Source organism: Vibrio jasicida CAIM 1864 = LMG 25398, assembly GCF_000400365.1.
Lineage (GTDB): Bacteria > Pseudomonadota > Gammaproteobacteria > Enterobacterales > Vibrionaceae > Vibrio > Vibrio jasicida.
On the sequence record NZ_BAOG01000014.1, the window covers coordinates 1 to 57,671 of the forward strand.

39 protein-coding genes and 1 other RNA gene (1 of these 40 running past the window's edge) are annotated in these 57,671 nt (G+C 43.8%); 29 read left to right on the forward strand and 11 right to left on the reverse strand.

What is annotated here, in order from left to right; translation table 11 throughout:
* Positions 1-131: 131 nt before the first annotated feature.
* Entirely contained in the window at positions 132-707 is a 576-nt protein-coding gene (locus tag VJL_RS03665; RefSeq protein WP_038875854.1) for a porin family protein, read from the reverse strand.
* 202 nt (positions 708-909) lie between these two features.
* Here VJL_RS03665 and VJL_RS03670 point away from each other — a divergent pair, with 202 nt between their 5' ends.
* Entirely contained in the window at positions 910-1,227 is a 318-nt protein-coding gene (locus VJL_RS03670; RefSeq protein ID WP_005431642.1) for a DUF1244 domain-containing protein, read from the forward strand.
* A 71-nt stretch (positions 1,228-1,298) separates the two neighbouring features.
* On the opposite strand, the gene VJL_RS03675 is transcribed toward VJL_RS03670, so the two are convergent.
* Complete coding sequence (locus VJL_RS03675) at positions 1,299-2,393, reverse strand: PLP-dependent cysteine synthase family protein (protein WP_038875856.1); 1,095 nt, start codon at positions 2,391-2,393, stop codon at positions 1,299-1,301.
* 145 nt (positions 2,394-2,538) lie between these two features.
* On the opposite strand from VJL_RS03675, the gene VJL_RS03680 reads away from it, so the two are divergent.
* Complete coding sequence (locus tag VJL_RS03680; protein ID WP_038875858.1) at positions 2,539-3,006, forward strand: Lrp/AsnC family transcriptional regulator; 468 nt, start codon at positions 2,539-2,541, stop codon at positions 3,004-3,006.
* A 333-nt stretch (positions 3,007-3,339) separates the two neighbouring features.
* On the forward strand, positions 3,340-6,387 hold the full coding sequence (locus tag VJL_RS03685) for a hypothetical protein (protein ID WP_038875859.1): 3,048 nt from the start codon (positions 3,340-3,342) through the stop codon (positions 6,385-6,387).
* 52 nt (positions 6,388-6,439) lie between these two features.
* Here the strand turns inward: VJL_RS03685 and tesB are convergent, their stop codons facing one another.
* Positions 6,440-7,300, reverse strand: a complete 861-nt coding sequence (tesB, locus tag VJL_RS03690) for an acyl-CoA thioesterase II (protein ID WP_038866625.1) — start codon at positions 7,298-7,300, stop codon at positions 6,440-6,442.
* 167 nt (positions 7,301-7,467) lie between these two features.
* Between tesB and VJL_RS03695 the strand changes: the two genes are divergently transcribed.
* Positions 7,468-7,902, forward strand: a complete 435-nt coding sequence (locus VJL_RS03695; RefSeq protein ID WP_038875861.1) for a YbaY family lipoprotein — start codon at positions 7,468-7,470, stop codon at positions 7,900-7,902.
* 37 nt (positions 7,903-7,939) lie between these two features.
* Here the strand turns inward: VJL_RS03695 and VJL_RS03700 are convergent, their stop codons facing one another.
* Positions 7,940-8,242 (reverse strand): DNA base-flipping protein, encoded by a 303-nt coding sequence (locus VJL_RS03700; RefSeq protein ID WP_038876030.1) that lies wholly within the window; start codon positions 8,240-8,242, stop codon positions 7,940-7,942.
* A 272-nt stretch (positions 8,243-8,514) separates the two neighbouring features.
* Between VJL_RS03700 and VJL_RS03705 the strand changes: the two genes are divergently transcribed.
* From VJL_RS03705 to VJL_RS03725, 6 genes are all read left to right on the forward strand, one after another.
* A complete protein-coding gene (locus VJL_RS03705; RefSeq protein ID WP_038875864.1) occupies positions 8,515-9,258 on the forward strand; it encodes a VP0952 family biofilm-associated protein in 744 nt (247 codons plus the stop codon).
* A 172-nt stretch (positions 9,259-9,430) separates the two neighbouring features.
* Positions 9,431-11,434 (forward strand): GGDEF domain-containing protein, encoded by a 2,004-nt coding sequence (locus VJL_RS03710; RefSeq protein WP_038875866.1) that lies wholly within the window; start codon positions 9,431-9,433, stop codon positions 11,432-11,434.
* Between the two features lie 136 nt (positions 11,435-11,570).
* Positions 11,571-11,667, forward strand: an RNA gene (gene ffs / locus VJL_RS27695) — signal recognition particle sRNA small type.
* Positions 11,668-11,789: 122 nt separating this feature from the next.
* Positions 11,790-12,416 (forward strand): TnsA endonuclease N-terminal domain-containing protein, encoded by a 627-nt coding sequence (locus VJL_RS03715; protein ID WP_012127339.1) that lies wholly within the window; start codon positions 11,790-11,792, stop codon positions 12,414-12,416.
* A 1-nt stretch (position 12,417) separates the two neighbouring features.
* On the forward strand, positions 12,418-14,334 hold the full coding sequence (locus VJL_RS03720) for an integrase catalytic domain-containing protein (protein ID WP_038875868.1): 1,917 nt from the start codon (positions 12,418-12,420) through the stop codon (positions 14,332-14,334).
* A gap of 2 nt (positions 14,335-14,336) precedes the next feature.
* Entirely contained in the window at positions 14,337-15,320 is a 984-nt protein-coding gene (locus VJL_RS03725; protein WP_038875871.1) for a TniB family NTP-binding protein, read from the forward strand.
* Between the two features lie 19 nt (positions 15,321-15,339).
* Here VJL_RS03725 and VJL_RS03730 read toward each other — a convergent pair whose 3' ends face one another.
* Complete coding sequence (locus VJL_RS03730; RefSeq protein WP_038875873.1) at positions 15,340-15,648, reverse strand: helix-turn-helix domain-containing protein; 309 nt, start codon at positions 15,646-15,648, stop codon at positions 15,340-15,342.
* 101 nt (positions 15,649-15,749) lie between these two features.
* Here VJL_RS03730 and VJL_RS03735 point away from each other — a divergent pair, with 101 nt between their 5' ends.
* Both VJL_RS03735 and VJL_RS03740 read left to right on the forward strand, forming a co-directional pair.
* Positions 15,750-16,295: a VspR family transcription factor gene (locus VJL_RS03735; protein WP_005535641.1), complete on the forward strand. Its 546-nt coding sequence runs from the start codon at positions 15,750-15,752 to the stop codon at positions 16,293-16,295.
* Positions 16,289-17,671, forward strand: a complete 1,383-nt coding sequence (locus VJL_RS03740) for a DEAD/DEAH box helicase (protein WP_038875875.1) — start codon at positions 16,289-16,291, stop codon at positions 17,669-17,671. Before VJL_RS03735 ends, VJL_RS03740 begins: the two co-directional genes overlap by 7 nt.
* Here VJL_RS03740 and VJL_RS03745 read toward each other — a convergent pair.
* A complete protein-coding gene (locus tag VJL_RS03745; protein WP_227741117.1) occupies positions 17,668-18,540 on the reverse strand; it encodes a GIY-YIG nuclease family protein in 873 nt (290 codons plus the stop codon). The two genes, VJL_RS03740 and VJL_RS03745, sit on opposite strands and share 4 nt — an antisense overlap.
* 196 nt (positions 18,541-18,736) lie before the next feature.
* On the opposite strand from VJL_RS03745, the gene VJL_RS03750 reads away from it, so the two are divergent.
* The 9 genes from VJL_RS03750 to cas6f all read left to right on the forward strand — a co-directional run bounded on the left by VJL_RS03750 (position 18,737) and on the right by cas6f (position 34,382).
* Positions 18,737-20,347, forward strand: a complete 1,611-nt coding sequence (locus VJL_RS03750) for a type I restriction-modification system subunit M (RefSeq protein WP_038875877.1) — start codon at positions 18,737-18,739, stop codon at positions 20,345-20,347.
* Positions 20,344-21,498, forward strand: a complete 1,155-nt coding sequence (locus VJL_RS03755; protein ID WP_050568807.1) for a restriction endonuclease subunit S — start codon at positions 20,344-20,346, stop codon at positions 21,496-21,498. The genes VJL_RS03750 and VJL_RS03755 overlap by 4 nt, the downstream gene beginning before the upstream one ends.
* A 34-nt stretch (positions 21,499-21,532) precedes the next feature.
* Entirely contained in the window at positions 21,533-25,165 is a 3,633-nt protein-coding gene (locus VJL_RS03760; RefSeq protein ID WP_038875879.1) for a DEAD/DEAH box helicase family protein, read from the forward strand.
* Between the two features lie 11 nt (positions 25,166-25,176).
* On the forward strand, positions 25,177-28,872 hold the full coding sequence (locus tag VJL_RS03765; RefSeq protein ID WP_038875881.1) for a reverse transcriptase domain-containing protein: 3,696 nt from the start codon (positions 25,177-25,179) through the stop codon (positions 28,870-28,872).
* 8 nt (positions 28,873-28,880) lie between these two features.
* On the forward strand, positions 28,881-29,321 hold the full coding sequence (locus tag VJL_RS03770; protein ID WP_038875882.1) for a hypothetical protein: 441 nt from the start codon (positions 28,881-28,883) through the stop codon (positions 29,319-29,321).
* 107 nt (positions 29,322-29,428) lie between these two features.
* Positions 29,429-30,640 carry a TniQ family protein gene (locus VJL_RS03775; RefSeq protein WP_038875884.1) on the forward strand — a complete coding sequence of 404 codons (1,212 nt, stop codon included), beginning with the start codon at positions 29,429-29,431 and terminating at the stop codon, positions 30,638-30,640.
* Between the two features lie 2 nt (positions 30,641-30,642).
* Positions 30,643-32,730: a type I-F CRISPR-associated protein Csy2 gene (locus VJL_RS03780; protein ID WP_038875885.1), complete on the forward strand. Its 2,088-nt coding sequence runs from the start codon at positions 30,643-30,645 to the stop codon at positions 32,728-32,730.
* Positions 32,731-32,736: 6 nt separating this feature from the next.
* The gene (gene csy3, locus VJL_RS03785) at positions 32,737-33,768 is read left to right on the forward strand and encodes a type I-F CRISPR-associated protein Csy3 (RefSeq protein ID WP_038875886.1); all 1,032 of its coding nucleotides are present in this window, start codon (positions 32,737-32,739) and stop codon (positions 33,766-33,768) included.
* A gap of 8 nt (positions 33,769-33,776) precedes the next feature.
* A complete protein-coding gene (gene cas6f / locus VJL_RS03790) occupies positions 33,777-34,382 on the forward strand; it encodes a type I-F CRISPR-associated endoribonuclease Cas6/Csy4 (protein ID WP_038875887.1) in 606 nt (201 codons plus the stop codon).
* Between the two features lie 570 nt (positions 34,383-34,952).
* On the opposite strand, the gene VJL_RS03795 is transcribed toward cas6f, so the two are convergent.
* From VJL_RS03795 to VJL_RS03805, 3 genes are read right to left on the reverse strand one after another with little or no spacing between them, the layout of a single operon-like run.
* Entirely contained in the window at positions 34,953-39,710 is a 4,758-nt protein-coding gene (locus tag VJL_RS03795) for an OmpA family protein (RefSeq protein WP_038875888.1), read from the reverse strand.
* A complete protein-coding gene (locus VJL_RS03800) occupies positions 39,710-40,783 on the reverse strand; it encodes a TolB-like translocation protein (RefSeq protein ID WP_038875889.1) in 1,074 nt (357 codons plus the stop codon). The genes VJL_RS03795 and VJL_RS03800 overlap by 1 nt, the downstream gene beginning before the upstream one ends.
* A gap of 2 nt (positions 40,784-40,785) precedes the next feature.
* Positions 40,786-42,381: a hypothetical protein gene (locus VJL_RS03805; protein ID WP_050568808.1), complete on the reverse strand. Its 1,596-nt coding sequence runs from the start codon at positions 42,379-42,381 to the stop codon at positions 40,786-40,788.
* Positions 42,382-43,041: 660 nt separating this feature from the next.
* On the opposite strand from VJL_RS03805, the gene VJL_RS03810 reads away from it, so the two are divergent.
* The 3 genes from VJL_RS03810 to VJL_RS03820 all read left to right on the forward strand — a co-directional run bounded on the left by VJL_RS03810 (position 43,042) and on the right by VJL_RS03820 (position 48,447).
* Positions 43,042-43,869 carry a formylglycine-generating enzyme family protein gene (locus tag VJL_RS03810; protein WP_038875892.1) on the forward strand — a complete coding sequence of 276 codons (828 nt, stop codon included), beginning with the start codon at positions 43,042-43,044 and terminating at the stop codon, positions 43,867-43,869.
* 907 nt (positions 43,870-44,776) lie between these two features.
* A complete protein-coding gene (locus VJL_RS03815; protein WP_038875894.1) occupies positions 44,777-47,530 on the forward strand; it encodes a cation-translocating P-type ATPase in 2,754 nt (917 codons plus the stop codon).
* 182 nt (positions 47,531-47,712) lie between these two features.
* Positions 47,713-48,447 (forward strand): RNA methyltransferase, encoded by a 735-nt coding sequence (locus VJL_RS03820; RefSeq protein ID WP_038875896.1) that lies wholly within the window; start codon positions 47,713-47,715, stop codon positions 48,445-48,447.
* A gap of 90 nt (positions 48,448-48,537) precedes the next feature.
* On the opposite strand, the gene fdxA is transcribed toward VJL_RS03820, so the two are convergent.
* Complete coding sequence (gene fdxA, locus VJL_RS03825) at positions 48,538-48,861, reverse strand: ferredoxin FdxA (RefSeq protein ID WP_038875897.1); 324 nt, start codon at positions 48,859-48,861, stop codon at positions 48,538-48,540.
* Positions 48,862-49,093: 232 nt separating this feature from the next.
* On the opposite strand from fdxA, the gene VJL_RS03830 reads away from it, so the two are divergent.
* The 5 genes from VJL_RS03830 (at position 49,094) to udp (ending at position 56,469) form a co-directional block, all read left to right on the forward strand.
* A complete protein-coding gene (locus tag VJL_RS03830) occupies positions 49,094-50,713 on the forward strand; it encodes an NAD(P)/FAD-dependent oxidoreductase (protein ID WP_038866640.1) in 1,620 nt (539 codons plus the stop codon).
* Positions 50,714-51,057: 344 nt separating this feature from the next.
* The gene (locus VJL_RS03835) at positions 51,058-51,477 is read left to right on the forward strand and encodes a CBS domain-containing protein (protein WP_038866642.1); all 420 of its coding nucleotides are present in this window, start codon (positions 51,058-51,060) and stop codon (positions 51,475-51,477) included.
* A gap of 63 nt (positions 51,478-51,540) precedes the next feature.
* Positions 51,541-52,992, forward strand: a complete 1,452-nt coding sequence (locus VJL_RS03840; protein ID WP_038875899.1) for an MATE family efflux transporter — start codon at positions 51,541-51,543, stop codon at positions 52,990-52,992.
* 100 nt (positions 52,993-53,092) lie between these two features.
* Positions 53,093-55,402 carry a zinc/cadmium/mercury/lead-transporting ATPase gene (locus VJL_RS03845; RefSeq protein WP_038875901.1) on the forward strand — a complete coding sequence of 770 codons (2,310 nt, stop codon included), beginning with the start codon at positions 53,093-53,095 and terminating at the stop codon, positions 55,400-55,402.
* 308 nt (positions 55,403-55,710) lie between these two features.
* Positions 55,711-56,469, forward strand: a complete 759-nt coding sequence (udp, locus tag VJL_RS03850; RefSeq protein ID WP_038866646.1) for a uridine phosphorylase — start codon at positions 55,711-55,713, stop codon at positions 56,467-56,469.
* A gap of 143 nt (positions 56,470-56,612) precedes the next feature.
* Here the strand turns inward: udp and VJL_RS03855 are convergent, their stop codons facing one another.
* Positions 56,613-57,671 carry the 3' portion of a DUF1887 family protein gene (locus tag VJL_RS03855; RefSeq protein WP_038866647.1) on the reverse strand. Its footprint extends 102 nt past the window's final position, so 1,059 of the gene's 1,161 nt are visible here — the last part of the coding sequence; its start codon lies off the right edge, out of view; the stop codon is at positions 56,613-56,615.

Consider the following 57,671-nt stretch of genomic DNA (forward strand, 5'->3'; position numbering starts at 1 on the left):
TCCGATAGAGTATCGAACTCAGGCCTTGAAAGCCGCTTAACAGAAATGTCCAACTTTACGGGGTCACTTCATCACGTCCGGCTTTTCTTTGTCTCCAATTTTGGGTTTTATAACCAGCTTGGAGTGTTCGATTAGAAGCGTTTACCCAAGCTCACTTGCACGCCTTCATAGCTGTCGTAGAAGTCATCAAAGCCCATGTCTGCAACGTTGTAGATGTATTCTGCACGTAGCCAAATATCTTTACTCATATCCCAATGGACACCTGCACCAATGTTGAATAGTGCACCAGAATCGTCTGTGACTTTTTGTTCGTTTGGAACATACATTTCAGCTTGAGTGCCAAGCGCGGTTACGCGGCCAAATAGTGACAGTGGCGTATCGCCTAAGTTATCACTCGTTACAACAGCAGACATACCTGCTTGGTAATAGTGAAGGTCTAAGTCAGTTTTTAGAGCATCATTCTTAAGTTCATTTTGTGAATAACGCAGTACCCCTTCAAATGCGAGGTATTGGTTTACATGGTAACCCCAGCCAACCGTAATGTGAGGTGTCGACCAGCCATTGTCGCGATCAGAACCAAAATTCGGAGTGTCAAAACCAACATTACCTGTGCCTAGGTATAAGTAGGATTGGTGAGTTTGCTCTTGAGCTGCGAAAGTTGGCAGACTCAGGGTCAGTGCCGATAATATTAGAATGGCGTTTTTCATAACTTGGCGATAACCTTTGTGAAGAACTGTTTTTAGAATTAGTATTAATTTAATCAATAAGGTAAGTGGCAGTTATCATATCAGTCTTTTGGGTGAGTATGCGATGTTGAGCGAAAATTTGTTGTGATGGCGCAAGTTTTAAGCAGATCAAACTCGCTCATTTCTCTGCTATGAGCTGTGAGATAAATAAAAGGAAAGTAAAGTGGCTGAATTCAAATACAAAAATCTAACTCAAGAAGAACAAGACAAGCTGGACGCGGCAACATTTCGTCGTCTTCTTGCACATTTAGATGCAAACAAAGACGTGCAAAACATCGACCTTATGATCCTTGCTGGTTTCTGTCGTAACTGTTTCAGCAAATGGTACAAGGCAGAAGCGGAAGATCTTGGTGTGGATATCGACATCGATGATGCTCGTGAGCGCGTTTATGGTATGACTTACGATGAATGGAAACAAAACCACCAGCCAAAAGCGACACCAGAACAGTTGGCGGCATTTGAAGCGCGTCAGAAAAAGTAATAGACACCATTTAAGCAGATACAAAACAGCCCGCTCATTTCAGCGGGCTGTTGCTTTATTCTCAGCGAAAATCACTCAGTGATTGGGCCGCAACATGCGGGTTCCACACAGCCTTCTGCTTGAATAATCTCAAGTTGAGCAAGATACGGTTGGATATCACCGATGTTCTCTTTTACCCAATCAGTGTTGTAGTAAGTATCTAGGTAGCGTTCTCCAGAGTCACAAAGCAAAGTAACGATAGAGCCGTTCTCACCACGCTTTTTCATCTCACATGCAAGCTGTAACACGCCGTACAGGTTGGTACCTGTCGATGCGCCAACTTTACGACCAATCAGACCTGATAGCCAATGTGCTGTCGCCACGCTTGCTGCATCAGGGATTCTACGCATTTCGTCTACGACACCAGCAATGAAGCTCGGCTCAACACGTGGGCGACCGATACCTTCGATTTTGCTGCCATTTTTACCTTTGATATTGGCATTACCAGACTGGAAGTAGTCAAAGAATACTGAGTTCTCAGGGTCAACAACACACAGTTTTGTGTCGTATTTTTGGTAACGGATAAAGCGACCAATCGTTGCAGATGTACCGCCAGTACCTGGGCTCATCACAACCCAACTTGGGATTGGGTGATCTTCTAGCTCCATTTGGCTAAAGATAGAGTTCGCAATGTTGTTGTTACCACGCCAGTCGGTTGCGCGCTCTGCGTAAGTAAATTGGTCCATGTAGTGACCGTTTAGCTCTTTCGCTAGGCGACGAGACTCGTCATAAATTTGGTCTGAACGGTCAACAAGGTGCGCTTTACCGCCGTAGAATTCGATTTGTTCAATTTTCTTGCGTGCTGTGGTTTTTGGCATTACTGCGATAAACGGTAAGCCAAGTAGACGCGCGAAGTACGCTTCAGAAACCGCTGTACTGCCTGATGATGCTTCGATCACCGTGGTTTCTGGACCAACCCAGCCGTTACAAATTGCATAAAGGAATAGCGAACGCGCTAAACGGTGCTTTAATGAACCTGTAGGGTGTGTGCTTTCATCTTTTAGGTAGATGTCGATGCCTTCAAGAGAAGGAAGATCAAGTTTGAAAAGATGAGTGTCTGCTGAGCGTTGGAAATCAGCTTCAATCTTACGCACTGCGTTGTTGATCCAGTTGTGGTCAGTACACATAACGTGTCTCCTCGGAATTTTGTAGGGTAGTTGTTTTTGTCTATAGGAATAATCTACCTATAAATGTAGAGAAAAACTTTGCTATTATTGTTTTGATATTCACTAATGATAGAAAAAAATTCTACTTTGTAAGGTTTTTATAGGAATGAGCTTAGATAAAATCGACAAGACGTTACTTTCTTTACTTCAAACCGATGGCACCTTGTCTTTGAACGACTTAGCTGAACGGGTGAATTTAACCACAACACCTTGTTGGAAGCGGATGAAGAAGCTAGAAGATGAAGGTTACATAGAAAAGCGAGTCGCGTTGCTGAATGCAGAAAAACTTGATTTGTCATTCATCGCTTTTGTCCAATTAAAGACCAGTGACCACTCTGAAGATTGGTATCACCACTTTGTTACCACAGTGAGTGATTTCCCTGAAGTGATGGAGTTTTATCGTATGGCGGGTGAATACGACTATATGATGAAAGTATTGGTTAAAGACATGAAGTGTTTTGACGAGTTTTACAAGCGGCTCGTCAACAGCGTAAAAGGTTTGTCGAACGTGACATCAACTTTTGCAATGGAACCGATAAAGTACACGACGGAGTTGCCTATTTACGGCGTCTAAATTCCTACCTAAATAAGATATGAGGTCACTCTGTTGACTTCATATTTCCTCAATATCGACACCACACGCCAGCTAAAGTGTGATCGACTGTTTATATTTTAATCTATTGAAAACCCTAATTTAATCATCGCTAATTTAATGCGAAGTCGGATCGTAAACGGTTGTTCGCGACATTACTGTGCTTGTTTTAGAAAATTGACGGCATTTTATTTATTTAGCGAATGGTAATGTAGTTTATCGATAATCTTATTAATCAAAAAAGGGGCTGGCGGTGAATAAAACATCGTATTATTATCGCCGCCACTTATAAGATGTAAGAAATTATTACAAAAAATGAAAAGATATTATTTTCTCCTTTTGCTTGCTGCAGTAATCGCTGGCTGTGGTGGTGGGGGCGGCGATTCCAAGCCGCGTAATTCGGGATCTTCAACTCAAACTACAAAACAAAGTCGACCTCAACTTAAAGTTGAAGACGCAATACTCACATTTGATGGCATTGGAAATGTCACAAATACGACAATGAGTAACGTACAAGGCACGATCACATACCAAGTTTTATCTTCAACCCCTTCTGATGTGGTTCAAATCGACGATGGTCAGTTACAAATCCTTCGTCCAGGTACGGCGTCAATTAAAGTAACGGACAGCAGCCCGACTTACGAAACGTCAGAGGCCACGTTTACGATGACCGTAGACAAAGGCACCAATGCCGATCTGGCTGCAAACGATGTCAGCCTTAACGCGTCAGAAACTGAAGGGCAATCTTTGGTTGTACGAGGGCAAAAAGGCTCTCTGAGCTATGCCGTAGAAAGTGGATCTGAACATTTGATTCAGGTTAATACCGATGGTCGAGTGTTTGCCATTGGGAAATCTGGAACGGCAAAAGTACGTGTTCGTGACTCGGGCGACGATTATTACCAAGCTCGCGATTTACTCGTCAATATTCACCTTTATCAAGTTGGTGCTGAGCAACTGCAATTTGCTCCTCTAACGGGTGAGTTCCGCGAAGGTCTGACGTTGGCACCAGTGAGACTGGATAGTACAGAGACCAAAAGCATTCGCTACGAGATCATCAATAGCCCCCCTGATGACAAAGTCGCTGAGGTATTGAATCCAGATACCGGTTTACTTTTGATTCAAAACACTGGGCAAGTAACGGTTGAAGCAACGGCAACGTACAGTGAAGGGTTTATTGAGCAGCAGCAAACGGCTCGATTTAACGTTGCAATTGACAAGGGAGCGCGACAAAACATCAGTGCTTCAAACATCTCGGCAAGTTATCAAGCGCTTGCTCCGTTGTACCCACAAGTTGAGGGTGCACTGGGAGATTACCATTTTGATGTGGTTTCAGGCCAAGACGTGGTGCGTGTTTCTGACGACGGCAACGCTTTGTTGATTCAAGGTGTTGGTCGTGCTGAGGTTGATGTGATTGAGGGCGATTTGCGTAATTTCCCTTCTACGAAAGCGCGTTTTCATATCGATATTACTGCAGCAGTACACCCTGTTATCAAAGACATTGATATGTCCTTTACCTATCAGAAAGGTCTATCGATTCCGTTCGTGTTTGCGGGGCAAAAGGGCGATATCAGACTGATTGGGGATTTACCAGAGGGGCTGAGCATGTCCTCAGATACGCTATATCTCGAAACGGCGGGTAACTACACGTTAACGTTCGAAGATGATGGCGGAGAGTTCTATCAGTCAACTCAGTTCAAAGTGAACCTTGATATCGCTAAAGCGCAAGGACAGCCGCTTGCGACTCGTGATTATGAGGAGGTCTACAGTAAGGATCACCAATTCAATCTGCTAAAAGATTTTGACGAGCTTAGCTCCGGTGATGTGATTGAGATGACCGACAATACACACCCAGACGTAGCAAACATGATTGCTAATGGGATTGTACATGTCTTCAAAGCGGGTGAAACCACACTGACTTTACGTCGTAAGGAAAGCGACAATTATAGTGCGGGTCCTGAGCATAAAGTGACTTTCAATATTTTAGGTGCCCCGAGCCGCATTCAAATTTCATCAGATGTTGAAGATAATTGGAATGCACTCAAACCTTTGGCAAGCAAACCGACTATTAGCGGAACGGTTGGGCAGGTGACTTACCAATTTGCAGATGGCTCACCGACCGATGTGGTGTCTCTAGGTAACGACACAGGGGAAATGCGCGTTCTTAATGCTGGCAGCACACGCATTGTGGTTTCTGACTCTGGTGATGATAAGTTCACGCCGGGTCAAGCAAGCTTCAATGTGACCATCAAGCCAATTGAAAGTCGAGCGACGGTCCAATACCCAAGTGCAACCTTTGGTTCAGATAAAACGCTAAAGCCAGTAGTCTCAGACAGCGATACCACCACCTCTTACCGTTTGATTAACCAAGCATTACCAACGGTAAAAATGGCATCGTCTGATACGGGAATACTAGATGTGCTTCATGCTGGCGATTACTCCTTGGAAGTCACGTTAACAAGCCGCAATTATCTGACAAAGACGATCACCGTTAATGGCTCGATTGCAAAGGCTGAACATCCGGGATTAATCGCGACTCGTCAAACTGTGGCATTTGAACCGTTTAAGCGTGTGGAGTTAGATATTGGTACGGCGATTGGTACGCGTAGCTATGAGTTTGCTACCTCTGTTAGTGAAGAAATTGCGACTCTGGATCGTGCGAATGGAAGCATCACCCTCACAGGTTATGAGTTTGGGCACTCGGTTCAACTGAACGTTTCTGAGGCGGAAACGCAAGACTATAAAGCGCTGGACAGTACATTGGTGACGGTTTTTCTTGATCTTGCCGAATCTGGTGACGCCGATAAATACACTCAACTAGATAGTGAACAAACGGTAGTGATTAGTACGTTAAGTGGCCCTGAGTTTGCCAATCTTCAAGAGAGTGAGTTTGGTGTCATGGGCGCTAGAAGTGTACGAGAGCCGACAGACACAGAGCTCGCGCTTTATGGCAAAGGCAAAGTCGTATTTTTAAACATGAAGCCAGTTGGTAATGATGATCCGGCTAAAACTCGTGGTCTGTGGATGCATGTTGCCCGTTTCGATGGTTGTCGTTCGCAACTCAGTGAGAATGACACGAAACCTTTCCTTGCTGTCGATTATTCAGATGCAGGATATTGCGAAAACGGTAGCAGCATTCGAATGACGCGTTTTCTGGTGATTAATGACCGACCGTTAGATGCAAATACGGCCTACGAATCGATGAGCCCTTTGATTCATTACCGCAAAGGTGCGCGAGAGTTCTTGGCAAGTGATGCGGGCGGCTTCTATGCTGAACCGGATACTATTTACGGTGAAGGGAAGTACGGTTACCCGAAATCACTTTATGAGTGGGCTGTCGTCAGCCTAAACTACCAAAAGAACTAAATACAAAAAGGAGTGCATCAGCACTCCTTTTTTGATTGAACATCGCGATGGTTTATTTAGTAAAGCGCATCACGCCTTCTTGAACTGCGGTAGCAACAAGATGGCCTTGTTGGTTGTAGATCTCACCACGAACCAAACCACGCGTATTGCTTGCTGTTGGGCTTTCGATGGCATACAGCAACCATTCATCCATCTTAAATGGACGGTGGAACCAGATAGAGTGGTCGATGGTTGCCACTTGGAAGTTTGGCGTCATCAGCGATACTTCATGCGGATGCAGTGCTGTGGTTAAAAAGCCCCAATCAGAAGCATAAGCCAATAGATATTGATGAATGAGCTGGTTGTCTGGCATCTCACCGTTGGCACGAATCCATAGATATTGCTTCGGTTCTGTCTTTTTAGGCTTGAGAGGATTGACGATGTTCACTGGGCGAGTCTCTATCGACTTCTCTCCACAGAATGTTTTGCGCAGCCTTTCTGGCAAAAACTCAGCAATGTGACTTGCGAGTTCCGATTCGGATGGAAAGTTCTCTGGCCCCGGAATGTCGGGCATTGCGTTTTGATGGTCAAACCCAGGCGTATCCCCATGGTATGAGGCAGTAAGGTAGAAAATAGGGCGACCGTTCTGAATCGCCTTCACGCGTCGAGTACTGAAGCTGCGGCCATCACGCAGGTTTTCAACATCGTAAATGATCGGCTTTTCAGGATCGCCAGGGTATAGGAAGTAACTGTGGAATGAATGCACGGTGCGTGCGTCTTCTACCGTGTAACGTGCTGCGGATAACGCTTGTCCAATAACCTGACCACCATAAACTTGAGGTAAACCTAGGTTCTCGCTTTGACCACGGAACAAGCCTTCTTCTAGTTTTTCGAGTTGTAGTAGGCTGAGCAATTCTCTTAATGGTTTACTCATGATGTCTCCTCACCTTGTTTTTATTACTGCTTCAATTATGAAACAAAATCAACTGTTTGGTAATTTCTAACTTAGTCAAACTATTGTCAAATGAATCCATTTAACGCAGACAGTTTAATATTCTCCCTCTATACTTAGCGCGAATCGATACACCCGTTGAGGAAACTATGAAAAAAACACTACTACTTGTTACTTCTTTACTATTCGGTGCTGCACTAGTGGGTTGCCAAACTTCTCAAACAACAGAAATGGAATCGGCTGAGGCGTCAATGAAGACAATTACAGGTACAGTGGCTTACCGCGAGCGTATTGCACTGCCTCCACACGCAGTAGTAACGGTAGCACTTGAAGATGTTTCTTTAGCGGATGCTCCTGCGAAAGTTTTAGCGAAACAAACGTTCGAAACAGAAGGTAAACAAGTGCCTTTAGCGTTTGAACTGAGCTACAACAGCAACGATATTAAACCTAACCATCGTTATAGCCTACGTGCTCGTATCGAAGTTGATGGTAAGCTGCGCTTTATTAATGATACTAGCATTCCAGTTATCACGGATGCAGAACAAACGCACGAAGCGAACATTCGCCTTGTTGGTACGCGTTAATCGCTACCTTCAAACAAAACGAATAAAAAATGGCAGCTTAAGGCTGCCATTTATATTTTCTAAGGGATACTTTTCCGACTTCAGACACTTCGATGCCTTCTGCTTCTAGCTTGCTCTTTTGTCGTTCAAGATCTCGGCCTTTTAACGAAATCTTTCCTTGGCTATTAATGACTCGGAACCAAGGTAATTTGCTGCCTTCTGGTAGGTTACCCAGCGCTTTACCGACGTGCCTTGCATAGCCCGGATAGCCTGCCATTTTGGCAATTTCACCGTAGGTCGACACTCGCCCTGTGGGAATTTGGTGAATTACAGCAAAGATTTGCATTAAAAATTGGTCCATACTGACAGTGTCCATTGTTGTTTACCAAGGAATGGTAATACACAAGACTTGTATTTCGCTATCAGTTCTTGCTCCTTAACATCACTTACTGCTCACAAAATAACACCGTTTACGTTCCCTTTTTTCTGAGCTGTACATTGATCTCAAAGAGTAGGTTAGCAATGCAAAAATAAGCTCAAGCTTAGCTTGAATCTAGACCCGTTCAATGACGTTATAACCGAAAGAGGTTGGCCGTTGAATTACCAAGTTGGTTGGGGAAGCCAGGAGGCGCTATGATTTTTTCGACACTTCAATTTCTTATTACGACTCTACTTGCTGTGGTGTGCGCGCGTGCCATTAGTTTAAGTGAGGGTGACATTCCTGTTATTGCTTTGATGATTCCTGCACTATGGATCTTGCCGCAAGGGGGCTTCGCTGGCCTAGTGTTACTGGGCGCGATGACTGTCTATGGTGTTACGTTGTCTATGCAGCCGATCGCTTTATCCATTGGTACCTTAGTGCTGTTTCCGTTGCTCATGGTGGTTTTTTCTCGACGCAGCTCACTGGGCGTGTTGCTCACCGCAGGTTTGATCGTATTGACACTTCAAGTTGGCATTATGGTAACGCAGCAAGCAGGTAAGTTAGATGGTTCACCATGGCTTACTGTTTTGCAGACTCTGTCCGTTGTGGTGATGTGGTGGGCCGCGAGAAGTTGGAGACCTTCCGAAAAACACAGCTGGTGGTCGTTGTTATTGTTGCTGCCATTGTGGATAGCTGGCCTACCTTATGCGGTACTTTTGGCATTAGGTATCACAGGTATTTTAGCGTCCATGGAAGCGCTGACTAAGATTAAAAATTCAATACGCTGGGGTAAATTACTGTGTTGGACGTTACCGACAGTAGGTTTTGCCGCTTTGGTAGTCAGTCCGAATATTGACGTGCCAAACCCTGTTTTCGTGGTTTGGATATGCTTACTTGGTACAGCATGGATGACAGACTACATCTTACGTAGTAGTGATGAGCAGGCCGAGTTATAAAATAGTTGTAAGCGCGCTGACTAAATAGTGACCCGTGCGGCAGACTCCTGATCTGATTATGAAATAATAGGCCGGATGTTATATGTTCGGCCTTTCATATTTATTGTGTATTTAAAAATAAAAATTCAATCTTAATCTCTATGGATATAGAGGCATTTTAGAAACGTTAGTCATGGTTAAAGTTGTTCAAAGGCTGTTGGTTTTTGCTTGTTTTTTACTGAGCCTGAGTCTCAAAGCAGAGCCCGTAACACCCTCTTATTATAAAGTTGCGACAGAAGCGGATGATGTCGTTACTCGAGTCCTGTTTGATGCAGTAGCAGAAAACTTTGATGTCTCGATCCAATACGTAAACTACTCCAGTTTCGATGCCATTCTTGATTCGGTAGCGACTGGTGAAAGTGATTTCGCCGCCAACATTACCTACACCGATGAGAGAGCAGCGCGGTTTAGCTATTCGCGTCCGACCAATATTGAATACACTTACCTCTATGGGGTGAGTGATACTAGTTTAAAAGACACCGCTGTTGTTGGTGTTCCCCAAGACACTATTTATCAAGACCTGATCAAACAAAACTATCCCGAAGTCATTCAGGTTCCCTATCAAGGGTATGAAGAAGCGTTGACGCTGCTACGAGCAAATCGAGTTGATGGCGTTGTTGATGCCATCAACCAACTCAAGCCTATGCTGCTTGAAGGCTTTGATGCCAAATTGCTCAACGATCTCATATCAATAAAGCCGGTATCAATCGTAAGTGCGAAAGGCACCCATCTGGACGAGCTTGATCGCTTTGCTGATTTCATTCATAGCGAATCGGTGCAAAAGCTATTACGAGAGCAAGTAGCACTGTACCAATTTGAATTGCGTCAGACCGCGTTACGAGAGTCGTTAAAACAGCTTCCTATCGATTTAAATGAGCCGTTTAGGATCAAACTGGAGTCTATTTTTCCCTACGTTGTCTATAACGAGGATGGCTCGGTAGAGGGTATGACGGCAGATGTTGTGCTTAAGAGCTGCGATATTCTGGATCTAAATTGCGTGATTGTTGGTCAACCAAGTGAAAGTTGGGAATCCATGTATCATCAATTTATTCGGGGGGAGTTTGATATGCTTGCTCCATTGACGATCAGTCGAGAAAGACGAGCATTCAGTTATTTTCCTCAGCCTCATTACTCTCCGACGTCCGTGATGGTTAAGCGTCTTGGCTACAAACCCAACGTTTATTCTCATGTCTCTCAGTTGATCTCCGAACGTATTGGCGTAGTGAAAGACGATTTCTTCGATCAAATTTTGACGCAAATGCTGCCGTTAAAAGAGCTTAATCGTTTTGATTCACAGCAAGCGATGCTCGAAGCACTGCTAGCAAGAGAGATTGATTACATCGCAATGGATACCGCGATGCTCAACCACTTCTTACGCTTGAGCGAACTTATCCCCATTGAGCAAGATGATGCGATTGGTGAATTCTACCAATCAGAGCTGTCGGTTGGGCTGGCGGCGAACGAGCGCGGAGCAATTCTTGCGCCGTATTTCAGTCGCGCGATTTCTATGCTCGATCTTGAGAAAATTGTCGCGCAATACGATTTAAGGCCAGATTGGCGAACTGCATTGGAATATGAAGTACGTTTGGCCACGCAAACTCAAGCAGTGTTTATCTTTGTGTTGGTGTTTGTACTTGGGGTGACATTGTATTTATATCGTCAGTCTAATACCGATAACTTAACCGGATTGAGAAATCGTCGCGCTCTGCATGTGAAGTACCGCCAAGGAGTACCAAAAGACTTAGCGATTCTTTATTTGGACATTAATCAGTTTAAGCAAATCAACGATACCTACGGACACCGAGCTGGTGATCGCGTACTGCAATTGCTGTCTCTCAAAGTACATCGAGTATGGGCGGGTAGGAGCTACCGAATCGGAGGGGATGAATTTATTTTGCTCGGATACCCAACCGAAGTTCAATTGCAAAGAGCAATGGAGGAGCTCAGTCAGTTGGATGTCAAAGATGAAGCTTTAAATGGACTGAGTGAAGTGACTATCTCTGTCGGGGTTTCAGCTAAACGTGAGCGTAGCGTGAGTTTGGAGCAAGCCATGCATTTGGCTGATGAGAACATGTACTCCAGTAAGCAGGCGTCGCGTGATTGTTGTGACGGAAATTCCTGTCCGGCGGGGACCTAATAGGCTGAATTGACCGAGTTTTGTGCAAACAGAAGTGAAATGGTTAAATTCGTCGCTTTAGCCCTTGCAATCTGAGAGGCGATACTGAATAATCCTCACATCATTTGAGACACGCTCTCAAAACAGAATTATGGGGCCCTGGTCCTCTCGCAACAATAGCTCGTGAACTCGGTCAGGTCCGGAAGGAAGCAGCCGCAGCGGGTGACTTGTGTGCCGGGATGTGGCTGGGGTCCCACCCTTTAAAAGTGTCGTTAAAACGATAACCTGTCCCAATAAAACCATAATCTGTCCTTTTAAAATCCATAAAGTGTCCTAAGCTTACTTTGGTTGTTTTTTTACAACAAAAGGGACGCATATGTATATCCGTAATCTTCGCAAACCGTCACCTAATAAGAACATCTTTAAGTTCTCGAGTCTAAAAAACCGAGACGCTGTTATGTGTGAGGGTAGTTTGGAGAAAGACTGTTGCTATCATTTCGAATATGATCCAGATGTAGTTCGGTACGAATCTCAGCCAGAGGGTTTCTACTATGATTTCAATGGAAAGAAGCGCCCTTACACTCCCGACTTTCTAGTTACCTACCATGACGGTACCTTCGAATATGTGGAAGTTAAGCCACACACGAAAACATTATCAAAAACATTTAAACAAGAATTTTCTGCTCGTAAAGAGGCCGCCAACCGAAGAGGGGTTGGTCTTGTTTTAGTGACTGACAAGCAAATTAGAGATGGGTACTTTCTCAAGAATACTGAGCTTGTGCACCGCTATAGTGGGTGTATCGCAGGCGATGAGCTTGCAATAAAAGTATATTCCTATCTGATCGCACAGAACACAATGAAAATTAGTGATCTAGCAGACTCAATCGGAGAGTCTGTTGGTCGGGTGTTCGCTTCTGTTTTAAGACTTATTGCAGTAGGAAAAGCTGGTGTTGATTTAGACATCGCTCAGTTGAGTGAAAGTACAACTGTTTCGGTGAGATGAAATGGTAGGCCGATTCCATGACGAGTTTGAGCCTGAGTACGACGAAGATTCTGATCTAAAGCATGAGTTTTTGCCCGCAGCTCAGACAGAAAGTCTAAAGTACTCGAGATTACAGTCAACACAAATCATTGAGCGAGACCTCTCTTCCTATCCAGAGGAACAGAAGAACAAAGCTCTAGAAAGGTACAAATTGTTGTGCTTAGTTGCGAATGAACTGAATGGAGGTTGGACCTCTAAAAACCTTACTCCCCTAATTGAAAAACACTTCGACAAAACATGCCTTCCCAAAAAACCAAGCTATAAATCACTGCAACGTTGGCATAATTCGTTTGTCGACTCGGATGGAAGTTTTACTAGCTTAGTCGATAAAAACCACCTCAAAGGTAACAGAGATGCCAGAGTTGTTGGTGATGAAAAATATTATGATGAAGCCCTGAAGATGTTTTTAGACGCAAGGCGACAGTCGATTCGCGCAGCACACGCCTTCTATTGCGATAGGATAACCGTAGCTAATGAGGCCATTGTCGCTGGAAGAATTCCGAAAGTCTCATATGAAGCATTTAAGAAGCGTATTCGTAAAGAAGAACCATACAGCGTCGTGCTAGCTCGCCATGGTAAATACTACGCAGATAAGCTCTTTAACTATTACCAATCTGTAGAAATGCCGACTCGAATTTTGGAGCGAGTCGAAATGGATCACACCCCCTTGGATTTAATTTTATTGCATGATGAGTTAATGGTTCCATTAGGTAGAGCGCATTTGACACTACTCGTGGATGTTTTTAGTGGGTGCATAATAGGCTTTCATCTTGGCTTTAAGGCTCCTAGTTATGTGTCGGCATCGAGAGCCGTTATTCATGCGACAAAAAGTAAGAGCTACATTTCTGAAATGCCTATTTCATTCAACAATGAGTGGCTTTGCGAAGGGAAAATCGAGAACTTGGTGGTCGATAACGGCGCGGAGTTTTGGTCAAAAAGCTGGGAGGATGCATGTTTGGAGGTCGGGATAAATGTCGTTTATAACAAGGTTCGGAAACCATGGTTAAAGCCATTTATTGAACGTAAGTTTGGTGAAATTGTTCAAGGGATTGTCGGTTGGGTGCCGGGTAAAACATTCTCCAACGTGCTGGAAAAAGAAGACTATAAGCCAGAAAAAGATGCAGTCATGCGCTTTAGTACCTTTGTAGAGGAGTTTCACCGTTGGATAGTAGACGTGCACAATGCTAATGCTGATAGTCGTTATAAAAGAATACCAAACCTTTATTGGAAACAAAGCTATGACGTTTTACCACCACTAAAACTCTTACCCGAGCAAGAGCAAGCATTTAGCGTAGTTATGGGGATTCTTCAGTATAGAAAACTGACCGATAAAGGTATCAAGTTCATGCACTTAGAATATGACAGTGTGGCGCTGTCTGATTATCGAAAAACGTACCCCCAAACAAACGAGTCTTCAAAAAAGAAAATAAAAGTAGACCCAGATGATTTATCCGCTATTTATGTTTACCTCGATGAACTTCAAGGGTACGTGAAGGTTCCGAGTAAGGACCCAATGGGTTACACCGTCAGATTGAGCGTTTGCGAACATGAAAAGATTTTGGTGGCTCATAGAACCTATATAAAGGGGGAAATGGATGTGCTGTCATTAGCAAAAGCTCGACTTGCACTGCATGACCGAATCGAATCAGAACAAGCAGACTTAATGCAGTTAACTCACACTGAGCGAAAACGAAAGGCGAAATCTACCAAGAAAGTTGCAGAAATATCGAGTGTTAATAGCGACACCCCTCATTCCAAACTAAGTGACAGAACACCTAAACCAAACAAAAAGGTCGCAGAGTCAGAAAAAAGCTCGGATACAACACCGCTAGAGAGCTTCAGAGCTAAATGGGACGAGCGCAGAAATCTAAGGAAATAGTTGTGACAGCAGCGAGAAGGAATTTAAATAGAGACGAAGTTTTAGCAAACTATCATGACTCATTTTCAATTTACCCAGAGGTTGAAAAAGTTCTCTCTGGACTCGAATGGATAATTAAACGCAGGAAGTTTGGCACTTTTGCGCCATCGATGCTTCTGACAGCAGGCACCGGTGCAGGTAAAACCGCCACTATTAATCACTTTATCGAGAAAAACTTATCAAGGAATGAAGTCCTTATTACTCGTGTAAGGCCCTCGTTACTTGAGACTTTACTATGGATGGCCAAAGAGCTTGGCGCTTACAGAAATAGCAGAGCTAAGCCTTCAGAGATTGGATTAACGGATTGTGTGATTGAGACATCGAAAAGAGTTGGGCTTAAGTTATTAGTGATTGAGGAGTGTCAAGAGTTGTTTGAACGAACCAGTCATAACCAGAGGCAGGATATTAGAGATCGCCTCAAAATGATTAGTGATGAGTGTCATTTGCCGATAGTGTTTGTAGGACTTCATAGTGCCGGGCTAATTTTAGAGGACTCTCAGTGGAACAGGCGAATTATGGTTCGACGCACACTCCCTTACATTAAGATCACAGATGAGTCCGCAATTGATAACTATTTAGATGTTTTACAAGCTCTGGAAAAGACGGTGCCTTTACCATTCAAGGTGCCGTTGACCGACGTCGATTTCGCAATGAGACTGTTATCAGCAAGCAAAGGTATACTTGGTGAAATTAAAGAGTTAATTGCAGCCGCACTAGACGTCGCTTTGGCGAAAAATAAGGACTATATTGGTGAGGAAGACTTTGCTGCTGTTTACGAGAAAATTAACGATCCGAATGATATAAATCCTTTCACTGTGCAGATAGATGCTCTAACCATAGAGCAAATAGCTTCTTATGAAAATTATGTAACTGATGCCGAGACTGGTGAACTTCGTTTTGTAAAGCAGGTTTTTAGCAAACTATCGATACAGCAACTTATTGGTTAGTGAAGCACCTTACTCAGAGTTAACTAGATGGTGTCAGTTTTTCTAGTAACACCGCCTTCTCTTCATCACTCATCTTATCAATGGCACACGCCAGTTCAGCACTCAATTCGTTCCTACAGAAAAAGTAGTTTAGCGGCACACCTAACTCTTCAGCCATACGTTCAAGCGTACCAATATCGGGTACGTGTCTACCTTTCTCATAATGGTTCATTCGCCCACTAGCCGAACTTGGTTCCATGCCAATTTTCACCCCTAAATCTTTTTGGGTGATTTTGGCTTTTTTACGCGCAGCTTTGAGCCTCGCTGGGATGGGGTTGTCTTTCTGCACTTACACATTTCTTTTCAACCTTTAGATAACTTAGATTGTCTAAGTTTTACTGATTTTTGTATACTTAGCAATCCTAAGTTTTTATTGCATGCAAGAGTCACATGAAGAAAGTAACCAGAATTAACCCTGATATGTTTAACCTATTGATTGAAAAAGGGATGGATGATTTCTCTGTTATAGAAGCTAGGGATGCTTTGTTAAATAGTACTTCAACCTTTACGAGCAGTGACGAAGCTCGAAAGTATGTTTATAAGCAACTTCTATCACTTGAGGAGAAAGGCTGGCTTTCTGTCATTGGGACTCGCAGAGGCAAGCGTTACCATCAAACTAATGAATTCAAAGCGCTTATAATTGAGCCTCGAGCAGCTAGAAATAAGAAAGCTAAAGTTGATTCAATAACTGTTCAAACTCCGGAGTTCTCTCTAAATGCACTAGAACAAGAGAAAAAACAACATGAAGGTGAGTTAGCGATTACTCTGGGCGAGATTGAGGAATACCAATCTTTGTTAACGCGTTTTCCAAACAACAAGCATGATATGGAACCGTTATTCAATGCAGCGAGAGAGCGATCAGCTAAGCTATTGGGCAAAATCAATGCACTAACCAACTGGATGCAAGTAGCCCAAAGCAAGGCTTCCCAATGTTAAGAACATGGCAAGCTGAGTGCGTAGAGCTGGCTATCAATAAGTTTTCATCAAATCGACGCCCACATTTTTTCTGTCAAGCCACTCCTGGTGCTGGTAAAACCGTTATGGCAGCAGAGGTTGCTAAGCGTCTTTTTCAAGAAGGTATGATTGACTTAGTTCTCTGTTTCTCACCATCACTTTCGGTCGCTGAAGGGATGAAAAAGACCTTTTCATGGAAACTGGAATGTTCCTTTAATGGAGGCTTGGGCTCTTTAGGTGGGTCTTATACCTATCAATCCATCCGTTTTTTAGATGAAAACTTCTGGAACACCGTCAGTAAATATCGGGTACTAGTCGTGTTTGATGAGATCCACCATTGCTCGTTTGATGATGAGGGTAGGTCAAATTCATGGGGGTTAGAAATTGTCAGTAAGATCCAAGGTTTTGCCCGTTACACATTAGCGCTGTCGGGTACTCCTTGGCGCTCTGATCGGTTACCGATAGTTATGGCCGAGTATTCCGACCCTGATGGTATGCTCATTTGTGATTATCAATATGGCTTGCAACAGGCAGTTGTTGATAAGGTATGCCGCCAACCTAAAATTACCCTGATAGACAATGAGCATTTGAGTATCCAGAAAGGCAGTGGTAATCAGCACTTTTTCTCCATTCTGGACTGCCTTAAACAATCTGATGTCTCTTATCACAGTGTCATTCACAATGAAGATGCTATGAACTACATATTGAATAGTGGTTGCCAAAAGCTAGCCCAAATAAGGCAAGAGTCCCCAAATGCAGGTGGTTTAGTCGTCGCTGCTTCTATCAAGCACGCTAAACATATTCAAAAGCGACTGATTGAGCACTTTAAGCAATCAGCATGCATCGTGACTTATCATCATGATAATCCGTTGAATGAAATTGAGTCTTTTCGTCACTCGAATGTTCAATGGATAGTTAGTGTTGGAATGATAAGTGAAGGAACGGATATCCCTCGGCTGCAGGTTTGTTGCCATATGAGTTCGGTCAAAACGGAACTCTATTTTAGACAAGTCCTTGGGAGAATATTGAGAGTTAATGACTCACCTAACCAAGAAGCATGGTTATATACCTTTGCTGAAGAAAGTTTGATTGGGTTTGCTGAAAGAATTGAGCAGGATATTCCTGATAGCTGCTTGTACATTAAACAAGAGAATAATGTGCCGAGCGCTATTGATGAAAAGCGCCTACCACCGAGTACCTTATCGGAAAGCGTTCAATCTAATCGACCCCAACCAAGCTTACTTAGTTGGGGAGAAGCTTCAGATGTTATTGACTCAAATAATGTAGGACTCACTTTAGCCATGGATGAGCTGAGGTTAGGCCAATTTAAACAGCGAGTCATCGCTGCGTTTACTTAAACTGATTCAGCTTCAATCTCTTTCAGTGTTTTACCCGAAGAGTCTCTCCAGTAATCAGGACCGCTGCAAGGATAGCCAAGTAGAACGGCTGCGGCTTGCGAGGCACTCGTAAACAGAATATCTTCAGCTGCGACCAGACGATCTCCAGATGGTGTTAGCACTCCTTTGTCTTCGAGGCTACTACGCAACTTTGTATAGCCTTTAGATAAACTAGGCTGTGCAGTTGTTAGCGCTTGAGAGCCCTTCAATACGACAATGCCTTCATCAGTAAGCATGGCTTTAGCATCAACTTTTTTGACTTTCAGTTGTAATACAGTGTTTTCTTGCTCGTTTGTTTGGGGCGAAGCGGGTTGAGATACTCTCGGTTCCAATAATTTGTGCCCTAGAGAACCAATAACAGTACGAATATTGTCGATGAAAGTTTCCATGGCATCCCTTTCTCCTCTGGGGAGCGAAGAGGTAGGCGGTTGTTTGTCATTGTCGAGGTCGTATCGTTTTGACTCTAAGATTATTTCGATCAAACGGGCTTCGAGGTACTTAACGTGTGCTTTTGTTAAGTTTTCATCTTTGTTGGTAAAGCAAATAGCTTCATTCCAAAACTCTTTGCCAGCCAAGTGTTGCGACAATCTTTTCTGAATATGCTCAGCCTCTCCAACGTAAACAAGGCTATTGCCACTATCCGCATCGTACCCGAATAAAAAATAGACGCCCGGGCGCTGAGTTTCTTCCCATTCAGATAGCTCTTTGATGTGTACTCTAGGAACCGCAATCGCTTGACCTGTCCAGTTGACAATTTCAGCATGTCGAATACCTGTTACAGAGCCATTTGCTAGGTATATTTTGAGTTGTGTTCCTCTGGTCATCATCATTTGCTTTCTAAGAAAAATAGATGAGCTAGATACTAGCTAACTGAATAAAAAATAGCACTTTTATTTCTGAGTAATTCAATGTGATGCACATTAACGTAAAACTGAGTTTGTATGGTAAAATCGCGCGATAAATTGATGCATCATTAAGTTGTTTTCTTGTTGTTAAGAGAGTAACAATTTACCAAAGAGAATCACCATGCTAACAGGCAAAATTCGTAATCAGATCGACCAAGTTTGGGAAATGTTTTGGACAGGCGGTGTCGCTAACCCAATTTCAGTTATCGAGCAGATCTCCTACCTACTATTTATTCGTCGTTTAGATGAACTACAAAAGACCGCTGAGCGTCGCAGCCAAGCGACAGGTCTACCGATGAGCAACCCAACCTTTTCGCCTGAAGAGCAAGCCCTTCGTTGGAGTAGTTTCAAAGACAAAGATCCAGACGTAATGATGGAAATCGTTCGTGATCGTGTGTTCCCTAAAATCAAAGCGCTACAAAATGAAGGTAGCTTTGCTGAACACATGAAAGATGCGATTTTCATGATCCCATCGGCTAAGTTATTAGATCAGGTCGTGCAGCTACTAAGTGCTATCGACATGAACGACAAAGACACCAAAGGCGATCTGTATGAGTATTTGTTAAGCAAGTTACAACAATCAGGCGTAAATGGTCAGTTCCGTACTCCGCGTAACATCATCCAAATGATGGTCGAGTTGATGCAGCCTAAAGTGGGCGACACCATATGTGACCCATCATCAGGTACATGTGGTTTCTTAATGGCGGCGGTTGAGTATGTTGAAGAGCATCACGCTAAAGAAGTGAACAAGCCTGATAACCGTAAGCACTTTAACAATGAAATGTTTACTGGCTTCGATTTTGATAAACACATGCTACGCATTGGTGCGATGAACATGCTGCTGCATGGGATTGAAAACCCAAGTGTGCACTACCGCGATAGCTTGCAAGACCAAGGTGACGAGAATATCTCTGAAGCTTACAACCTTATCCTTGCCAACCCACCGTTTAAAGGCTCAGTTGATTTCGATATCGTTGCTCCAGACTTACTGCGTGCATTAGGTAAGAATCCAGTTGTTAAGAAAACGGCACCTAAATTCAAAACCGAAATTGACGAAGATGGCAACGAAATTCAGGTTGAGGTGAAAAAGAAAAAGCCGACTGAAAAATCAGAGCTGCTGTTCTTAGCCTTAATCCTTCGTATGCTTAAAGTTGGTGGACGTGCGGCAGTTATCATTCCAGATGGTGTGTTATTTGGTTCAACCAAGGCGCATAAAACCATTCGTCAAAAAATCGTGCAGGATCAAAAATTGGAAGCGGTCATTTCACTGCCTTCTGGTGTCTTCAAACCTTACGCAGGGGTAAGTACCGCTATTCTTATCTTCACTAAAACGAACAGTGGTGGTACCGATAACGTTTGGTTCTATGACATGCAGGCAGACGGCTATTCACTGGATGATAAGCGTACTCAGCTATTTAAGGACGGTGAAACGGCTACGCACGAGCAAAGCAACATTGCCGATATCATTACACGCTTTAAAACCCTGACTAACGAAGACAGTACACCAAACAGCGACAGCCCAGAGTATAAGCGCAATAAAACGGAACAGAGCTTTATGGTTCCGGTAGAGGACATCACCAATAACGACTTTGACCTAAGCATTAACCGATACAAAGAAGTGGTGTACGAAGAGGTGCAATATGATGCACCAAAGGACATTTTGAAGCGCATTAAAACGCTACAAAATAGTATGGCGAAGGGATTAGCTGATTTAGAAGGGTTGTTAAAATGAGCTGGCCTCTAGTTAATTTATCAACTGTCTGCCAAATCGATATGGGTTCTGCGCCTAAAGGTTCGACATATGTAGAGCTGGATAGAGGTGTGCCACTCATTGCTGGCGCAGCAGACTATGGCGATGTATTTCCTCGACCAAAGAAAGCAACAATTGAACCAACAAAACTATGTAAAAAAGGCGACATCATAATTTGTGTTCGAGCTACGATTGGTGATTTGAACTGGGCAGATAAAGAATATTGCCTCGGACGCGGTGTTGCGGGGCTTAGAGCCAATGATGAAAAATTAGACTCAAAATACTTATGGTATTTTATCGCATCAATTGAAGATGAGTTATATCGGAATTCAACGGGTTCGACTTTCCCTCAAATAAACAAGAAAGTAATCGAATCTCTGAAAATCCCACTCCCCCCACTAGAAACCCAAAAGCAAATCGCAGCGGTGCTAGAAAAAGCCGATCAATTGCGTAAAGACTGCCAGCAAATGGAACAAGAGCTAAACAGCCTCGCTCAGTCAGTGTTTATTGAGATGTTTGGTGATCAATTAACTTCGCCACATGACGTCCTTGGTAATGTATCCAATGTTGTTTCTGGGGTCACCAAGGGCCAGAAACATAACAATAAAGTTATTGTTAAAGCACCGTATATGCGAGTTGCGAATGTTCAAGCTGGTTATTTAAATCTTAATGAAATTAAAGAAATAGAAGTTAAGGAATCTGATGTTGAGAAGTACAAATTAGAGGTTGGTGATGTTCTTCTAACTGAAGGCGGTGATCATGACAAGCTTGGTCGTGGCGCTATATGGAATGGTGAAGTAGATAACTGTATCCACCAAAACCATGTATTCCGTGTTCGTTTAGATACAGAACTATATACATCTCAGTGGTTTAATGGGTTCTTAAAGACAGATTTTGCTAAGCGGTATTTCCTCAAGTGTGCCAAAAAGACTACAAACCTTGCGTCTATCAATATAACGCAACTTAAGGGGTTGCCAATGCCCGATATTGATATTAAAGAACAGGTTAGGTTTGAGAAGATTATTACAAGTATTAACTCTCAAATGCTCTCTAATACTGAGCTGGCTCATCAGTATGATGAGAATTTCAACGCTCTCATGCAAAAAGCCTTTAAAGGCGAGCTAAACCTATAACGAATAATAACAATATGATGTAAAAGGAAATTCAATGTCAGATACGGCTAACTCTTCGCCTAGCGCTGAAGGCAACTCTTCTCAACAGAGCAACTTTGCGTTTATGGACGTTGCCCTTAACGGTGGCAGCGATGTATACACCACGCGTTGTGCCGAGATTAAAACTCGTGCACAAAATGCGGAACGCAACATCAAAACCGATCCACGTATCGCAGGCTTCTATGCCCGTAATGCATTGGAGTTAATGGTTGAAACCGTATTTGACATTGATAACTGGTTAACCCGCCCACGTCATGATGCGACCTTAATGTCGCTCATTCATGACAAGGGCTTTAAGCAAAACCTCACCACCAATCTGTTCCCTAAGCTCAAACTGGTGATCAAGGTTGGCAACGAGGCGGTACACAGTAAAACTACACTGCCACAGCGTGATGCTTTGCAAGCCGTTAAAGAACTGCACCATGTGTTGTATTGGTTTATTCGCACCTATACACCAGACTTGAATCGTAGTCAGTTTTTAGTTCAGTCATTTGATGAAACCTTAATCCATCAGCAAGTGGTTATTGATGCAACAGTGGCGACCAAAGCGCTAAGTAGCATCAAACGGGTTCAAGAGTTAGAGAAGCAGCTAGAGCTAGAAGACAAAGTTGAGCGTGAAGCTTACCTCAAGCAGCTAAAAGAAAACGAGGCGCTCAAAGCAGCAAACCAAGCCTTACTTGAGCAGATCGAGCAAGCCAAGCAAAGTGCGGAAAAAGTCACCGATACACACGACTACAACGAGGAAGAAACTCGCACTTATCTTATTGATGTACTTCTGCACGAGGCTGGTTGGAAACTAGAACATAAGCGAGACCGTGAATACCCAGTATCAGGCATGCCAATTTCTCAGGCTAACCCTAAAGGTAATGGCTTTGTTGACTACGTTCTATGGGGAGACGACGGGACCGCGTTAGCGGTTGTTGAGGCAAAACGCACTCATCGCCGAGCCGAAGACGGGCAACAACAAGCGAAGCTTTACGCTGATTGCTTAGAAAAGCAGTGTGGGGTGCGCCCAGTTATTTTCTACACCAACGGCTATGAGACACATCTGTGGGATGATCATTTTTACCCGCCACGTCAAGTTCAAGGCTTTTACACCAAAGCCGAACTAGAGCTTATGGTGAAGCGTCGTACCGACCGTAAACCTTTCTTTGAAAATGGGCAGCCGAACAACAATCTTGTTATTAACAACGAGATCACCAACCGTCACTATCAAAAGTCAGCCATTACTAAACTGCTGCAAGACTTTGAGCTAGAACATGAGCGCAAAGGACTATTCGTTATGGCGACGGGTACAGGTAAAACTCGTACAGTGATCAGCCTTGTTGATTTGTTAGTGAAAAACGATTGGGTTAAGAACATCCTGTTCCTTGCTGACCGTAATGCGCTACTCACTCAAGCCAAGAAGAACTTCGTTAAGCTACTGCCTCGCGTAAGTTGTTCGATTTTAGATTCTGGTCAGCGTAAAAACAGTATCGACAGTCGCTTGTACTTCTCTACATACCCGACCATGAAGAATCTACTGGATCGAGGCGCAGATGAGCGTCCATTTGGTGTCGGTCATTTCGATTTGATTGTTGTCGATGAAGCGCACCGTTCGGTCTACTCGAAGTACCGCCAAATCTTCGAGTATTTTGATGGCTTCTTAGTAGGGTTAACAGCGACACCAAAGGATGAAGTTGAAAAAGATACTTATGGCATTTTTGACCTGCAAAAAGGGATGCCAACCTACGCTTATGAAGACGACAAAGCGTATGACCAAGGCTACCTTGTGCCACCAACTAAGATTTCTGTCGCAACCAAGTTTTTACGTGAAGGCATTAAGTACAAAGACCTATCACCTGAAGAGCAAGAAGAGTGGGAAAACAAAGCTGAACTCGAAGATCGAGATGAAGTATTACCATCTGAAGTGAATAACTTCTTGTTTAATACCGATACTGCCGAGAAGATGTTTGCTCAGTTAATGAGTAAAGATGAGCGCGGTGGTATTCACGTTGAAGGTGGCGATGTCATTGGTAAAACCATCATCTTTGCTGCCAATAACCCTCACGCACAGTTTCTGCAAGAAGTATTCAACAAGAATTACCCTAAATGGGCTGGTAAATTAGCTCGTGTGATCACATGGAAAGAAACCTATGCACAAAGCCTAATTGATGAGTTTGGTGGCGACGAAAACAAGATTGACGAATTCGACCCTAAGAACCCTACTTGTCGCATTGCAATCTCCGTAGATATGCTCGATACCGGTATTGATGTACCTGAAGTAGTGAACCTTGTTTTCTTCAAAGTCGTTCGATCAAAAGTGAAATTCACCCAGATGATTGGGCGTGGAACACGTTTGTGTAAAGACCTGTTTGGTCCGAATGATAATAAGAAGACATTTAAGGTTTTCGATTATTGCCAAAACTTTGAGTATTTCGATGCGAACCCTGAAGGTATTGCGGTCGGTGTGGCGAAACCCGTGACTCAACAGGTATTCGAGAAGCGCGTACTACTCAGTACATTACTTAACAGCAGTTTGAATAATGAAGAGTTCCGAGAGCAACACCCAGAAGACTGCGAGCGCTATTCTGAGTTAAATCGTTACCAACTGGATATGTTGCACCACATTGTTAGTGGTATGAATCTCGATAATTTCATTGTAAGACCGAAGCGTCGAGCGATTGAGCCATTTTTAGAGCGTGAGCATTGGGATAACATTGATGACGCTAAGTTTACTGAGCTAGAGAGTCAGATCTCAGAACTACCGACGGAAGCAGACGCTTTTAACTCTGATGAGCAGCTTAACCATCTATCACACCGATTTGATAGCCTTGTACTGACCATGCAGCTAGACCTATTAGAGAAAGGTATGATCTCGGAAACAAGCCGTGGGCGAGTTATAGAGTTTGCAGAACAGTTAGAAGCTAAATCAACCATCCCAGCGGTACAAGCACAACTACAATTGATTCAGGACATCCAGACCCAAGAGTTTTGGCAAGATATCCACCTAGTGACGCTGGAAGGGTTACGACGTAAGTTGCGAAATCTGATGTTTGCGTTGGACAAAGATAAAAAAGAGATGGTGTACACCAACTTTGAAGACGAGATTCAAGGTGTCCATGATGTGACAAACGTATACAAGAACCCAAGCGTCGATTTAGCTCAGTATCGAAAGAAGATTGAACTCTATATTCAAGATCACCAAGACCAATTAACCATCCAAAAGCTAAAGCGTAATAAAGCCATTACCCAAGCGGACTTAGATGTTTTAGAAGGCTTGTTACTGGAAGCTAGCGGTATGAGTGATGTGGAAACGTATCGCGAAAAAATCCTACAAGAGAAGCCTTTAGGTACTTTTATTCGCGAGCTTGTCGGCTTAGACATGAATGCAGCAAAAGAAGCATTCAGTAGTTTCCTTGATGAAGAGGCGTATAACGCCGAGCAAATTCAGTTCGTCGATCAAGTGATTGACTACCTCGTTAGCAACGGCATCTTAGATATGTCGCAGCTCTTCGAGCCACCATTTACTGATAACCACGGCGAAAGCGCTTACGGCTTCTTCGATGAAGGCACCGTAGTGGAGTTGTTCGGAGTGATTCGCAAAGTAAATGCGAATGCAGTGGTTGCTGAAAGTCAGAGTGCTTAGGTTTATAAATAATGAAATTATTAGATAAGAAATACTACAACCTTGAACCTAAGTTCGAGTACCTTAAAGATGAATTTATTCTTGGCTTAGCTTGGAAAAAAACTGATGCTTTTATACGAACACATAATTGGTATGCAAATCTTCTAGAGCTAGATAAATACGCACTGGATATAAGTGATGAAGTAAAAGACTGGTCAACAGAAATTGATGATTGGGACTTAACTACAAGTGATATTGAATTGATACCAGCCCCTAAAGGAGCCAATTGGTCAATTGAAGGGGGGCAATGGATTCAAAAAAAGGATGCTCCAAGACTACGCCCTTTAGCGGATATTAATATTAAAGATCAGTCTATTGCTACGGCAGTGGCCATGTGCCTTGCTGACGCTATAGAAACAAGACAAAAAGATTGTTCTTTAACAGGTTTGGACTATTCAACTCATATAAAAAACAAAGTATTCAGCTATGGGAATAGGTTACTTTGTGACTGGGAAAATGAAAAAGCGAGGTTCCGTTGGGGAGGTAGTGAGTACTACCGAAAGTTCTCTTCTGATTACCGAAGTTTTTTGCAAAGGCCTATTTCCATTGGTCGGGAAGTTGTGCATAAAGTTAGCGAAATTGACGATGTTTTCATTGTCAATTTAGATTTATCTAACTTTTATGGATCAATTAAGCTAGAGGTTTTATTAGATAAGCTAAAAGAGCTCGCTAGCGAGCATTACGGCAATCAAGTCCTTGAGGAAGATAGTTTTTGGGACTGTGCGAGTCAGGTTTTAAGTTGGTCTTGGTCTGCAAGCTCTATTGATTTACTGAATCACCTAGAGCTACCAGAAAACGTAGGCTTACCTCAGGGATTAGCATCTGCTGGAGCTCTCGCGAATGCTTACTTAATAGGCTTTGATGAGGCTTTGAGTTCTAAACTGAGAACTAGGATCGAAGGTAGTCAAATTTTGTTACACGACTATTGTCGATATGTCGACGATATCAGGTTTGTTGTTTCTGGTGAGGCTTTGACTCACGATGAAATCAAAGAGTCAGTTTATGAATTGGTTCAGGATATTCTTGATGAGACGCTAGATCAAGATGAACTGGAAGAAAAACCGCGTTTAACTGTTAATGAAACTAAAACCCATGTTTTTGATCTATCTGATCTTGATAATGGAAGCAGTCTAACTCATAGAATCAATGAGATTCAACACGAAGTCGCAGCGTCAAGTGTCCCTGAACGTAGTGGGTTGGATAACAATATACCAGCACTCCAACAATTATTATTAACTGAGCAAGATAGTTTTTTAGAAGGTGTTGAGTGCTTACTTCCGGGGTTTAGTTCTGATAAGTCAATTAAAGTTGATTCCTTACGTCGATTTTCGGCTCATAGACTAGAAACAAGTTTAGCAAAAAAGAGCAAGTTGATTTCACCAAACGAAAGAAAGCAGTTTGAAAATGAATCAGTTTTGATTACTAAGCGCTTATTACAAGCTTGGCTAAAAGACCCATCGATTATGGTGATTTTTCGTAAAGCGCTAATGATTAATCCCTCTCTCGATATCTACAGTAATATTTTGAATATGATATTTGAACGAATCAAGGGTGATAGTGATAAGTTCGATAAACATATTATGTTATATCTATTGTCAGATATTTTCCGAAGTGTTGTCGACATATATAGAAGTTTAGATTCAGAGCGTTTAGTCGATTACCAGAAGCTCATGAGTGAAGTTACATCCGTTGCGCAAAAACTTATGAACCTTAAGGTTAACGAGCCGTTTCCGAGCTATGTATATCAGCAGGCTCTATTCTTTCTTGCTGTTGCCAATAAACCTTACATGACGAATGATAAGTCTATCCCAGCTCTTGCTAAGCTTCAGAGTGTTTTAATTAGACAGCACCTTGACCCTTTGGATAGTAAAGATGGATATTTGTTTGAACTATCAGCTCAAATTAGCAATGACTATCAAGCTAATGCTGCTTTTTTGCTTTCTCATCCAAATAAGAGAAAGGTTGTTGACTCAATTATAAAAAAGTTTGCTTTACGAGGCGGTCCATTTTGGCGAGTGCTTTGGAAGGAGATTGTAAGAACTCAGGACCGACCTAAAATAAACAGATTTAGGTGGGCTATTCCGCCGCAAGAATCAAGGCCTAATGGTTCTGAGCACTATTTGTCGTCAGTAATTAGCTTTAAAGAAAACCCGTTTAGGTTCGAACATGCGCTTCTTAAACTAGGTATAGCATTGGTTAAAACCATGGAGGATGAAACTAACCATCTGTGGCGTACAGATGGTAAGCAATATTCACCACATCAAATAGTAGTCGAGAGTAACACTGACTCTTGGACAGACCTTTGGCGCCCTAGTGTAACCATTGGTTGCTCTGTGGGAAAAATAGATCAAACACCTAAAGATCCTCGCTATGTAAGTCCTAAGTGGTTAGCAAAGCGCCAACGAGGAGTTTACGATGAACAAAAACTCTACTGGGTGTGTAGCATTTTACGAAGTGCAGCCTTAGGCAATATAGACTTTACTCAGAGGAATGATTTAAAGCTTGATGTCGAAAAATATGATGGTATTCGTTCTCAGTGGTATAAGCGAAGTATGGGGATGTTGCATACACCAGAATCAATTGTTGGAACATATGGAACTATAAGCGATTGGTTTGCTAGTCTCCTCCAACATGGTCTTCAATGGCCTGGCTTTTCGTCTTCCTATATAGAGGAAGAGGATATTTTAGCTATAGGTTGTCTGGATGACTTTAAAGATTGTTTGCAGAAGAGACTGACGTATCTCAATGCACAAATATGCATGTCATCTAACGTGCCAACTTTGCCTACTGTTGTTAAGAGACCAGAGCTAGCGTCTAATCAATTTAGAATAGTAACTGTTCAGCAGCTCTTCCCTAAAGATAAACACTTTCACCCTTCAGATGTGAAGCTAGATCACCATGATATCCGTTGGAAGCATAGGGAACACCTTGCGGAAGTTTGCAAACTGACGGAGCAGACTTTAAGTGCAAAGCAAAGAACAGAGTCTAGAGAGCAAAAAAGTACGGCGGACTTGATAGTGTTTTCTGAGGTTGCGGTACATCCGGATGATGAGGATATATTAAGAGCACTTGCTTTTAGAACTAAAGCGATAATTTTTGCTGGATTTGTCTTTACTGAGCTAGATGGCCGTATAGTCAACAAAGCTCGTTGGATTATCCCAGACTCCTCTGAATCAGGAATTCAATGGCGTATTCGTGATCAGGGTAAATTTCATATGACTCGTGATGAAATTACTTTAGGGGTTCAAGGATATCGACCATCTCAGCATGTCATTTCTATTGAAGGTCACTCCGAGGGACCGTTCAAGCTTACTGGCGCGATATGCTATGATGCGACGGATATAAAGCTCGCTGCCGATCTTAGAGACTTGACAGATATGTTCGTGATAGCAGCGTATAACAAAGATGTTAATACCTTCGATAATATGGCTTCCGCTCTTCAATGGCATATGTATCAGCACATCGTTATTGCTAATACTGGCGAATATGGTGGCTCTACAATGCAGGCGCCTTATAAAGAGAGTTATCATAAGTTGATATCGCACACTCATGGGGCCAATCAGATAGCGATTAGCACCGCTGATATTGATCTTGCTGCATTTAGACGAAAAGTAAAAGAATACAAAAAAACAAAAGCTCAGCCTGCTGGTTTTGCCCGAAAAAATTGAGAGGTATTATGGATACATTAGTTAAGCTAGCTACAATTTTTTCTCCTTTAATAAGCGCTGGTGTTGCTATTTGGGCTATTTGCGTTGCAACTAAGACTATTAAGGAAAACAAAGAGATTGCGAAAAAATCTGTCGCTGACACTGCGTATCAGACATATTTGCAGCTAGCAATGGAGAATTCAGATTTTGCTAAGGGCTATAAAGCTATCTCGGAAGACGACCCCAAATATGCTCAGTATGTATGGTATGTAGCGAGAATGATGTTTTGTTTTGAACAGATAGCAGAGGTTGAAGGAAATCTTAAAGACAGCACTTGGTATAAAACTATAATCAAGCACGTTGGTTTTCACTTAGAACACTTTGATAAGTCCAATGCCGTAGAGGAAGAGTTATATATTCAGCCTCTACTAGATATTATTCTCTTAAGTCGTAAAAAACAAACGACATAGGAATGTGACCCCACGCAAAAAGTGTTGTTAATATGAATAGTTTTTTTGTTTTTACTTAAACTCATACCATACTAAAACTTAGACATTCTAAGTTTTAGTGGTGGCATGTGAAAACGGACATTCAACTTTACCCTGACGAATCGCTCGAAAGCTTCTTGTTGCGCTTGTCGCAAGAGCAAGGTTACGAGCGATTTTCTCATTTCGCCGAAGATATCTGGTTTGACACGTTGAATCAGCATGAAGCGATTGCTGGTGCTTTCCCCTTAGAGCTGAATCGCGTCAATATCTACCACGCTCAAACCACAAGCCAAATGCGAGTGCGGGTTCTTATCCATCTTGAGAACCAATTAAAGCTCAATAACTTTGGTGTACTGCGCTTAGCATTATCCCATTCAAAAGCTCAATTCTCTCCGCAGTACAAAGCTGTGCATAGATTCGGTTCTGACTACCCTCATGCTTTTCTTCGCAAACGCTTCACGCCTATTTGCCCTCTGTGTATTGACGAAGCTCCCTACATTCGCCAGCAGTGGCAATTTATCTCTCACCAAGCTTGTGAACACCATGGCTGTATACTGGTTCATCACTGTCCTGAGTGTAAGTCGAGACTTGAATATCAAAGTACCGAGAGTATTAGCCAATGTGAATGTGGTTTTGAGCTCCGAAACTCGCCTGTAGAGGATGCGCCAGAGGCTGAGGTGTTGGTCGCTCGATGGTTGTCAAGAAATGATTCAAAACCCTTGGGATTGTTAACGGGGGAAATGACGTTATCCGAGCGATATGGCTTTTTACTTTGGTATGTAAATCGTTATGGTGATATCGATGACCTCAGTTTTGAGTCATTCGTTGAATACTGTAGCGCTTGGCCAACGGCGCTATGGCAAGACCTCGATACCTTGAAAGAGAAGGCAGAACTTGTTCGAGTAAAAGATTGGAAGAAGGTGTTTTTCAATGAAGCCTTTGGCGATCTGCTTAAAGATTGTCGTCAGTTACCCAGTCGGCAGTTGAGTCACAATATCGTGCTTGCACAGGCGTTAGCTTACTTTACAAAGCTAATGGCAACAGTGCCCTCAAGCGCCAAAGGAAATATCGGTGATGTACTGCTCAGCCCCTTAGAAGCTTCTACATTGCTTTCTTGCACCACCGATGAAGTGTATCGGTTGTATGAGTTTGGTGAGATTAAAGCCGCTATCAGGCCGCGAATGCATACAAAGATAGCGAGTCATGAATCGGCGTTTACTTTAAGAAGTGCCATCGAAACAAAGCTGACTCGAATGAGCTCTGAAAGTGATGGTTTAAGTGTATATCTGCCTGAGTGGTAATTATGACGAAATTAAGTGACTTATTAGCAATTGAAGACGAAGCAGTAAAGCAGGTTACGCTAAAGAAGATGTTCATGCCTTATACAGAAGATGTCTGTGTTGAAGGGTGTGAAAAAGAGGCGTTAACGATTTTGCTTAATCTCAGTTCAAGCCATCAATCAGATAGGTGCTCGGATTGGTTGGATGTTGCCCGAGCTAAAAGGCATTTAAAAGCGGCTGAGAACTTAGAAGCGTCCTTTGATGAAATTAAATGGTTCCACACTCATAATCTCAAGTTTCCAGACTGTCGAGTTAAAGATCAGCGGATAGTTGCACAGGCTCTTACGACAACCGAGGTATTCATTTCAAGCGGAGTATTAGAGCAGCGCTTGGGGTGGGCGCATAACTCTGCGGTATATCGTCACACATTGTGGTTATTGAATCCTTTTAGTTGGCAATCACAGCCCGTATGCATCCTTTCACTTATCAAGCAAGAAAGCTCCATTTGGATTGAGTTGCTCAAAGAATTCGGTCTAAGTGCTAAGTCACTTGCTCGCTTAAAACATACAATTGAAGAGCAGCTCCCTGATAATCATTTTCCCGATAGCGTCAGTTCTTACAGTAAGCAGCTACGGTTTCCATGGGGGGATAATTATATTTCGTTGACCCCAGTGGTCAGCCATGCCATTCAGAGCGAGTTAGAAGTGAGATCGAGAAATCGAGAAAGTAAGCTTAGCTTTGTGTCTTCGTCACTGCCAAATTCTGCAAGTATCGGGAACTTGTGTGGCAGTTTAGGTGGGAATATGAAAGCCCTAAACTACCCGCTAGACGTCAAACCAGCGAGAGGTGGAACGTTACCTGAAAGTCGAAAAAAGAGTGGTCACTACTTTGATGACTATCAGGTAACTAATACCAAAGTTTGTCAGGTTTTAAATCATCTAATTGGTTCAGAGCCATCAAAAACACAGAAGCAGAGGGAGAGTGCTCGCAAGGTTAGAAGTAAGATATTGCGAAAGCAGATAGCCCTTTGGATGCTTCCTTTAATTGAGTTAAGAGATATCGTTGATGCTGATCCTAATCAACAGCAATTGGAACATGATGACACTTTAGCTCAAGCCTTTCTGGCGCTACCAGAATCGGACCTAGGCTCCTTAGCCAGTGAGTTTAATCGCCGTTTACATCTTACGTTGCAGAATAATAAGTATGCCGCCAAGTTTGCCTATCACCCTAAGCTTATGCAGCTCGTTAAAGCCCAAATTGTATGGATTCTCGAACAGCTCAGTAAACCTACTGGTAATGCAGATAAGGTAACGGGCGAGCAGTATATCTATTTGTCATCAATGAAAGTGCAAGATGCTGTCGCAATGAGCAGCCCTTATTTGTGTGGTGCTCCTTCTTTGACGGCTATTTGGGGCTTTATGCACCGTTATCAAAGGGAGTTCAATAAGCTAGTTAATTGTAATTCCCCGTTTGAGTTTTCGAGTTTTTCTTTTTATGTTCGAAGCGAGAAGATTCAACCGACAGCGAAGCTTACTGAGCCTAACTCGGTCGCTAAAGCTAGAACGGTTTCAAACGCGAAACGACCTACCATTCGTAGTGAACGATTGGCGGACCTAGAGATAGACTTAGTTATTAGAGTTCATAGTGAAAGCCGAATTTCAGATTTTAAGGCCGCGCTTAAAACGGCACTTCCCGTTGCTTTCGCCGGAGGGGCGTTATACCAACCACAGCTCTCGACGCAGATTGAGTGGCTAAGGACGTTTACCAGTAGGAGCGAGCTTTTCCATGTCATAAAAGGTTTGCCAGCCTACGGGCGATGGTTATGTCCAAGTGAGAACCAGCCGAGTGACTTTGATGACCTAGAGCATTTAATAACGAAAGACGCTGATAATTTGCCAGTTTCTATTGGCTACCATTTGTTAGAACGTCCGACTAAACGGTGCAACTCGATCACCGATTGTCACGCCTATGCAGAAAATGCGATAGGGTTAGCTAAGAAAGTGAGTCCGATAGAAGTACGTTTTAGTGGAAGAGATCACTTTTTCAACCATGCCTTTTGGTCGATAGAATGCAGTAGCGAAACTATTCTTATAAAAAACTATAGGGATTAATCGTTTATGGAACTTTGCACTCAGCTGAACTACGTTCGATCACTCTCTGCTGGCAAAGCATATTTCTACTATCTATCTAAAAGTGGTGAGATGTGCCCCCTTGAAATTGATAGAACTAGGTTGCGCGCACCAAAAGGTGGTTATGCAGAAGCATATAAAGGGAGTAAGTTCGTAGAAAAGAATGTTGCTCCACAAGATTTAGCTTACTCCAATCCTCAGTTCATCGAAGAGTGTTATGTAAAACCTGGTGTTGATGATATCTACTGCGCATTTCCCCTTCGAATTCGAGCCAACTCTCTAACTCCAGATACCTGTAGTGATGACGAAGTGCGCTCTAAACTTTCGTTACTGGCTAACACTTATAAAGAGCTCAATGGGTATCAGGAGCTCGCACATAGATACGCGAAGAATATACTGCTTGGTACTTGGCTTTGGAGAAACAGAGAGTGTCGACAATTGTCGATAGAAGTGACCACCAGTGATTCACAAACCTTGATTGTAGAAAACGCAACAAAGCTTTCTTGGTATGGTTATTGGGATGAGGCGTCAGCAGAATGCCTAGAAAAACTTACCGCTTATTTGATGCGAGCCCTATCTGACCCGACCGAATATTTCTACATGGATGTCAAAGCTAAAATTGGAGTTGGTTGGGGGGATGAGGTTTACCCAAGCCAAGAGTTCTTGGATGATCGAGAAGATAGTGCTCCTACTAAGCAGTTAGCTACCGTAGAATTATTGAACGGAAAAGAAACTGTTGCTTTTCATGGTCAGAAAATTGGTGCAGCGTTGCAATCGATTGATGATTGGTGGCATGAAGAAGCAGATAAGCCATTAAGAGTGAATGAGTATGGAGCTGACCGAGAGTACGTTATAGCAAGGCGACATGTTTCCTATGGAAATGACTTTTACCAGTTAGTCAGAAATACAGAGAATTGGATTGAGACAATGATAGCTTCTCAGACCATCCCAAATGACGTGCACTTTATTATGTCTGTCTTGATTAAGGGGGGTCTCTTCAATTGTTCCAAAGCGAAGTAAGGATGATTATGACGAAGCGTTACTACTTCTGTATACGTTATACCCCTGTTCAAGCCGACTATGAGCTGTTAGCAGGGCGTTGTATCTCTCAAATGCACTTGTTTATGGTCAATAACCGACAATCCATCAATAAAATAGGCGTGAGTTTTCCCGACTGGAGTGATGTTACGGTTGGTCAAACCATCGCCTTTGTGGCTGAAGATAAAGAGATGATGATTGGACTCTCTTTTCAGCCCTATTTTTCTTTGATGGTAAATGAAGGTCTGTTTGAGATTTCTAGTGTTTGTGAAGTGCCAGACACTGCGATAGAGGTGAGGTTTGTCCGTAACCAAACGATCGGGAAAAGCTTTTTAGGTTCTAAGAAACGCAGAATCAAACGTAGCATGGCGAGAGCCGAACTATCTGGTGTTGAACCATCGTTACCAGCTACTAATGAAGAGCGTGTCGTCGATAGCTTCCATCGAATACCAATCTCCAGCGCTTCATCTGGGGAAGATTATATTTTGTTTTTACAAAAGGAGCTTGTCGGTGAGCGTGGTGCTGCAAACTTTAATAGCTATGGCTTAGCCACCAATCAAGAAAGAAAAGGCACAGTACCTGAATTACGTTTTTGACCCTCTTTCTAAAGCTGTTTTTTAGAGAAATAAAAACAATCACTTACAGAAGTACGAAGAAAAAGGGTATTTTGATGAATTGTGACTTTAAGCACGCAGAATCAGATGGTTAGAGACTATATTCTACAGTGTCCTGCCGCATAGGCAGCTAAGAATATAGTTCATCTTCTGCCACATCCAAAGCAAATGTGTCCTGCCGCATAGGCAGCTAGGAATTTATTAGGGGTAAATGCTAACCTTAACTTCTTGTGTCCTGCCGCATAGGCAGCTAAGAATAGGTCAGGAAGAAAGCAACCGACCTGCTGAACAAGCAGTTAATAAAAACCATCGAGTTTAGGCTTGATGGTTTTTTTTAACTTCAGCACGGAACTGCAGTCGGCCTCAACTATTTTGTGGCTCTGGCGTCTTAGGTAGCGCAGATGATTGGTATCTAATTTACTAGTTCCAGAGCTTTTATCCCAAAACATTAGCAGTCACTAATTGGGTAGTGTCAAAACAACTGTATAGAACATCTCTATTAGGACAAAAGAAAAAGGCGTCATAATGACGCCTTTTTCTTTTGGTTTACGCTCAAATCTCTTTGATTTGGAGTAGTTCAACTTGAGGGGCTTTGAGCGAGAGTCTTTGCTCAATTATCCATTTATTCACAAAATCTCGTTTTTGTTCTGGGTTTTCTAAGTTCCTCCAGTGATTTCTTACCGAAATACTCGATGGCTCTTTTTCATTGAGGATACGCGTCCATGGTTTATCCATGTAGTCCTTGATAGGTGGCAGCCTCACATCGATACCAGGTAGCGGATACCCTTCATTAAGCGCTGATTGCTGTAATGATTCAAATGTTACCGTCAAAGGTTTAAGGTTTTTACCCGCGATAATGTCTCCATATGGGCGCATGCCATCCACCAAGGTTCCCGTAGGGGAAACGTAAGTAAACTTGAAACGCACGATATACAAATGCTTGCGGTCACTGCTTTTCAATGACTGGCTGTACTGCGCAGTATTGTCTTGTAAAAAGTCAATGGCGCTTTGTGCAAGGTCATCATGGTTGTGCGTACTTTGTGTTTTGTCATGCGCTAGTTTAAAGACTATCTCGTTTTGCATACCGTTGTAATTATTGTTTGATGGGACGACGGTCGTATGTGTTGCGATACTCATTTCCCCACAATAATGCATTGCGCTGTGTATGGTTGGTCCGTCTTTTAACTTCAACTTCATCATCAGTTCACGCCAATTCAGTCGCATAGTCTCGTACTCTTGGCTTGCTAGCTCATCGCCGAATAGGGCAAAACAGACGGCAAACGAGGTTTCTTTGTTCCAATCAAACTCACTGGCTAATGCTTGCTCTGTCCAATCTTCTCCCCACTTTAGTTGACCATCAATTTCAATCCCTTGCAGTACTGTTAGTTGATCGCCGATAACTTGTGGTGTGTTATCGCGGGCTGACGACGATTCACTCATTACAAAATCTTCGATTAAGAAGTCTGTATCTTCAAACTGGCTCAGCACTTCTATTTGGCCATCAAAGTGACTTGTCTGAGGGCTTGAAGCTTTCGATGTCCCGTATTTCGCGGTGAGGTATTCAAGTCTAAATTGGTTATTGGTACCGACCATCCGTACGCCAAGTGCTAAATCGTGTTTCGCGAGACTGAAGGTATATTCCATTTGGTCAAAACCATCATTGTCGAGCACGTGCTCAAATACTGATTGGCCTTTGATAAGTGCTTTCAGCGAGTCGATGCCTTTCACATAAGGGCAGAGCGGTTTTAAACCATGGATGTATACATGGCCGAATGTATAGGTCGGTTCAAACTCAAGGGAATGCAGCTCGAGTTCTTCTTCCTGTAATTGTGGCTGCTGTTCAAAGTACTTTGCTACTGCGCCGTCAGGATCTTGTAATTCTTGCGCGTTCTTTTTAGTAAACAACACATCAAATGCTGGGCCATTGGTGTTAAATCCGATGACTTCAGTGCTGTACGACACCTCTTGTAAGAACATACTCTTAGACTTATGCTCGCCTTCTCCTGTTAAGATCACTTGCAGCATAACGCGGGTTTGCGGTCTGAGTTTGCGTCCGCTTTCCTCTCTCACCCAATCTACGTAAGGTTGCCAGTTGTCCCCTTCTTTAACCAATAAGCGGCTAAAGCCAATGTCTTTCTCCTCGAGTTCGACCTTGGTTAGATTAAAGTCGTTGCAAAACGCTTTTAAGCCTTCTTTTTTGGCTAGATTGATATCGATCACGTCCCCAGTATTTTCGTTTAAATACAACTGACTTTGTACTGGGAAACCAGTGTTAAAGGAGCCACGCACCTGACGACCTTGATCAAAGGCCAAACTGCTTACCGTATGGGACAATGAAGAGTTAAACGCCTTTTTGCGATTGATCCAGTTTAAAGCGAGCGTATTGCCCATATTGACAGGAATGGACCAATTGTCACTCATCACGTATTGCTCGATGAACAAGTCCACTTCGTACTGTTCTATCAGATCATCAAAGCTACGGAACATACCATCCATGCTACTTAAAATTGCTAACAGCTCGACCAATGAGTTCAGAGCGTAGGCTCGCAGTAAAAAGCGTTTAAGTAGCTCGTCGTGATTAACCTGGCTCTCGAGAAAACCGGCTATCTCGCTTGGCTTTAACTCTTTCTGTTCAAGCTTTGTATCCACTTTCTCGTACAACACGATCAACTCTTGGTTAATCATGCTAAGGGTCTTGAGCATGCTTTTTGTGTTGTAAGTATCTTTTAATTTTTTAAACGTCTGATCACCAAACAAGTCGCCATAAAAATCCGTAGCAGCGCCAAGCAATTTGCCGGCTGTGCTACCTGCTAAATAATAAGCGGCGATAGGGGAAGCTGGGGTCCAAAGCGCGACGGTAGCAAGCACATCAATCGCAGAGAAGAAGGCCTCTTTTTGAGCCTCTTTTGCGGTAATTTTAAACCCTTCCCAATATTGGTGAGCCCGGTTTAAGGCGAGGGTACCTGTTCGACTCGGCGGCAGAGAAATTGAGAAATCAGGGATAACCAAGCGAACTTCCACTCTTCGGTTTATAGCAATGTCGGCTGTATCCGAACGGTCACCATGATCGTGGTAACCGCCTTCCTTAGGTAATAATTCAGCTTTACCTTTGGCTTGTGTGACGAGTCTACGTTCAAGCTTTATTCTTTCGTCACCTTGAGTCCCATTTAAAATCCGATCTTTGATTGTATCGATTCGTCTTTGTGAGACGATCAGGTTTTTCTCCTGACTACTGATAGGGCCACCATGGCCGATTAATGCGATCTGATAATCAGGGTTCTCGACCAATAGGTTACGCAGTTTTCCACAAAGCTCCTCATAATTACTGTTGAGTGCTTTTACCTCGTTCTCAAACTCAGCGGAGTTAAATTTGAAGTTGATCCTTACCACGACGCCCATGGCATCGGTGTAGATTTTTGCTTCATTTCCCAGAAAACCCTGTACCTCGGTGGCTTTTGTCTCCCATCGCTCCTTCTCATCAGAGCGTCGCAAATAAGCAATCGCAGAAAGGTACTGTTTGGCATACGCTTTGAGGCTGTCGTGGGCTTGTTCGGCATCTTCGAGTGCATCAATGTGTTTATCATACTGCTCTTTGGTCTCCATCGCGCTTAACCCGAGTTGTATCACAGGTAAAGCTTGATTGGTGCCAGACAGAAAATCTTTGGATAAGCGGCCTAAACCTCGGAATATTTGGGTTTGACCGTTATCCTTGAATGCTTGTTTTATATATGGAATGTCGATGACTGTTTTTCTAAGGATAAGCTTTCTATAATCTTTTACGCTTAATGGGAGCGCCACAAGAGTTTTAGAAATATCAATCGTCTGTTGAGCATCTTTACATGCCGCGAACGCTGCCTTCAAAGACAACCCGCTCATAATGAAGTCGGGCAGGTTACCCGTTTCGGCATTTTCCCATAATGCCTGACCAATGGTTTTGGCCATATCACCAAAGGTGCCGTACACTTTGGCACCCTCGATAGAGAGAAAATCCGAGCTCAATGAATCGTAGGTTTTCATGATAGCCGAGCTCAGTGATAACGAGGCCATCCCAGGTTTAGACTGGTTGTGATACGTGACGCCCTTGCTAGCGTACACACTGTACTCGGGTAACTGGCTAGGAAATTGTTGTATCAGCGTCTCTTCAAGAGTGATCATATCACCACACACACACGCCATTTTGCCAATGCCTGCTGTCTCTTTAAAAACTAGCCGCTCATGCAGCTCGTAAGTGTAAACATCTTGTAGCTTATCGGTGTTGCCGATAAACGCTTTGGATTTTTTTACATTGGCTCTGATGACGCTCTCAGGCAACTTCAGCCGCTGATACAGTTCTTTTTCAAACTCTAGCCATTCTTGCTCGCGAAAGGCGATCCGAATGAGATAGAACCCGTCTTTCGCATCAATGGGATCCAAGTGTAAAAGTGCGCTGGGTAAGACATCATTCTCTCTCCTGTTGTCCCATTCTGGCATCCTTCTGGTAACCGTTTGTGTGGCGAGAATCGTTTCACCGGCAGTCTCAGACTCTCCAGGTTTGATCTGCTTTAAGGGCTGTACCATTGTGACCTCTGCGCCAGCATAAAATGGGTCGGTAAATAGCACCGCACAGGTATGCACGCGAGGGACGATAAAGCCTTGTAGGTATGGTTTCTTTTGTTGTTTGTCATACCAACTGTTATAGGCTTTCTGCTCTTCACTCAGTTTGCCATCCGTTTCCTCTTCATATTTCGCAGCCAATTGAGATGGTTTGATTTTGGTAAGCTTAAACTTAACTCCAGTTTGACGTTTACCATTAGCAACTCCGTCGATAGTCGTCGCAAAATGTTTGATGTTTTCTGCTAATGTCGCGACATCAGATGCGCCTCCGTCTTTGTAATCCGGCGGGGCAATCATTTGTGACAGCCAGCTAATCGGCGGGAAACTCAACTCATAATCGATGTCTTTTTGGATATTCTCTTTGCGCGCACCTGGATGCAAAATCATGAAGTTTTCTTTATCTTCAGTTGCAGGCTCTGCTCCATCGACTTTTTCGCCATTAAGTGGCTGCGCTGCAGATTTCGATAAAGGCTCTCCCATGCCTAACTCGACGATTTTACCTTCTAGGGTTGTGCCCCAAAGTTGAGCATCCTCATCCGCTATCGCGTTCACCATAATCGGCGTCTGGGGAATAGGGCGGATTTTACCGTCTAGTTCTGTCTTCGTAGTTAAGTCCGATTCTTGGTGCCAATTGGGAAAGATATTTTCAAATCCATCGAATACTGGTTCAAAAAAAGCCCCAAATAAATACACTTCTTGGTCAAATTGGAAGCCCATTATTTGGTCTCCTTAAACCAGTCGCCGTTGTTTGCGGTGACGTTGTATACTATCGCAGGGTCGCGCGTACCGTTATTGCTTAGAGCTTGCCATTCCCAAGTTTGTTTGGTCTGGTTATTTTTCACTGACATGCGCATGGCATTGTAGTTGGTTAAGGCAAACTTGCTATTTAAACCAATCGCAAACTGCATTGCGCCTTCTCTTGGTTTAACAACACCTTCTTTTAAATCTACGTAAAAGGCATTGCGAATTCCTGCCGCCCATACCTTGTCCCCTTCTGGACTTATTGCTTGGTACTTGGTCTTCGCTTGCGCGACGGTTGTGCCCCAATTTACCAGCTTTAGCCTCTCTCCGGTTTTTTCGTCAACAATTCCAGTACCAACAGTACCTACATCATATATCAGGCCATCTCTGATAAACCCTGTTCCAGATATTGATGTAGTGCTCTTTTCAACTTTCCCTGTCTTTACATCCCATTTGTAAACCACACGCCCTACTTGTCCTGTTCGGTAATACAAGTAACTGCTGTCCTCCGCCCAAATATAACCAGATGGACCATGCAATTGATGAGGTAGGTCAATCATTTTTTGCTCTTTGATATCAAAGACTTTTACCTGCGTTCCTGCATTCATCGCTACGTAGCGGTTATTTGGTGAACGACTGGTTTTCTTGTAAACAATATCGCGGTTAGTATCTTTGAATGGTAGATCCGTGACCAAACGTAAGTCGGTACCGTCGGTTTTCATACTCCAGACTTTTATTCGTCCTTCATAATCGGTGTAAGCCGGTGCGCCTTTTTCTAGCACGCCTCTCTCAGATAAATTGGCCCAAGTAAATTGCACGCGCGGTAAATCGTATGAGCTGGCGTCGTTCAAATCTTCACGTGGCCACTCTTTAGCACGAAATACATGATAACGAGGGAATTCACCTGCCTGATAGGTACTTGATGGGCTTTCCGCGATTTCCGTCGGCTCCATCGTGTAGTAGTTATGTTCGCCAACGTAGGTGCGGCCATCGTCGCTACACGCCGTGAGCGTAAGTACCGCCAAACAAAGGGATAGTAGTTTTTTCATATTTAACCTAGGAATTCTGAAATTGGTACGTTTTCTTCTAAGACCACCAAACGCTGAAGGCCAGTGGAGCTGTTCGCATGCACTGCTCGGACAATATCAACGGTCTCAACTTCTTCGGGAGGAAACGCAAATCGATGCGTCATATATCCTTCATCATCGATTTTTGTAGAGCGGAAAAATGACTTCGCTATCCAATCGTGCTCGACATTGCGTAGCGCAAAGAAATCATCAGGCTGATCGACCAAAGGCTCATGTAAATAGCGTATCGTCGGTAAGTCGCCGCATGGCGCCATTTTAAATCCGGCGATATTACTTTGTGTAAAACTGTTGATTAACGCTGCCCCAAATGCACTCTCTTTTGCCGTGCCAACCGGAATGATCACGGTCCCGGTATTATCGAAACTCTGCGAATCACTGTATACCTTCAACTCAGCCAATGGCTTGGCGATTGAACTAGGATCACTCTCTAAATTCGCGAGCTCAGCGAGTGTTAATTGAAGTGGAGAGTAGTGCAGATAGCACTCTGACTGGATCTCACCATTGATTTTGTAAGGGACCCAAATGTGAGGTAAAGGCGTACCTTGTGCGACTCTATCGTCACCGTCCCCAGCTTTACTTGGGCTTTTTACTGTTTTAACGGTAATAGGCTCGATGTCTAATGTTGGAAATGCCACCTCAACTTCTTCTTCCGTCAAACGGAAGACACGCGCACTTTGGTCAACATTGAGTGTGCCTGAGTATACTTTATTGCCAGCTTGATACAGCTCAAACGGCTCTTCCCCGACATAATACTCATTCACTAAATTGGCACCATCAATATTGACGTGGCGGAACGCTTTGCCGCCCTCTGGTTCGGCATTACGGTAGTACTCTAAATCGACGTCAGCAAAGTAACCGTTCGGCGCCACCTCTACTTCGCGCCACATCTTGTTGTTCCAAATCACATAGAAATACCCAGAAGAGCACAACTCAGATCCTCCACCACTTTCAAGCATAGGGAGAACAGGTATCAATACATTATCCCATTCTTCCATAGCGGCGTCTTTTTCAACGGGCGTAAGTGCGGTTGCGAGCGGAAGAGTAATGGGTTGCGGTTGGTCAGTACACGGAACTTTAATACAGAGATCTCTGAGTTCTTCACTCAATCCTGCAAATGTGGCAAGGCTACGGTGTTGATTCTCCATGTCGCTTCGTGCATTGGTGACTTTCGGTGCCTGATCTTCTGATTTTAGTAACATTAGACACGCGGCATGGCTTGGCCATTGTCCCGCAAACTCCACCACTATCTTATGTTCTGGGCTAGGTTCGTAAGGCACGTGAGCGTAGTTACGCACCAAGGTGACATCGTCGGTAACGGGCTTGTAGGATGCTTTAGGTGTGCGGCTCTCTTTTATGTCAGCCAATGTCTCAATACGAGATTTAAGTCTAGGCGCATTCCGAAATCGAGCATCATCAAGGGAATGATGGTTTGGTGTATTCGTGAGTGCAATCCAGTTCGCTTGAACAAGCTCCTTTTGCAACGCACTGAGTAAGCCCGCTGTCGATTTTTTTGCCGTTAGTGAGACGCGCTGTGCTAACTCGCGAGGCAAACTTTTCACAACATCAGTTGGATTCCGAAATCGAGAAAATTGTTGTACGCATTCTTCGGGGGTGAGCAGACAAGCAAGATCAGACCGAGAGAGCTTGGCGCTGTTGATGAATCTTATAGATGGATGCATTGGCAGATCTCCGTGGCCAAGTCGTTAAAACAAAGTGGCCACGGTGATAAGTTAAGCTGATAAGACTTAATTTTAACGATTTGGTGATTGATAATCGTTTACCCATGTATGGGGTATTTCCATTATTTGCTCTAACCAGATGTATTTCAATTAAAAAATAATAAAAAGCCCGCTTTACATTAGGTAAAAAAACCACCAATAACAGCTAAATTTTGAAAATTACCACATTAAATCGGCTATGAGTGGCAAAGTAGCCGTCATATTCACATCGTGAGTCGCTAAATTGAATATAAAAAAACGAGATCTTAATCACTATTTCTACTCTACAGGGAATAAAAAAGCCGTTTAGTTGCTCGTGAGTGGAAGCTCTAATAGGGGCAAAGAGTCAACAAGGCTACTTGAGTGATGAAATGTGAGAAGTGATATCAGGTTGGGATGTGGGAGCTTTTCCCATACAAACTGTTCAAGATTGATTCGAAATGAAGAGCTGCCAAGGTTGAGCGTAATCTTGCAATTTGAAGTTATTTTAGAGGGGGGCATGTGGTAAGAATTTTTGGTGTGTTTTGTTGGTTTGTAAGTATCACTTGTATTTCTTTACAGGTGCATGCAGAGAGTCAATATTCCATTTTAGAAATGATAGACATCCCAAAAGGTAACGTTGATCTGTATACATGTCCTGATGACACTAAAATTTGCAGTGAACCAGAGTTTATAATGCGCACCATTGCAGTACCTCCTTTTCGTATCGGTAAATTTGAAGTCACGATGGAACAATGGGACGCCTGTGTTTCTGATGGAGGCTGTCAAAAGCCTAAGTCTAGCTGGGCATATAAAAATCGTCATATAAAAGAGCCGTGTGTAGAGGGAGAAGTCTGCCAATACCCTGATGATATGGGATGGGGGCGTGGCACCCGTCCCGTTATCAATGTAAGTTATTCTGATGTGCAGGGTTATATAGATTGGGCTAACTCCAAGTTTGGCAAAAAGTACCGCTTACCTACGCGTGCTGAATGGGAGTATGTCGCGAGAGCAGGTATGTCGGAGAGTTATGATTGGGGAAAACAACCTAAGGCCAGCAACGTTAACTGTAGTAACTGCGGCACTGCTTGGAGTAATAAACAAACGGCAAGAGTAGGCTCTTTTCCTCCGAACCGGTTTGGTGCTTTTGATATGCTAGGAAATGTCGGTGAATGGGTAGACCAATGTTTACCTCAACGAGTAAAAGGAAGCCAAGAATGTGCAGTTTACTTGTTCGTCGGCGGAGGTTGGTTTTTACCGGGGCAGGACTTAGTCCCTAATTCCTATTGGTCACGACATATAGACATTCGAGAGCCATATGTAGGTTTTCGACTTGTTGAAGATATATAATATGAACACTTACTGCCACTGTTTTAGAAACCACATTTTGACTGCTTCTAGTGTTGTGTAACTTTCTTACACCTAACCTCTGTGTTTTTGTTGAAGCTGACCAAAAGGACATGTTATGGTTTTAAATCTTGACAAATTATGGTTTCAATCGATATGTAACTTGTTGAGTTTAAACTATGTGGTTGGACGCATTATGGTTTTAGCGACAAAAAGCCTCGCTTATACAGCGAGGCTTTTTCGTTTCTGCTCTGTAAAATACTCTCTCAAACCTTTTCCCTTCCTCCCAACTGGCTATTCGTCTGGCTGGTGGCTTCTCATTACTCATAACCAAATTTGTATGCAGTATTCAGCCGTGTCTCTTGTGATTTCTCTTTTGTTTTGGAGTGAATAAATATGCTGATTGCATGGTTCGAACGGGATGTATTTCGACTAGCTAAATTTGGTCATTCTTTATTAGCAATTTTTCTATCTCCCCTTGCAAATCTTTTCGGATAGTTTGCATTTTTGTCACGCTTGTTAGCCACTCTTAATAAAACCATCGTGTAGAAAAATTACACTTTTCGGGAAAAATGAAGTGTTTTTTCAGTCTAATCGGGGTCTTATTCATGTTCATTTACACTTAATTGATCTTTTGTATGACAAAATAAAATTGAGATTGATTGGGGTCAAAGATTCGCCCGCATTCGCTGTCTGGCTATCTGAAAGTTAATTACAAGTATTCATCGGTTCGGGTAGGTTATTTTTACTCGCTGGCATAACACTGAATAGATTCTTGATAAATATTCAAAATGAAAATAAACGGTGCAACGGTGACTAGCGAGGCGATTTAACTCAATTCTATTCAGCGAATGCTTTTTATCAGTTTGAAATTGTACTGATGTCGCTTGAATGCTTTTTGGAGACCCCCATGACTAAAAAGTGGTTTACTGAGTCGGTTGAAGAAACACTGACTCAATTAAATGTATCAACTGAGCAAGGTTTGACTTCGGAAGAAGTAGAGCAGCGTCAGGCTGAACACGGCAAAAACGAGCTACAAGAGCAAGAAGGCAAATCTGCCCTTGAGCTATTCCTACACCAATTTAAGAACCCATTGATCTTCATTCTGGGTATTGGTGCGATTGTTTCCTTCTTTACTGGTCACCTTGTGGATGCGATTGCCATCACTGTGATCATCTTCATCAATGCCATCATCGCATTTTGGCAAGAGTTTAAAGCTCAGAAGGGCATGGAAGCGCTGCGCGAAATGGCAGCCCCAACGGCACAAGTTCGTCGTAATGGCGAATGGATTGATGTGTTGGCACGTGACATTGTGCCGGGTGACATTCTAAAGATTAATACGGGCGATATCCTTGCTGCGGACGTGCGCATCATTGAAGCAAACCGTCTTGCGGTAGATGAAGCCGCGCTTACTGGTGAGTCTGAGCCGGTTGATAAAATCGTTAAGGTGATTGAAGACGAAACCGTCGGCCTTGGTGATCAGCGTAATATGGGCTTTATGACCACGATTGTGACCACTGGTACAGGCTTGGGTGTGGTTGTCAGCACAGGCATGAAGACCGAAGTTGGCCACATCGCGGACATGATGGCAAACACTGAAGAAACCAAAACACCAATGCAAGAGCGTATGGATACCATCGCAAAAACCTTGATGGTTGCGGCTTTGGGTGTGGTGGCTGTGGTTTGTGGTATCGGTCTTTACCACGGTATGCCTTGGCTGGAGATCTTGAATACGGGTATTTCGCTGTCGGTAGCTGCGATTCCAGAAGGTCTGCCAACAGTTATCTCAATTGTGTTGACGATGGGCTCAACGCGCATGGTGAAGAACAACGCATTGGCGAAGCAGCTTTCTGCAATTGAGACGCTGGGTTCAACCACGGTTATCTGTTCAGATAAAACCGGTACGCTGACACAAAACCAAATGCAGGTAATGAAAGCGTACGACGCAAGTGGTCGTTACTGGGAAGTGTCAGGCAAAGGCTTTAGCCCTGAAGGTGAATTCAAACCTCTAGGCCACACGGTTGATGCAAAGCAAAGCCCAGAGATGATGAAAGGCTTAGTGGTTGCGACCCTGTGTAATGATGCGGAGTACATCAAAAATGGTGATAACTCGTCTGTGCGTGGTAACCCAACCGAAGGCGCATTGATTGTTGCAGCGGCAAAAGCGGGTCTGGAGCAATCAGACATGCTATCGACAGGCGGTTACTCTATCGTAGAGAAGTTCCCGTTTGATTCTGCACGTAAGATGGCGTCAGTGATTGTTAAAGGTCCGGATGGTAAGCACTTCCTTGCTATTAAAGGTGCGCCAGATGTGGTGTTACGCAATGCCTCTGGTTTTATGGTTGATGGTGGTGAGCTACCAACAGCTCCAACCATGTCGACAGGTAACCTTGCGTTAGCGGCAAGCCCAGCAGAAGAGGTGATTGCGAACTACGAAGCGGCAATTCAGGACTTTGCAGAGCAAGCGCTTCGCACTTTGGCAGTAGGTTATAAAGAGCTGACTGAAGATGATCTCAAGCGTGATCCTGCTGAGCTAGAGAAAGATGTGACCGTACTTGGTTTGTACGGAATCATGGACCCTCCACGTCCAGAAGTTCGCGACGCAGTAGAAAGCTGTTATAACGCAGGCGTTCGCACGGTGATGATCACCGGTGACCACGCACTTACTGCAGCGGCAATTGCACGTGAAATCGGCATTATCCGCAGTGAAAAAGACTTGGTCATTACGGGCGCACAACTGGATGAGATGGATGATGAAGCGCTACGTAAAATCTGTCCTGAAGTTGCCGTCTTTGCTCGTGTAACACCAGAACACAAACTGCGCATTGTTCAAGCTCAGCAACACAATAATGAAGTGGCAGCGATGACAGGTGACGGCGTGAACGACGCGCCAGCTCTTCGCCGTGCGGACATCGGTGTTGCAATGGGTATCACTGGTACATCGGTAGCCAAAGATTCGGGCGATTTGATTCTACTGGATGATAACTTCAGTACGATCGTGAAAGCCGTGCGCCAAGGTCGTCAGATCTTCGATAACTTGCGTAAGTTTATTCGCCAAGCACTGACGGCGAACGTGGGTGAAGTGTCGGTTATCTTATTTGCTTTCTTGATGATGGGACCTGAGGCGATTCTACCACTCACGCCATTGATGATTCTTTGGATTAACCTAGTCTCTGACGGCTTGCCTGCTTTGGCGTTGGGTGTTGAGCCAGAAGAGAAAGACTTGATGGAACGTAAGCCGCGTAAGCGTAACGAAAGTTTCTTCAGCGACCATCTGGGTACACGTATTGTGACGCGTGGTTTGGCATTAGGCGGTATGAGCTACTTGGCGTTCAACTGGGCACTGAGCAGTGGTCAAAGCGCGCAGTATGCACAAACGATGGCGTTCGCAATGCTGATTTTTGCTCAGCTATGGCACTTGTTCGATTCGCGCAGTTTTAGTTCGCTATACCGCAATAACCCGTTCACCAACAAATACCTCTTGGGCGCAGTAGCATTATCGGCAACGCTGTCCCTTGGCGTGATTTACACCGGTCTTGGTCAGTTGATCTTTAACACAGAGGCACTAAGTGCTGGTCACCTATTTGGTGTGATTCTTGTGTCTTCGCTACCGACATTCATTTTGTCTGGTATTAAAGAGATGACGAAAACCAAAGTCGTTTAAGAATGGTAATGTCGATTCTTTCAGCATAGGGAAGCGACAGATGCCTAAAGCCCGCCGAGAGTGATAGCTTGGCGGGCTTTTCTTTTCTCTCAAGCAAGGCATCTCTTTAGCTGTGCGAAGGTTTACTCTATAATCCCCCGTTTTCATCTGGTACTTCACCAACTTTCATCTGGGATATTTTCATGATTTCAAAAAACCAACTAAAACTGCTGCGTGCTTTAGGTCAAAAGAAGCAGCGTAAAGCGCACGGCTTATTTCTGGTTCAAGGTGAAAAGAACGTACTGGAATTGGCGAACAGCTCACTCACGGTAAAGCAGATTTTTGCGACGGCTGAGTTTCTGGAAGAGCATCGTCAAGAACTCAACAGTTTCGAATGTATTGAAGCGACACTAGATGACTTAACTAAAGCAAGTACGCTGGTGAGCAACAATGCAGCCATTGCTGTGGTTGAAATTCCAAACGTAACAGTGCCTCAGGCAAAAGGCTTGATGATCGCATTGGATGGCGTTTCTGATCCAGGCAACCTAGGTACGATCATTCGCGTAGCAGATTGGTACGGTATCAAGCACATCATCGCGAGCACAGATTGTGCCGATCCATACAACCCAAAAACCATCAGTGCAACCATGGGCAGCTTTGGTCGTGTTCAAGTGAGCCTAGTAGACCTACCAAGTTACTTGGAAGATGCAAACTTGCCAGTGTATGGTGCTTTCCTTGAAGGCGAGAGTGTGCACAAGACGGAATTCTCAGCAGAAGGTATTTTGTTGATGGGCAGCGAATCTCATGGTGTGCGTGAAGCGGCGTCTAAATTTGTGACTGACAAGATTACTATTCCAGCATTTGGTGGTGCAGAGTCTCTAAATGTAGCAATGGCGACAGGTATTATTCTGGACAACATGCGTCGTCAACACAGCTAATCGCAGCGACGAATCATAGATACAAAAAAAGCGTAACGAGCCAGACTTTTTCAAGTTGAGGTTCATTACGCTTTTTTCGTTTTAATGCGCTTATTTTTCTAGCATGCCCAACTTGTTTGGCACGCCGTTCCACTTTTCCGCTTCATCCATTGCTGGCTTCACTTCAGTTTGTACCGGCCAGATTTCTGCAAGTTCTGCGTTGAGCTCTTTGTAGATCACTTGATCTTCTGGCAGCTCGTCTTCTTGGAAGATGGCAGCTGCGGCACATTCGTCCACGCACAAGCCACAGTCGATGCACTCAATCGGGTTGATTACCATAAAGTTTGGGCCTTCGTGGAAGGCATCAGCAGGGCATACCGCGACACAGTCAGTGTATTTACATTGGATACAGTTATCGGTTACGACAAACGCCATGATAATCAGCTCTTAAGTTAGTCAAAATTGAAGAATGGGGATAATACTCATCCCAAGGCAAAATTCAACATTCGCTACGTTAATTCCGCCGCGCAACTTGGATTTAGTATGACAGACAAATCAATTTCTCGTAAAATGCGCGCCATTGTGAGCTGACTGCTTTTTCACCCTCGATATTAACGAGGAGAAAATAGTAGTTCTGGCTAAGACACCTACCATAACGAGACATCACATGATTCGTATTAATGAAATTAAACTTCCTCTTGATCATGAGGAAGGCGCGCTATTGGACGCGATTACTAAAAAGCTTGGCATTGCTGCTGAGAAAGTTATCTCTTTTAATGTCTTTAGACGCGGCTACGATGCTCGTAAGAAAACTAATATTCATCTTATCTACACGCTAGACATCATCGTTGAAGGTGATGAAGAAGCGTTGCTAGCGAAATTCGAAAAAGATCCGCACGTTCGCCAAACACCAGATATGGAATACAAATTTGTTGCGAAAGCACCAGAGAACCTAACAGAACGCCCAGTGGTGATCGGTTTTGGTCCTTGTGGTCTGTTTGCGGGTTTGGTTTTGGCTCAAATGGGTTTTAACCCAATCATCGTTGAGCGTGGTAAAGAAGTGCGTGAGCGTACTAAAGACACGTTCGGCTTTTGGCGTAAGCGCACACTAAACCCGGAATCAAACGTGCAGTTTGGTGAGGGCGGCGCGGGTACTTTCTCTGATGGTAAGCTTTACAGCCAAGTGAAAGATCCAAACTTCTACGGTCGTAAAGTGATCACTGAGTTTGTAGCAGCAGGCGCACCAGAAGAAATTCTATACGTAAGTAAGCCGCACATCGGTACCTTTAAACTGGTAACTATGATCGAGAAGATGCGCGCGAAAATCATCGAACTAGGTGGTGAGATCCGCTTCAGCACTCGTGTTGATGATGTGCATATGGAAGATGGTCAAATCACAGGCGTAACGCTATCAAACGGTGAAGAGATCAAATCTCGTCACGTTGTTCTGGCAGTTGGTCACAGTGCTCGTGATACTTTCGAAATGCTGCATGACCGTGGCGTTTACATGGAAGCGAAGCCATTCTCTGTTGGTTTCCGTATTGAACATAAACAAGCGATGATCGACGAAGCGCGTTTTGGTCCAAGTGCAGGTCACCCAATTCTTGGGGCAGCGGACTACAAACTGGTTCACCATTGTAAGAATGGTCGTACGGTTTATAGCTTTTGTATGTGTCCTGGCGGTACTGTTGTTGCTGCAACTTCTGAAGAAGGTCGCGTAGTAACCAACGGTATGAGCCAATATTCACGTGCAGAGCGTAACGCGAACAGCGCAATCGTAGTGGGCATCTCTCCAGAAGTTGACTACCCGGGTGATCCTCTGGCGGGTATCCGTTTCCAACGTGAACTAGAATCGGGCGCTTACACACTCGGCGGTGAGAACTACGACGCACCAGCACAGAAAATTGGTGACTTCCTGAAAGGTCGCGATCCAAGTGCATTGGGTGATGTTGAACCATCGTTTACACCTGGCATCAAACTGACTGATCTTTCTAAGGCGCTTCCACCGTTTGCAATCGAAGCGATTCGTGAAGCGATTCCAGCATTCGATCGTAAGATCAAAGGCTTTGCTTCTGAAGACGGTCTACTGACTGGTGTTGAGACGCGTACGTCTTCTCCAGTTTGCATCAAGCGTGGTAAAGACTTCCAAAGTATTAATCTGAAAGGTTTCTTCCCAGCGGGCGAAGGTGCAGGTTACGCGGGTGGTATTCTTTCTGCGGGTATTGATGGCATTAAAGTCGCCGAAGCGGTTGCTCGTGATATCGTTGAAACAATGCAAAATGCATAATTTCAGCAGATAATAATTTGTCGAAAGCCAGCCCAATTTGAGGCTGGCTTTTTTGTGCGTGATGCATAGCTAATTAACCTAACCCCTTTTTCTTTTCCGAGTTTAAGCCTGTTTGTTTCCAGTTTGTTCCTTATTTCATCGCATTCTGTCAGATCTTTCCGTGCGGGTGGAGTACAACATAAATATGCAACTGATCTTTCATTACTCTATCTTATGAATCTATTGTGACTGTGATTAATAGACAACGCCTATAAATAAAATTGCCATTTTCCATTTAGTAAAATCAAGAAATTAGACGACACTTATCTTAAAGGCAGCAAAAATGTGCCGCTAAGGAGATAAGAATGCACTCACTAAAAGTAAAAGATTACATGACGTTGCAAGCGGTGACTTTCACCAAAAACATGTCGCTCACAGCGGCTTTGGATAAGGTGATGCAAAGTGTTACTCTAGGTGGTCCCGTTATCGACGAAAACGAGAAAGTCATTGGATTCCTTTCTGAACAAGACCTTTTAGACAAACTCGTTAAAGCCAGTTACCACTGTCAGGATACCCACACAGTAGAAGAGTGCATGCACGAAGATGCACTGTCTGTGTCACCAGAAATGTCCATCATAGAACTAGCAGATATGATGAAGGTGGGGAAACCGAAAATGTACCCAGTGGTGGATGATAAAGATAAGCTCGTCGGTGTAATTACTCGCCGTGATGTATTGAGGGCTATCGGGAAGACGCTAAACGAATGTTTCAAACATCCTGTTTAAAGCCAAAATAATAAAAGTTCAGACAAAAGACGCCTCGGCGTCTTTTTGTCGTTGAGGAAGAATATGTCCACGCAAGACGCGAAGTTTGTCCAAGGTTCTACCATGCGCCACATCTTAGTGATGTCTGGCGCAGGTTCAGTTGGTTTGATGGCGTTGTTCGTCGTCGATTTACTCGATATGTTGTTTATCAGTATGTTGGGGCAAGTTGAATTAGCGGCTGCCGTTGGTTTTGCTGGGACATTGATCTTTTTCTCAACGTCAGCTTCGATTGGCACGTCAATCGCGATGGGAGCACTGGTCTCCAAGTCTATTGGTGCAAAGGACTTTGACCGAGCGAGGTTGATGAGCGGCAGTATCATGCTCACTGCCTTTATGATCAGCTTGGTTATCACTATTGGCATGTACATGCACATTCCCGAGCTCTTGGCTGCGATTGGTGCAGAGGGCGTTGCCGCTGAAAGAGCCGAAGCTTACCTTAATATTCTACTTCCAAGTGCTCCTATTCTCGCCTTAGGCATGTCAGCAGGCGCAGGTTTGCGTGCGGCGGGAGATGCTAAACGTTCCATGTGGGCCACCTTAGCGGGAGGCATTGTTAACGCTATTCTTGATCCTCTGTTTATTTTTGTCTTCAAATGGAATGTTGAAGGGGCAGCAGCTGCGTCGGTTATTGCTCGATTTACCGTATTGGCTTTCTCGCTCTATCCATTAGTGAAAGTGCACAAGTTGGTTTCATTCCCGGATTACAGCATCCTCAAAAACAACCTTAAGCCAATTCTAGCCATCGCTGTGCCCGCTATCATTACTAATACCGCAACCCCTATTGGGAACGCTATTGTAACGACGCACATTGCGCATTTTGGGGAAGACTTTGTGGCTGGTTTTGCCGTTATTGGACGTTTGACGCCAGTCTGTTTTGCTGTGATTTTTGCTTTATCAGGTGCGGTAGGGCCGATTATTGGACAAAACTTTGGTGCAGAGCGAATGGATCGCGTGAAAAAAACGCTGACGGACTCGTTGTTAGTCACCACGATTTATACACTTTCGGTGTGCGTTGTACTGTATCTATTGCAAGACTACATTGTTGCGATGTTTAGCCTTACTGGTGATGCTGCAATCATTGTAGTGGCCTTCTGCACTTATGTGGCAATCAGCTTTGTGTTCAATGGCACTCTGTTTGTGGCAAATACCTCGTTTAACAACCTTGGTAAGCCACTTTACTCGACAGCATTGAATTTAGGTAAAGCGACGATTGGTACCTTACCTTTTGTGTACTTTGGGGCGCAATGGTATGGCGCGCTTGGTGTACTCTATGGACAAGCGGTCGGTACCATCGTGTTCGGCTTGCTGGCATTGGTTGTGCTAAATAAACACATTAAAGATCTGATGCAAAACTTTGGCGAAGACTTGGTGGAAGACGACCCTGCGATAACGTGCGTAAATACTCAGCCTTTCTGTTCTCACGATGCGGTTTTGATCGATGAAGTCGTCACCGCCTTAGAAGAAGAAAAAGCGTAAATTTTAATAATTTCACATAAACACTCTTGACCTTGGAGTAAGCTCCAAGGTTTATTCTTTACGGTAGATAAAGACTTATCACCAATAAGGAAAGTGAATTATGTGTAATAAACATCAAGGTTGCCAATCAGGCAAAATCAAATCTGCGGTGGCAATAGGTGCTACGGAGTCTTGTTCCGCACCAACAAAACCAACCTTAAATATCACTCAAGCCAGTGTTATGGCTTCAGAAGAGTCATGTTGCAGCAGCAGTGGTGGTTGTAGTAATGACCCTGCTGATGAAGAAGGCCCTGCCGAACCCATAGAAACCTCCATTCGCCATAGCTGGTTGGTGTCTGGCATGGATTGCCCTGCCTGTGCCCAAAAGCTTGAAAAAGCCGTTTCTTCTATAGACGGTGTACTCAAGGCCAAAGTCTTGTTTGCGACGGAAAAGCTGGTGGTTGATTTTGACAATCGCGCTCTTGTGCCTGTGATTGAACAAATCTCACAACAAACAGGATTCCCACTGTCTTCGACTGATGCTCCAAAGCCAAAAACTGAGAAGAAGGGTTGGTTAGGTATCATCAAAGACAATGCTCAGATACTTTCTATTGCAGGTGCGATGGCATTTGCCGGTCTTATTTCGGACGTTAATCCGACGCTGAGCACGTGGTTGTTTACCTTGACCTGTTTGTTGGGTCTATACCCAGTGGCAATGAAAGCTTTCAAACTCGCACGCAGTGGTACGCCCTTTGCTATCGAGACGCTCATGAGTGTGGCGGCTTTAGGTGCGCTATATCTTGGTGAAACCGCAGAAGCTGCGATGGTGCTATTGCTTTTCCTTATTGGTGAAAAGTTAGAAGCATATGCATCCTCCCGTGCTCGTAGCGGTGTTCAGGCTCTGATGGATTTGGTGCCAGAAAACACGACTTTGATTGTGAACGGAGAGCGTAAAGAAGTCCCTGCCTCTCAACTTCAGCTGGGTGACGTGATTGAAGTAGCACCGGGTGGTCGTATGCCTGCTGACGGTGTTCTTATCAATCAAGCCGCAAGCTTTGATGAAAGTGCTCTTACCGGTGAATCGCTGCCTGTTGAACACATTGAAGGTGGGAAAATCATGGCTGGCGCTGTGGTTGTCGACAAAGTCGTGCAAATTCAAGTGACGTCTCGCCAAGGTGAAAACGCGATTGACCGAATTCTTCATTTGATCGAAGAAGCGGAATCACGCAAAGCTCCACTAGAACGCTTCTTAGATAAGTTCAGCCGTTGGTACACTCCTTTGATGATGTTGGTGTCGCTACTTGTCATTATTACACCACCATTGCTGTTTGCTCAGCCTTGGGAAACATGGGTATACCGAGGCTTAGCGTTACTATTGATTGCTTGTCCATGTGCGTTAGTTATCTCGACACCTGCGGCGATTACTTCTGGTTTAGCAGCGGCAGCAAAACGAGGCGCCCTCATCAAAGGTGGTGCAGCATTGGAACTGTTGGGACGCGTTGAGTCCGTTGCGTTCGACAAAACAGGTACATTGACACAAGGTAAACCTCAAGTGACCGATGTGGTTGCGATAGGTGTGACTGATGAGCAGCTATTGAGCCTAACAGCATCGATTGAAATCGGTTCAAGCCATCCGCTAGCGATTTCACTGGTGAACAAAGCTCAAGACCAAGGCGTGATGATTCCGGAAGCCACAGACAAAACTGCGCAGGTAGGTTCTGGTGTGACTGGCTTAGTCGATGGCAAAGTGGTTCAAGTGATTGCACCTTCTAAAGCCGAATTCAAGTTGAATAAAGAAGTCGAAGATCGTGTACTTGAGCTTGAAGGGCAGGGTAAAACAGTGGTTGTTGCTCGCCATGACTCTCAAGTTATTGGTCTGATTGCGTGGCAAGATACGTTACGTCAAGATGCTCAGCAGGCGGTTGCGGCTTTGAAACAACTGGGTATTTCATCTGTGATGCTAACCGGTGATAACCCACGCAGTGCTGAAGCGATTGCGAACCAAATTGGTCTCGATTACAAGGCGAGTTTACTGCCTGCCGACAAAGTCCATTACGTCGAAGAAATTTCTGCGCAGCATACGGTTGCAATGGTCGGTGACGGTATTAATGATGCCCCAGCAATGAAGGCATCCAGCATTGGTATTGCCATGGGAGGCGGTACAGACGTTGCCTTAGAGACTGCAGATGCTGCGCTGACTCACAACCGCTTGGTGGAACTGCCAGCCATGATTGAGCTATCACGCGCAACATTAAATAACATTCGTCAGAACGTTGCTTTGGCTTTGGGTTTAAAAGGGGTGTTCTTAGTGACTAGTTTGTTAGGTATTACAGGCCTATGGGTTGCGGTACTTGCTGACAGTGGTGCTACGGCCTTGGTGACTCTAAATGCTTTGAGATTGCTTCGATTCGAGTCCAAACAAGTAAAGTAATTTCACGACCTAATCGATTAATTATTAGCCCGAGGTGGATTCGCCTCGGGCTTTTGTATTTGTATGATTGAAATCATTTTCCTGAATGATTTGATTGAAGAGTCACTGTTTATTATGCAACACAATAGCTTTATGGCTTTCAAAGTGTGATCAAAACCGTTTTTATTTGAAAGTGTAAGTTTATTACATTGCTTCATTGTGATTATGATCACTCTATGTTGGTGAAAGGTTCGCTACAGTGCATCTGTACCCAACAACTTACTAATGAGCTTATTGCTTACAAAATAAGCCACAACAAGGAGCGAATTATGTCTCAAGCTGTATTCCATTTAGGTGTTACTGAAGCGGATCTTAATGGTGCGACTCTAGCAATCATTCCAGGCGATCCTGCACGCGTACAAAAAATCGCAGAAGAAATGGAAAACCCAGTATTTCTAGCAAGTCACCGTGAATACACGCTATACCGTGCAGAGCTAGACGGTAAACCTGTTGTGGTTTGTTCTACAGGTATCGGTGGTCCATCTACGTCTATCGCAGTAGAAGAACTAGCTCAGCTTGGTGTTCGCACTTTCCTACGTGTTGGTACTACTGGTGCAATCCAGCCACACGTAAACGTAGGTGACATGATCGTTACGACAGGTTCTGTTCGTCTAGATGGCGCGAGCCTACACTTTGCTCCAATGGAGTTCCCAGCAGTAGCAGACTTCGAAATCGCAACAGCAATGAAAGCGGCTGTTGAAGAGTCTGGTGCAACCGTTCATATGGGTGTGACTGCTTCAAGTGACACTTTCTACCCTGGTCAAGAGCGTTACGACACGTTCTCTGGTCGTGTTGTTAAGCGTTTCCAAGGATCTATGCAAGAGTGGCAAGACATGGGCGTTCTGAACTTCGAAATGGAGTCAGCAACACTCCTAACCATGTGTGCAAGCTCTGGTTTGAAAGCAGGTTGTGTGGCGGGTGTTATCATCAACCGTACGCAAAAAGAGATTCCAGATCATGCAACGCTGAAAGAAACGGAAGCTCGCTCAATTAAAGTTGTAGTAGAAGCTGCGCGTAAGATGCTTTAAGCACAACGGTTAGTTGGCATTTAAACAAACGGGAAAAACCAGAGGTTCGCCTCTGGTTTTTTCTATCTATAGAATGGTATTTTGCGGGTGACACGCAATAAAAAAGCAGCGAGAACGCTGCTTTTTTATTTGAGTACAGATGATTAGATTTCGTCAGAACCACCGGCGGCTTCAAACCATGCACTTAGATGTGTTTTCAGATCTTTCAGCTCATCAGGGCCAATAAGCGCCAAACCTAAGTCCTCTGCACGAGTGATATCGTTATGACGCAGTGGGCGGAAGCTAACTAACATTGCTCGCGCTTGCAGACCACCTAGAAGGTCGCGCAATGACTCCAATTTGTACAAGGTATCATCGCCATCATCACGCATGCCTTTAGTTTTACATTCGATGATGTGTAACTTGTTGTTCACCACAGTCGCAACATCAAGCTCGTTACGAACTTCGCTTTCGCCAAGTTTGCGATAAACCTGAACGTTCAACGATCGGTCTTGAATAGTCGGCATTGTGTCTTGGATTTGCTTCACAGTGCTGTGAACTAACGTTTCTAACCATTCACCATTTGAGAAGCGACGAGCATCTTCATCGATAAAGGTGAGAACCCCATTTTCATAGGTTGCAATTTCTGCTTCCACCAAATCAGTCAGAAGCATATTCAGTTCACGGTAGCCTTGCTGCTTCTCAGAAAGCTCTACATCTAACTTTTGTTCTTTACGACATGTCGTCGCAAGATAGTTAAGCGTCGCCAGTCCAGGACCAAGTTCTAGCGCATTAGAAGCCCAACGCTCACCCAGTTCATAAAGTTTTTGGTCTAGTTGAGGAGGCAGATCGACGTGGTGGAATTCACCGCGTGCACCGAAGATAGTCAGGTAATCAGAGATGGTGATGTGGTCTTCAACTTGCGTGTCTTCTTTACCATCAGGATACAGCCAGCAAAGTTTGTCGCTGTTTGGCTCAACGACAAAGATTGGCCAGCGGTACGTACGGAAAACTTCATACACAGAAAGCAGTCGGTGGCGAAGGCCGCAACTTGCATTCAGTTTTACTTCTTCACCTCTATCATGGAGGTCTTTTGCCAATTTATGGATCGATTGCTTAATAAGAGAAGTGTTTACAACAGAAGGAATTTCAAAAAATTCAGAAGTAATTTCTCGCTGCTCCAACACGGCACTCAGTCGCTCGTACATATCAGATTGGCTTTT

What these genes read in the sequence shown, in the direction of transcription:
- VJL_RS03665 (WP_038875854.1), bottom strand. Translation starts at nt 707, where the DNA reads ATGAAAAACGCCATTCTAATATTATCGGCACTGACCCTGAGTCTGCCA.
- VJL_RS03675 (WP_038875856.1), bottom strand. Translation starts at nt 2,393, where the DNA reads ATGTGTACTGACCACAACTGGATCAACAACGCAGTGCGTAAGATTGAA.
- VJL_RS03680 (WP_038875858.1), top strand. Translation starts at nt 2,539, where the DNA reads ATGAGCTTAGATAAAATCGACAAGACGTTACTTTCTTTACTTCAAACC.
- VJL_RS03685 (WP_038875859.1), top strand. Translation starts at nt 3,340, where the DNA reads ATGAAAAGATATTATTTTCTCCTTTTGCTTGCTGCAGTAATCGCTGGC.
- tesB (WP_038866625.1), bottom strand. Translation starts at nt 7,300, where the DNA reads ATGAGTAAACCATTAAGAGAATTGCTCAGCCTACTACAACTCGAAAAA.
- VJL_RS03695 (WP_038875861.1), top strand. Translation starts at nt 7,468, where the DNA reads ATGAAAAAAACACTACTACTTGTTACTTCTTTACTATTCGGTGCTGCA.
- VJL_RS03700 (WP_038876030.1), bottom strand. Translation starts at nt 8,242, where the DNA reads ATGGACCAATTTTTAATGCAAATCTTTGCTGTAATTCACCAAATTCCC.
- VJL_RS03705 (WP_038875864.1), top strand. Translation starts at nt 8,515, where the DNA reads ATGATTTTTTCGACACTTCAATTTCTTATTACGACTCTACTTGCTGTG.
- VJL_RS03710 (WP_038875866.1), top strand. Translation starts at nt 9,431, where the DNA reads ATGGTTAAAGTTGTTCAAAGGCTGTTGGTTTTTGCTTGTTTTTTACTG.
- VJL_RS03715 (WP_012127339.1), top strand. Translation starts at nt 11,790, where the DNA reads ATGTATATCCGTAATCTTCGCAAACCGTCACCTAATAAGAACATCTTT.
- VJL_RS03720 (WP_038875868.1), top strand. Translation starts at nt 12,418, where the DNA reads ATGGTAGGCCGATTCCATGACGAGTTTGAGCCTGAGTACGACGAAGAT.
- VJL_RS03735 (WP_005535641.1), top strand. Translation starts at nt 15,750, where the DNA reads ATGAAGAAAGTAACCAGAATTAACCCTGATATGTTTAACCTATTGATT.
- VJL_RS03740 (WP_038875875.1), top strand. Translation starts at nt 16,289, where the DNA reads ATGTTAAGAACATGGCAAGCTGAGTGCGTAGAGCTGGCTATCAATAAG.
- VJL_RS03745 (WP_227741117.1), bottom strand. Translation starts at nt 18,540, where the DNA reads ATGATGATGACCAGAGGAACACAACTCAAAATATACCTAGCAAATGGC.
- VJL_RS03750 (WP_038875877.1), top strand. Translation starts at nt 18,737, where the DNA reads ATGCTAACAGGCAAAATTCGTAATCAGATCGACCAAGTTTGGGAAATG.
- VJL_RS03755 (WP_050568807.1), top strand. Translation starts at nt 20,344, where the DNA reads ATGAGCTGGCCTCTAGTTAATTTATCAACTGTCTGCCAAATCGATATG.
- VJL_RS03760 (WP_038875879.1), top strand. Translation starts at nt 21,533, where the DNA reads ATGTCAGATACGGCTAACTCTTCGCCTAGCGCTGAAGGCAACTCTTCT.
- VJL_RS03765 (WP_038875881.1), top strand. Translation starts at nt 25,177, where the DNA reads ATGAAATTATTAGATAAGAAATACTACAACCTTGAACCTAAGTTCGAG.
- VJL_RS03770 (WP_038875882.1), top strand. Translation starts at nt 28,881, where the DNA reads ATGGATACATTAGTTAAGCTAGCTACAATTTTTTCTCCTTTAATAAGC.
- VJL_RS03780 (WP_038875885.1), top strand. Translation starts at nt 30,643, where the DNA reads ATGACGAAATTAAGTGACTTATTAGCAATTGAAGACGAAGCAGTAAAG.
- csy3 (WP_038875886.1), top strand. Translation starts at nt 32,737, where the DNA reads ATGGAACTTTGCACTCAGCTGAACTACGTTCGATCACTCTCTGCTGGC.
- cas6f (WP_038875887.1), top strand. Translation starts at nt 33,777, where the DNA reads ATGACGAAGCGTTACTACTTCTGTATACGTTATACCCCTGTTCAAGCC.
- VJL_RS03795 (WP_038875888.1), bottom strand. Translation starts at nt 39,710, where the DNA reads ATGGGCTTCCAATTTGACCAAGAAGTGTATTTATTTGGGGCTTTTTTT.
- VJL_RS03800 (WP_038875889.1), bottom strand. Translation starts at nt 40,783, where the DNA reads ATGAAAAAACTACTATCCCTTTGTTTGGCGGTACTTACGCTCACGGCG.
- VJL_RS03815 (WP_038875894.1), top strand. Translation starts at nt 44,777, where the DNA reads ATGACTAAAAAGTGGTTTACTGAGTCGGTTGAAGAAACACTGACTCAA.
- VJL_RS03820 (WP_038875896.1), top strand. Translation starts at nt 47,713, where the DNA reads ATGATTTCAAAAAACCAACTAAAACTGCTGCGTGCTTTAGGTCAAAAG.
- fdxA (WP_038875897.1), bottom strand. Translation starts at nt 48,861, where the DNA reads ATGGCGTTTGTCGTAACCGATAACTGTATCCAATGTAAATACACTGAC.
- VJL_RS03830 (WP_038866640.1), top strand. Translation starts at nt 49,094, where the DNA reads ATGATTCGTATTAATGAAATTAAACTTCCTCTTGATCATGAGGAAGGC.
- VJL_RS03835 (WP_038866642.1), top strand. Translation starts at nt 51,058, where the DNA reads ATGCACTCACTAAAAGTAAAAGATTACATGACGTTGCAAGCGGTGACT.
- VJL_RS03840 (WP_038875899.1), top strand. Translation starts at nt 51,541, where the DNA reads ATGTCCACGCAAGACGCGAAGTTTGTCCAAGGTTCTACCATGCGCCAC.
- VJL_RS03845 (WP_038875901.1), top strand. Translation starts at nt 53,093, where the DNA reads ATGTGTAATAAACATCAAGGTTGCCAATCAGGCAAAATCAAATCTGCG.
- udp (WP_038866646.1), top strand. Translation starts at nt 55,711, where the DNA reads ATGTCTCAAGCTGTATTCCATTTAGGTGTTACTGAAGCGGATCTTAAT.